Here is a 57,671-nt window from a genome sequence, read left to right on the forward strand (position 1 = left end):
GGAGCAGCAGATTAGCCTGGCCTCCACCATTCCGATCGGCAGGCTGACCATGCCGCTGCCGCAGCTGCAGGCGGCAGGCGTTAACGTGATGACCGGCACTGACAGCGTGATCGATCACTGGTCCCCCTTTGGTACCGGCAGCATGCTGGAGAAAGCCAATCTCTATGCACAGCTTTATCGCGGCTCTGATGAGTATGGGCTAAGCCGCGCACTGCATATCGCAACCGGGGGGATCCTGCCGCTCTCTAATCAGGGCGTGCGGCAGTGGCCTGCGCTGCAGGATGAAGCCAGTATGATGCTGGTTAAAGCCAGCTGTTCTGCTGAAGCCGTGGCGCGGATTGCACCGGTGCAGGCCACCTTTCAGCGCGGCAAAGCGGTGTTTTTTGCCGGTTAAGCAACAGTTCCGGGTTAAGCGCCGGTTCCGTTCGCCGTCAGCCCCGCCCGCCGCTGCGCGGTTCCCTCGCTCACGCCCGCTTCCCGGGGACCGGCCGCCATTCGCTCCTGCTCACCGCGCCCTTTCGCCGACGTCCTGTCGGCTCATCCCGGAACCGTGCCCTCCCTCGGCGGCCCCGGATGGCGCTTCCCGCCGCTGCTGCTTTTTTTCTCTTCAATAAGTGTCTTATGGCTGAAGGTTCTGTAGAGAAGCTTCAGCGCACACCAAACCAAATTTAAAAAAAGAAATGAAGAATTTGCAGGCGGGGAAAAGGGGCGCCATCCGCAGCGCCGGGCGCAGCGTGACGGCCAGGGCGAGCCGGCAGGACGCCGGCGAGAGCGCGGGGTGAGCAGGAGCGAATCCGCGCGGTCCGTTAAGGCCGGAGGGATGCGTCCGGGAATTCGCGAGGACGGCGCGGGGCGCGGATTGCTAAGGGGCGCGCCCACCCGCCCCTTAGCCCGTCCGCATGCGCAAGCGCCGCTGAAACTGCCAGAAGCCTGGCGGGCGGAACCCCCTCAGAGTCCCGCGCTGCTAAGCGCACAGCTCCGCGCTGCTGAGCGCACAGTCCCCGCGCTGCTGAGCGCTGCTGAGCGCACAGCCCCCGCGCTGCCCTCCCCCGGCTGAAAACAAAAAAGCCTCCGTATGGAGGCTTTTGTCTTACTTGCCGGCGACACCCGCCGCTGCATAGCGTTTTATGACAACATCTGAATGGCCAGCGCATAAAGGCGCTGGTGCTCATCGTCACTGACTGGCTCTTCTTCCGCATAACAGGCAATCATTGAGCTGACTTTATCAGAGGATAAAGCTTCTCCATGAAGATGCAGCGTTAATACGGCGCGGCCGACGATTTTCAGAATGTCTTCGCTATGTCCCTGGAGACTGTGACTCAATGAAATTGACCTCTGAAGTAAATTCGCTCGCCAAATGGCGCGCTCAATATAGATCAAAACAACAAGGATCTTTAATCAGAATTTCCTTATGCTGCGTAATATATAAGCCTGACCCCGGTAAAAATTACCCTGAGTTGTCGCTGAAAAACGACGTAAAAGCGTTAATCTCCTTATTTGCCGGATGATTTTTATGCGCCAGAAGATCGTTCCGGATAACAATTTATTAAAACTTTGCAACAATAGTCTCCCTGCGGCGTGACGGCACTCTGCTCTCTGACCAGCCGTATGCGCCAGGCGAATTACCGTTGCTGCCCGCGTGGCTTTCTGCCAGACTGACCGCGTTATCTTCCCTCCTATCTGAGACATCTTTGTGACTGCTTTTTCAACCCTGACGCAACTGCCCGCCAGCCAGCTCGACAATCTGCGCGACATGGGCTTTGATGCGATGACGCCTATTCAGGCGGCGTCGCTTCCCGCCATCCTTGCCGGCCACGATGTGCGTGCGCAGGCGAAAACCGGCAGCGGCAAAACTGCTGCATTTGGTATCGGCCTGCTTAACCGTATCGACAACAGCCAGTTTCATACTCAGGCGCTGGTGCTTTGCCCGACGCGTGAACTGGCTGAGCAGGTCAGCAATGTACTGCGTCAGCTGGCACGCTTTACGCGTAATATTAAAATCCTGACGCTGTGCGGCGGTCAGCCGATGAGCGCACAGCGCGATTCGCTGGTGCATGCCCCGCACATCGTCGTCGGCACGCCAGGCCGCCTGCTGGATCACCTTAAGCGTGATAATCTCGATCTCAGCCAGCTGCAGACGCTGGTGCTTGACGAAGCTGACCGCATGCTGGAAATGGGTTTCCGGGATGATATGGAAGCAATTATCGGCTTCACGCCCGCCGCACGGCAGACGCTGCTTTTCTCCGCGACCTGGCCTGACACCATTGCCAGCCTGAGCCAGCGCTTTCAGCGCGACGCGCTGGCGGTTGCTACTGAAACCGAAGCGGAACTGCCCGCGATTGAGCAGCAGTTTATTGAGGCGAGTGCCGGCGAGCGCGTTAACCTGCTATGCGCCCTGCTCAGCCAGCAGCAGCCCGCTTCCTGCGTGGTGTTCTGCAATACCAAACGTGAATGCGATGATATTGCCGCCGCACTGAACGATCGCGATATCAGCGCGCTGGCGCTGCACGGCGATCTGGAGCAGCGCGATCGTGAACGCGTGCTGATCCGCTTTGCTAACGGCAGCAGCCGCGTGCTGATCGCCACCGACGTCGCCGCACGCGGTCTGGATATCAAATCGCTGGCGCTGGTCGTGAACCTTGAGCTGGCGTGGGACCCGGAAGTACATCTGCACCGCATTGGCCGTACCGGGCGCGCAGGCGAAAAAGGACTTGCCGTAAGCTTTGTGGCACCTGACGGAATGGCACGTGCTCATGCGCTGGAGGATTACCTGCAGCAGAAGCTTAACTGGGTGGCCGCGGGCACCTTAAAAGGCAGAGCGGCACAGGCGCTGCCTGCAGCCATGATGACGCTCTGTATTGATGGCGGGCGCAAAGCAAAAATCCGTCCGGGTGACATCCTCGGCGCACTGACCGGTGAAGCGGGCTTCAGCGGCGATCAGATCGGTAAAATTGATCTGACGCCTTCACACGCCTACGTTGCCATTACGGCCTCACAGGCAAAAAAAGCGCTGATCAAGCTCAAAGAGGGTAAGATCAAAGGCAAAAGCGTACGCGCTATTCTCCTGAAATAGAGCGGCTGTAGCGTGAGGGCGATCGCGCCCTTGCGCTAAATTTTCTTCTTCTCCCTTCATTTTTATCGCGCTCTGCCGATAAGTTAATCATGGCACTTCCGCCCTCTCCCTGCTCCGCCCAGATTCTGCCCCGAGGCCATGATGGATAATTTTCAGAAAGAGATCGACGAACGCGCAAACCTGGCGCTGTCCAACAAATTTGAACTGCTGCTGTTTCGGCTGGGTTCCGATCGGCTGAAAGGCAAATCTGAGCTGTATGGCATCAACGTGTTCAAGCTGCGCGAAATTGTGCCCATGCCCGCGATCACGCGCGCGGCCGGGATGAACTCGCCGCTGCTCGGCATGGCCAGCATCCGGGGGCAGTTTATTCCGGTAATCGACCTGCCAGCCGTGACCGGCTGTAAACCGGAAACCGGCCTGAATCTGCTGCTGGTGACCGAATATGCGCGCAGTACCCAGGCGTTTGCAGTGGAGTCGGTAGAAAACATTGTGCGTCTTGACTGGAATCAGGTGCATACAGCAGAAGCGGGGATCAGCAGCCGCAATATCACCAGTATCGCCTGCCTGGACAGCAATGGCGAAAGCAACAACCTTGCACTGGTGCTCGACGTAGAGCAGATCCTCTATGACATCATTCCTTCGGTACGTGGCGTTGAGCCTGGCGCAGAGACAGTGAAAAACTTCAATCTCAAGCCGGGTGCGGTCGCTATCGTGGCAGAAGATTCCAAAGTTGCCCGTCAGCTGCTTGAACAGGGGCTGAAAAGCATGGGTATTCCGGCCCTGATGCACAACACCGGCCTGGAAGCGTGGATAAAAATCAACGAAATGAAGAAAGAGGCGCAGGCCAGCGGCGAATCAATTCACGATAAAATTGCCCTGGTTCTCACCGATCTGGAGATGCCGGAGATGGATGGCTTCACGCTGACGCGTAATATCAAGCGTGATGAGACGCTGCGCCATATTCCGGTTGTCATCCACTCTTCGCTGTCCGGCAGCGCCAATGAAGATCATGTGCGTAAGGTCGGTGCAGATGGGTATGTGGCAAAGTTTGAGATCAACGAGCTCTCCAGCGCCATTCATAGCGTGCTGGAAAAACAGCGCTAAGCCCTGTTTTTACCTCTTTCCTTTAAGGCGCGATTATCGCGCCTTTTTTATTGCTGCTATTCCTTCCGCCGCGAAACAGTACCGCTTATTCATCAATAAGTAGCCCCTCTAACGGATCTGCGCTGCCACGCGCAAAAATTAAAGTAAATACATTAGTTACCGATAACTGTTGCGCCTTCGCTGGCGATTATGGAGAGCACTCGCGCAGGAAGGTTCTTATTTTCCTTTTAAAAACAGCCTGTCACGGCAGATTGCCAATCTGCTGATGCATCCTATTACTGTCTGATTTCTGGCAAACGGGGAGAACCAATGTTGAGCATCAAGAATATGAAAGTCGGGGTACGCCTGGGCATCGCCTTTGGCCTGGTGGTGGCTCTGTTAGTGGTCGTGGGCGTGACGTCATGGCTGAAAATCAGCAATATCAAAACCGGCATCACCTCCATTGTAGAGGATCGTTTTGTTAAAGTTCGCCTCGGCTTCGACGTGCGCGATGGCGTGAATGACCAGATTAAATATCTGCGCGGTATCGTAATTGATACCACACGGCCGGAAAACAACGTTAAACGCTTTGCTCAGCTCGCGGATGCCACGGCGCAGACCAACAGCGCGATGAAAAAGATTGAGGCGATTCAGGTCACGCCGGTGGGTAAAAAGAAAATTGCCGGGTTACTTGCCGCCAGCAAACTGTTTGAACAGCAAAAAAATGACGTGCTGGCGCTGGTGCGTGATGGCAAGGCAGATGAAGCCAGCAACTATGTGCTGAAGAAAATTACTCAGACGCAAAACACCTTTTTACTCAGTGCGGCCGCCTTTGCCGACTCTCAGGCGAGCCAGCTCCATCAGGAGGGAGTAGGCATCATCAAAGATGGCACCACGGCGATTCAGGTTTCCGTTATTTTTACGGCTATCGCCATCGCGGCTGCCGTGCTGCTGGGCCTGCTGCTGACCCGTTCCATCGTGCGTCCGCTTAATGAAGCTGTCGCCGTCGCCAGCAAAGTTGCCGCCGGCGATCTCAGCTCGCGCATAACGGTCCGCAGTAAAGATGAAACCGGTGTGCTGATGCAGGCGCTGCAGACCATGAACGACAATCTGATGACCATCGTCTCTAACGTACGCGCCGGCTCCGATACTATCGCCGTCGCCTCTAATCAGATCTCCAGCGGTAATATCGATCTCTCTTCACGCACCGAGCAGCAGGCCAGCTCACTGGAAGAGACCGCCTCCGCAATGGAACAGATGACCGCTACCGTGAAGCACAATGCCGACAACGCGCGCGAGGCAAACTCGCTGGTATCGAAAACCTCTGAGGTGGCCAAAGAGGGCGGCGTGGTCATGGAGCAGGTGATCGACAAAATGGAGGCGATTGCTTACTCCTCTAAAAAGATTGTCGATATTATCAGCGTCATCGACTCTATCGCTTTCCAGACCAATATTCTGTCGCTCAATGCCGCCGTTGAGGCCGCACGTGCCGGTGAACAGGGTCGCGGCTTTGCCGTGGTCGCTTCGGAAGTCCGTAACCTGGCCCAGCGCTCTGCCTCCGCCGCCAAAGAGATCAAAGTGCTGATCGAAGATTCCGTGACCAAAGTTGATGAAGGCAGCCGCCTGGTTACGCACGCCGGCTCCACTATCGGTGAAGTTGTCAGCAGCGTGCAGAGCGTGGCTGAGATCATGAGTGAAATTACGATTGCCAGCAGCGAACAGAGCAGTGGCATTGGTGAGATCAATCAGGCGATTACACAGATGGAAGCGGTGACGCAGCAGAATGCTTCGCTGGTGCAGGAGGCATCCGCTGCCTCACAGGCGCTGCAGGAGCAGGCCGATCGGCTGGCACAGTCGATGAGCGTGTTTAAAACCGCGCTGGCTTAATGCCATACGGCCGGGCCGCCTGTTACGGCGACCCGGCTGGGGTCAGTTGAACAGCGACCAGGCCACAGAAGAGATAGCCAGCAGCCCGATAATCACAACAAAGAGGTTGCTGATTTTTCCGCTGTACTGGCGCATTGCCGGGACTTTCTGAATCGCATACATCGGCATCAGGAACAGGATCGCCGCGATAACCGGGCCACCCAGCGTTTCAATCATGCCAAGAATACTGGGGTTCAGCGTCGCCACCAGCCAGGTGGTCAGCAGCATAAACAGCGTGGTCAGACGGTTCAGCTTCTGCGGCGCGAGCGCTTTGCCCCGGCTGCGCAGCGATTTAGTGACGATACCGTTAAACCCTTCACGCGCGCCCAGATAGTGACCCAGAAACGATTTCGTGATCGCCACCATCGCGACAATGGGTCCCAGCCAGGCGATCATCGGCACCTGAAAATGGTTAGCCAGATAAGAAAGAATCGTGATGTTCTGCGCTTTGGCTGCCTGCAAATCGGCGGGCGACAGGCTCAGCACACAGCTGAACACAAAAAACATCACCGTGACCACCATCATCAGGTGCGCGCTGGCCAGAATGCGCGAGCAGCGTTTTTCCGCACCGGCACCATATTCGTCGCGTTTTGCCACGGCAAACGAGGAGATAATCGGCGAATGGTTAAATGAAAACACCATAACCGGAATCGCCAGCCATAGCGTCATCCACAGATTGCCGCTGCCCGTTGCCTCGCTGAACGACAGCGTTTGCAGCGCCGCGCCGTGCCAGTGCGGAACCAGCCAGGCTGCCAGCAGCATCAGTACAGCAACAAAGGGAAAGACCAGAATACTCATTGCCTTAACGATCATCTGTTCGCCAAAGCGCACGATAACCATCATTCCGCTGATCAGCAGCAGTGACAGCAGCGCGCGCGGCGGCGACACCATGCCGAGCTGATGCACGATAAAACTGTCAACGGTATTGGTTATAGCCACGCTGTACATCAGCAGGATGGGATAGATCGCAAAAAAGTAGAGCAGCGTAATGATCTTACCTGCCCCGCTGCCGAAGTGCTCTTCCACCACGTCAGTGATATCTTCACCCGGATTTTTACCCGAGAGGACGAAACGCGTCAGCGCGCGGTGCGCATAGAAGGTCATCGGGAATGCCAGCACGGCCATGATCAGCAGCGGCAGCAGTCCGCCTGCGCCCGCATTGATGGGCAGAAACAGTACCCCGGCACCAATCGCCGTACCATACAGACCCAGCATCCACACCGTATCACTCTTGCTCCAGCCCCTGGCCGCTCTGGCGGTTGCCAGCGTGCTGGTTTGTGAGTTATTCATCACTCTCTCCAGAATCATCATCATTGCAGCCGGTTTCCGGCTCTCTGTTCACGGCCAGCCGCTGCCGGCAGCCGTTCAAACGCGCTCATGCTATACGTTTTTTTCGCCGCGCGGGGGGCACAACGCAAGATACGTGTCACAAAAGCAGCAAAAATGCGCAGGCTGATAATTTTCTGCTGCAAAAACGCACAAAATCAGCACGCAATCGATTGCCTGACATTATTTGACCTGAGTCACAGAAATAGTGCAAGGGGAAGTAAGAAAGAGCGCGGGTAACGCAGCGGACTCTCCCGGCTGCTGCCCTCTTCTGCCAGTGGCAGAGATCAGAAGGCAACGCCGGGAGGGGTAAATCAGAATGCACGCATTCTGTATAACGCATAGAGGAAATAGTACGCTGTGAGTGAGTTCAGATTCATAATCATGTACTTCAGTTTTTCATTCTTATTCAGCAGTGTGAAAATACCTTTTGAGTATTTCCCGCGCTTTATCTGTTCTATTTCTGTTGCGATATCTGCTGGCGAAAAGGACGCGTGATACATCGCGGTGACAATCTGCATATCCAGCGCCAGCACGCGTTTTGAGATCCCTTTCAGAAAATGGTCCAGTTCGCTGGCCTGATATTTATCCACGATAGTGTCATACAGCGCGGTCAGCGACTGCTTGCGCACCTTTAATTCACTGTACTGCACCTTCTGTTTAGAGAGCGAGCCACTGGTATCTTCGTAGTGATAAGCCGCGTTAGGCGTGATCAGGAAGTTACTGATGCAGCTGAAATATTTGAGGTTAAACAGCAGATCTTCACTCATGGAGATCCCCTCAAGGAAGCGCAGATTCAGCGAGTCAATAATCTCCCGGCGATAGCATTTGTTATGCAGATAGCCGATGTTGTCGCTGATCTCCAGCTCGCCCAGTACATAAGGAATGTCATGCTGACTGAAAAAGCCCGCCTGCGACACCTTACCAATGCGATCGTCATTCAGGTGGCCGACCATCAGGTCTACGGTTTCAGCTGGCCAGGCGTTGAGATTCAGTTTGAAGCTCATCAGAAAATTGTCATCGACCCAGTCGTCGGCGTCCAGGAACAGCACGTAGTCGCCGCGCGCCTTCAAAAGCCCGGTATTGCGCGCCGCGCTGACGCCGGCATTGATCTGCTCCAGTACGGTTATCTGCGGATAGCTGGCAAACTCAGCCAGAATCTGCGCGCTGTCATCGCGGCTGCCATCGTTAACCACGACCACTTCATAACTGCTGAACGTCTGGTTCAAAACGCTCAGCAGCGTGCGCCGGATAGTATTTTGTGAGTTATAAACGGGAATGATGATACTGAAGAGCGGATTGTCATTCATGATAAACTCTCTTTGCTGTCTGAGGTTTTGTAATTGCTAAACAACTGCCATAGCTTTCTGGGGTTGAAAAAAACCTGATGGATCCGCGCCACGGGCTGCGCGGTGAAGAAATAATTAAGCAGGGAGAAAGAGACGAATTCGGTAATGACCACGCTCAGCGCGGCACCGGTCAGGCCGTAATGCGGCACCAGCAGCAGCGACGAGATCAGACAAATAACCAGAACCGCGAAGGTCTTTTTGATCAGGAAGCGGTAACCGTTATATTTCACAATGAAACGGTCCATTACGCTGCTCAGCACGCCGCACATCGCACCCACGCTCAGCAGCAGCGTAGGAGCGACCGCATCCAGATAGGCGTTGCCATAGAAGTGGCCAATAAACCAGCCTGACAGCAGCCAGATCCCCAGAATCACCAGCGCGGAAACGCCAATCACCAGCAGATGCAGCTGCTGCGCTTTGACAATTGCCCGTTCGCGGTTGCGCTCGGCAAAGAAAGCGGGATAAAACGACGCCAGCAGCGCAGCCGGTAAAAACACCCATGCTGTGGAGAGCGTCAGCGCTACAGAGAAAATGCCCGCCTCTTTTACCCCGAGGAAGTAAGAGACGCTTACCTGATTGACGCGCGTATAGATGCCGACCGCAATGGCCGAGATCACCAGCGACATGCCCGATGCCACCATGTAGCGCGAATATTGTTTAAGCTGACGCAGCGCCGGCAGCGGTTGATGGCGTTGCTGGCGCGTAAACAGCGCGAGCTTGATGACAAAGGGAATAAAAGTGGCGAGCACAATCGGGATCGCCAGGTAGTGCGGGTCCAGCTCCAGCCAGGAGATGAGGAATCGCACCGAGAGACTGATCGCCAGCCCGATAACGTTAGCGATCACGTTGAGACGGGCATTCAGCATCGCCTCGTTGTAGATGTTAACCAGATCGAGCGCTGAGAAAAGGCAGGCCAGCGCAGCGGCACAGATAAACACCACCGCGTCCGGGCTCCATTCCGCTTTCATGATCAGCATGCCGCTAATCGCCAGGACGCTGTAGACGCCCAGTACCAGCAGGCCCGCCGCCATCATCAGACGGATCCCCGAACGATGATTCTGCGCAATGCGCTTCAGCAATATGACATCGCTACCCATGACCGCGATGCTCTGCAAAAACTGAAAAATCAGCATGGAGAGCGAGATAATGCCAAAGGTGGTCGGGCCGACATATTTGGCGACGTAAGAGGTCACAAAAATCAGGCCAAAAACGGCGATCAGCTTTTCCGCGATCATCCACATTGAGTTTCTGAGTTTTTCTTTCATTCCTGCTCCCCTACGCTTTACGCGCCAGGCGGCGCAGTTGTGAAACGCCGCGCGGGCTGACAAAAAAGAGGGTGAAATAGAGGCTCCAGGGATTCAGCATCGGGCCTGAAGAGAGGTACGCGCGGAAACTGCGGCGATAAAGCGCGATGTAATCTTCAATAAAGGCGCCGCTGAATTCACGGCTGTTCAGCCCTTTGCTGATATAGGAAGAGGTGACCTTAAGCACGAGATGGTAGTAATAGCGGTGGTGCTGCCGGGTCATAAACGCCTTCATCCGGCCAAACGAACGCGCAAAGGAGAAGTGCTTTTCCCGCAGCGCCGACCGGGTGGCTGAGTTGTCTGACTTCACGTAGTGGTAGACCACGCGCTCGGTGACAATCACCTGCTGGTTCTGCAGCAAATAGAGGTAGTTCATCACAAACAGCAGATCTTCGAAGTTGAAGATCTCTTCGTTAAAGCGCAGCTGATGCTGCCGGATAACGTCTGCGCGAAAGACCTTGTCGCAGATGCCGTGACGGGGATGAAAATAGAGTACGTCGTTGACCGCTGCCGCCGCGCTCATCTGCCGCGATGCGTCACGGTTAGCAGGCTGGTCCAGCGGCTCACCGGCAGGCGTAAAATGCTGCGACTCGCCGATACACATGCCGATATTCTCCTGCATCAAGGCCACCCAGGTGGCAAAGGCGTCGTGCGGCAGAAAATCATCAGCGTCTAAAAAACAGATAAATTTACCGCGCGCGCTGCGCAGCCCCTGATTACGTGCCGCAGAGACCCCCATATTGGGCTGTTCAATGATGTGGAATTGCGGGTGGTGCGCAAATCGCTGAAGAATGGCCTGCGACATATCCGTGGATCCATCATTGATAAAAATTGCTTCAAAGCGCACTTCCGTCTGCTGCAGCAGACTATTAATGCTTCTTTCCAGATAGGCAGCCGCGTTATACACCGGCACAATGACGCTCAGTAACACGTCGTTTACGGGATTTTGCATGAGACCTCAGAACGCGGTTTGTCAGTATTAATAAGGCGAACGCAGCGGCGTTAAACATTGCTGTTCAGATAAACCACGCACTTTATGGCTTATTCCTGCGCCCGGCTTAACTGTATTCCGGATTTTTTTCGGAGTTTCCTCAGTAAGGAATTCCGCTAATTAAATAAATGAACCGCCAAAGTAATAATAAGAATTTCGCCATAAATCTATGGCCAGACTATTTATTATTCATTTATAAATGCACATCGATGACGATGTATATTTGCCTGCGATTTGCCTCTCATTCCATCTGAATGGCAGGAAAAAAACGGCTGATTTCACATCGACACCAGAAATATATGGTTTTTTATCAATATGTTATAAGTAACAAACCTGCCGCGCTGTGCGGCCCGGCAGCACGTAATTCGTTTTGCCGAGTTTTCAGCGGCCTTAACGTAACGAGCGGCAACATTAATGATATGTGCTGTGCGCCCTGCTCTTTTATTATTCCGCTGCGTCTGTTGCGCCACGTGAAAAGCAGGAGGCGTTAATCCAGTACGGCTATCGCAGCCATACTGCAATGGGCTTCAGGCCCTAAAAATGCGATCTGTTTCAAAACTTTAAACGGCATTCTCTCTGCTGAACCCGTCAGGGTCAATGGGGCGGTCAGGAAAACAGAATTTACGCAGTAAGTCCGCAATTAATAAAAACGCAGATTGATTAGCCCCGGGAAAGGAATATCAGGCTGACTGATAAGATAAATGCGTAAAGGTCACCAGGATTAATATCAGTGAAAAACGATCGCGGTTCCGCTGTAAATCACAGCACCAGAGCGCCACCGTGACTTAGGCCAAATAACGGTTAAAAGAAAATCACTTTCTGCCGATAACGCTATCAACAGAACAATCGGTGAGCCTGTAAATGATCTCCCTGCAAACCAACCTTTCTGCCCTGAATGCGGTGCAGAACACAAACAAAAACCAGTCAGCGCTGGGAACAGCGATACGCAATCTCTCTTCCGGGATGCGTATCAATAGCGCGAGTGATGATGCCGCAGGACAGGCGATTGCTAACCGGATGCAGAGTCAGCAGCGCGGTTTGCAGCAGGCGCAGCGTAACGCAGGCGATGGGTTATCGCTGGTCAATACCACTGCAGGCGCCCTGGATGAGATTAACAATCGCGTTCAGCGTATCCGGCAGTTGGCGGTACAGGGCCTTAACGGAACCCTTTCGCAGGGTGACGCCGATGCCATTCAGGGAGAGATTAACCTGAACCTGAAAGAGATCGATCGCCTCAACAGCACGGCTGCGTTTAATGGCATTAAAACGCTCGACGGCAGCGCCGGAAAAATCGGTTTTCAGGTCGGCGCGAACGATCGGGAAAAAATTATGCTGGATCTTTCTGCGCCCGGCTTTAGCGTTGGCGCGCTGGGGCTGAAAGATCTGGTGATTGGCGGTATCAGCGGCAAAGTGACGCCCGTTAACCGCATCACCGGCCTTGCCACCAATATGGACTTTACTAATCCGGCCATCACGGTGACGTATATGCCCCCGTCAGGCGCGCCGCAGCTGATGCGCAGCAGTGCGGATAATCGCCAGTATGTGCAGAGCACGGGCGCTGACGGCAAGCCGGTATACTATCTGGCAGCGGTAAGCGCGCGCTGGGACACGGCTAACGCTGCCGGAACGGTAGCCATCAGCCGCGCCACCTCTGCTCCGCTCTACAACAGCGTAAGCAACATAGCGCCACGCGCTATTCCGGCCGTTAATTTTCAGCAATCGGATGGCAATGCGCTTACCGCTACGCCTCCGGCGCACCTGACCGTTGATAACGGCAGCTATTATATTGAGCAGGGTGGTCTCTATCATGCGGCGACGCTGGACTTCGGCAGCAGCGGGAATGTGATCGCGCAGGCAACCAGCGCCCCGACAAAAACCAGTGCCGATTTTGCTACCCTGCCAGCCGCTGTGACGCAGACGCCGGCGATCAATACCGGCAGCGCCACGCTCAGCTTTACGGATGCCAGCGGAAATAGCGTGAGTAGTGCGCGGCTGCTGCAAAGCGGATCGCAATATGTGATGGAGGTGGATAACGGCAGCGGTAATTATCAGTACTTCAACGCCGCGCTGGCTGCGCATACTGACGACACCGGCAGCAGCTCGCTGGCTATCAGCGCCATCAGCAGCAGCGCTATCAATAGCTTTAGCAGCGTAAACCGCGTAACCGGTACCGCTTACGTGACGCTGGATCCGGCAAACGTTGAGTTGCGCTATACCGATGTCTCAGGCCAGAGCGCCAGCGACGTACTGCGACTGGATGCTGACGGCAACTACTATATGGATGCGCCGGATATCGGGATCGATAAAACCGCCACCTTTGTTACTCACGACAGTAACGGCAGCATCATGCTGAAAACGCTGCAGGGTACTGGCGATATTCAGATCTATTTCCAGGCGGGCATCTCTTCGACCACCGATGCCTCAACCAACCTGACAACCATGCGCGTCTCTGAGATGGGAGATGAGATCCGCCTGAAGCATCCGGATGATCCGCTGGCAACGCTGGATCGCGCCCTGGCACTGATTGACAGCCGTCGCAGCCAGCTGGGTGCGCTTGCCAACCGGCTCGAGTCGGCGCAGCGGCTGCAGAGCCAGAGTACAACGGATTATGCGGCGGCGCGCTCGCGCATCGAAGACGCTGATTATGCGCAGGAAGTATCAGTGATGGCACGTCAGCAGATTCTGCAGCAGGCCGGAAATTCAGTGCTGGCAAAAGCGCAGCAGGAACCGCAGCAGGTGCTTAAGCTGCTGCAGGGATAAGGGGCAACCGCCCCCTTTTACTCGTCAGCCGGAGCGATACTGATAATGTCAAACTTCGCCACGCCATCCACTCCGGTGCCGGGGGTTTTCATCATCGCAAGACCCTGCAGCACCGCTTCATGCGCTTCTTCATCTGAAGGCTCATTTTCGCTCTCCAGTATGACCTCTTCGCGTTTTTTGGCGTCGCCATCCTGATGTTCATACGTCACTTTGTATCGGGTACTCATTGCGCATTCTCCTTTTCGGGTGGAACGCTAAGTCTGGTCAACGGATGGGAATACGTCCAGCCGGCGTCTGCCGGAGGCAGCGTGACGCACCAGGCATACTGGCGCAGTATCGGATATTTGTGTCCCAAATCTGTCCCACATGCTGAAGGAAGAAGGACCGGGTGGTGGATAATGCATTGATTTGATTGGTGCCGGAAACAGGAGTCGAACCTGCGACCTTCGCATTACGAATGCGCTGCTCTACCAACTGAGCTACACCGGCATAAGGCGGGAACTAGGGGGAATAAAATAAAAAATGTGACGCAAGGCGTCAAGGTGCGGTGGTTCAACCGTCTGTTTTTCAGGCAGAACCGGCGTATTTTCCGCCACAAATAAAAAAAGGCGAGGCCGGAGCCTCGCCAAAACGTGCTGGTTTTAATCGTAATAAGGTAACTTACGATCAACACCGTTGATATTGACCAGCACAAAGCCCGAAGGGGCTGTTTTATTTGTGGGATTACCCGCTGCCGTCGCGACAGTGAGCACCCCTTTCTCATTGGCACCAATGCCTGCTACGCCGTTATGAAAACCAAAGCGTGCCGCTGGCTTCAGCGTGCCCATTTTGGTGGTATCGGTCACCACCGAAAAGTCAGTCTGGAACAGCGAGCAGGAGCCTGACTCAAAGCGCGTCGGTCCGGTGGTTTTCAGGTTAATCAGCGTATCGCCGCTGTTGGCGCGCAGCTTCACCCATACCACCGCATAGGTAGTACCGACGCGGTTATAGCGGATATCCAGCACCGCAGGCTGCCCCATATGGCAGGCATCAGCCCAGACGGTATCCAGCCGCTGCAGGTTGATCCAGGTTTTCCCGGTGCCGGCCATATTGACCGGCGACCCCGCCGTGCCGGTGGGCTGGGTGGCATCCGCTTTACCAATCAGCTCCATCACCCACTGCTGGTTCGCCACCGGGAAAAAGAGCTGCCCGAGGCGATACCAGTTATCGGTGTCGGTGTTGTTGGTAACTTTATGGCCGCTGTAGTAGCCGGTGCGCAGGGAACCGGTGATGATAGTGCCGTGGTTCTCTTCGCGCCGGTAGCCATACTCAAACGTTGAAAGCCAGCGCGTGCCCGACAGATCGTTGGAGATAGTGGCACCCGACTGCAGGCCAATCTGGCGCATGATCACGCGGGCGTTATTAAGGTTAAACGGCGAGCCGCAATCCTCAATATTCAGCGTATCAATGGTCCAGCCGCCGTCGGAGAGGTCGCCGGGGTTACGCGTATGCTCAATCCAGACGTTACGCATAATGCCCTGCGTCACGCGTGGCATATAGAGCGTGGCGTCGCCGTAACCGGTCTGGAAGTTACAGTTGCAGATCTCAATCGCGGTAGAGTGGTCCCACTTACCCTTCGGCGAGTTTGACCAGCCGATGTCAAATACGCGCCCGTAAGTCCACAGGGTGTAGATCTGGTCAAATTTACTGTCGAGGGTATCCAGCACTTTGATCACGGTCCCGCCGCTATTCTGCGCGCGGAAACAGTAGATGTTTACCGTAGAGCCTTCGATGCAGGTGTTTTCGAAGAAGGGCTGCACGTTGGTACACAGATCGGCTGTAATGGTACCTGTGTTGGCGGTGGTGTCGGCGGACGCCTGACCGTGCCAGGTGATCCCCTTGATCGCGGTGCGGCGTGCCTTCACTTTGAACACCGTATTGGCGCTTTTGTCGGAGATGATAGTGGTACGCGGCAGCGAACCCAGCTCCACATCATCCCCCTGCAGGCCAAAGAAGGCGATTTCAGTGTCGCTGATATCCATTGGACTGATCAGGAATTTCCCGCCCGGGAAGCGCACCGGCAGATCGCGGATATTGCCGCTGTAGCCCTGCGTCCACGCCAGCATGCGTTTAAAGGGTTCAGTGTCATTGGCGTAGCCATCCCCTTTCGCACCAAAGTGGTAGACGTTCAGGTCTGCCGGGTCGTTGATCACACGCTTCCAGTAGAAGCCGTTGCCGACCGCCAGCGTGCCGCCATCATCGGCTGCCGTAGTGGTGCCAATAAAACCGGTAAAGTCACCGCCGCCACGAAAGTTCGAGTCCGCATTGTAGCGACGCAGAAACGCAGAATCGCCGTTTTTGGCAGGTGCAGTGGTGCGCAGTTCAGCAAATGAATTAACTTCGATCATGTCAGCCTCCTCGGCTTATACAGGGTATTGGAATTGCGTCAGAAGGAGCGGCGTTAGCGTGCCGGCGTGCGGCAGTGCCGATCCCAGAGGTCGTTGTGATTGTTAATGGCGCGCACGGTACGAATGTCCATGCGGTCGGCGTCACTGCCGTGGGTATAAATGGGTGAAAAAAGGGAACAGGCGGAGTCGATAACGACCGGCGCCTCAGGGCTGGTGGTATTTCGACTGCTGCAGCTTGTCACGAGCGGCAGCATCATCAAGATTACTGTTGCTGATTTCCACACCTCGGGCCTCCTCACGCAGCTGCTGCTGCTGCTGGTTAACCGCTACCGCCTGCGCCGCTGCTTTATCGGCGCGTTCGGTGTCTGCTTTGGCCTGCTGCTGCACTTTGCCTATCTTTTTACCGCCGGCGTAGCTGGCGACCAGCGCGGCGATAATGCCTGCCAGCGCCGCCAGCCAGTGCCAGCTGCCTGCCAGCAGGGAAAGAAGAAAACTCATGATTTTTCCTCCAGCGCGTTGCGTTTTTCCGCAAGATTTTTTTGCCGTACAAACTGCGCCAGCACGCCCATTGCCACCATAAAGGCGCCGATCATGCCCAGGTAGTTATGCGGCAGTATCTCTTTGACGTCTGGCGGCAGTGCGTTCCAGGCATCCAGCGCGGAGGCGGGAAAGGATTGCACCCATGCACTGAGCATGGAACCGAGTGAGGCGAGCCATACTGACCAGGTTCTAAACAGCAGGCGCGCGTGCTTAACAAACTCCAGAGTGGTAAAGCGCTGCAGCAGCAGCAGCAGAACGATCGCTGCCAGCACCGCGATGATAAAAATCAGCCATTTCATGTTCATAGCAGCCCCCGGTAGATGTCATAGGTGCCGCTGCGCATCGCTTCCGCATGTCGCCGGGCGCGTCCTGCGGTCTGCCGCGCCCACAGGCTATCCAGCATGGCGTTGGCCGCGGCGTCAAAGTCGCTCTGCGTGACTGAGGTGAGCATGCCGCGGAACAGCGCGAGCCCCTCCACGCCCATCTGATACGCCATGCTAATCAGCACATCACTGCGGGCGTCATTACACTTCAGCAGCGCCTGACGGATCAGTTCGCGCTGCTGCATCTCCTGCACTTTCTTCTCCACGATGCACTGCTTCCAGACGTCACCGACGCGACGCGGCACCTGAAAGATATAGTTGCTCAGCGAGGCGCCTTTAGGACCGATGCGGATGCCGCCCGCTACGGTGGGAAAGCCCTGCGTATCCAGATAGGGTGCTTCGCGATAACCCTCTTCAAAATTCAAAATGGCAATAATCTGGCTCATATCCGTTCCTTCTTTGAGGCGCAACGCGGAGCACGCTGCGCACAGGGTCAGCACACTTAAACATCACTGATCGGTCAGCCGGTCACGCACGCCAGAATTAAGCGAAACGCTCAAGCATGTTTAAACAGTGAGCAATGTAAAAACGTTCCGTTCAGAACTGGAAAAGCAGTGGAAACTTAGCGGGTAGCGTAGAGGTGAACGTGGGGTAAACAGCAGTTATCGAAACTGGCGCTTTCACTGTGCGAGCGTCCCGGCGCCAGTACGGCACGCTCAACTCTGGATCGAATTTCCCGCTGACAGATACGTTCAGCGGTGCGCAGCGTGACGTCGTCGCATTCGAATCCGAGTGCGTTATCGATGGTGCGGTTCAGACGTGCGAGTGGCTGGCGTCGTCGATGACGCCGGGTTCGTGCATTACCGGTAAACGCTGACTTGCCATATTGAATAATCGCCATAACTCCTCCTGTGAATGAGTTTTTGGCGATGGGGTGGCAAACGCGGCCTTCCGGCAGAGGCCGGTGCGTCCGGTGTGCCACCGGAATCACCCACAATCCGCTTTCCCGGTCGTTAAAAAACGGCCAGGAAAAAGCAGAGAGAAGTGAAGGCAGGAGACAACTGACAACGCTGCTGAGTGCGTATCCACCCCATCCCAAAATACACTGATTTTGAGTGGGCAGTTTCGCGCTTGTGCAGCGCCTCAATTGTTTAAGAGCGGGGCCCGTCCGGGGCAACGATGTCGTCCATCTATGGTCAAATTATTAACATGTTCTAATACTTTCGCAAACACTAACAGTTAATTTTTTATTTACCAACAGTTAAATTTATGATTTCAGCCGGGTTATTTTTTCTGCCGGCGCGGGCAACCCCTTACCCCAGGATCTGATAATCACGCGCCTGGCTCATAATGACGCGGGCAATTACCTGCAGGGAATCAGCTTCATCCAGCGTCAGATACCAGGTCTCATACCGCTTGTTGTCTGAGATCACAGCCACTTTTTTGTGCTGCAGCTGCAGGCGTTTGAGATAGAGCTGATCGTCAAGCGTGAACAGATAGATGCCATCACCATCAAAGCGATGCACGCTGATATCGACAAACAATTGATCGCGCGGTGCGAAGGTACCGGCCATCGAATCGCTGTTCAGGGCAATAAGCCGGATACTCTCTGCCGGGCGGCCATTAAAGAGCACGCGCGCTTCGTCCAGACCATATTCTATCGCCTGAATAGTCTCAACCAGCTCATCACGTGCGGCGATACCCTGCGCGCTGCGCTGGCCGATATCAAGACTCTCCACGCGGAACATATGTCCGGCTGAAAGCAGACGCTGCTGTGAGAGCGCGGCATCCGGTTTCTCCATTCCGAACTGCAGCCACTCCACGCGCACGCCCAGCAGATCGCTGAGCGCTAATAAATTCCCGTCATCCGGAATCGACTGACCGTTGAACCATTTCCATACTCCCGGCGTTGAAATTTTGCATCCTCTTTGCTGCAACGCCTGTGCAACCTGTTTATTTCGTCCATGTCCGACAATTCCCGCACTTTCGCATGCGGCAATCAGCCTGGCAGTAAAAGCGTGTTTTGTACTCTCTTTTTTAACCATCAGTTAATTGTCTGCCATCAGTAAAAGACTGAATGTTATTTTGGTTTTTGCTACCAGTTCATTTTATATTACCGTTAGTTTACTACCCACGCGATATTATCAATGAAGCTGGAGGATCATTATCCTCGCCCGCCTGAGCTAAACCAGCAATGAATGTGTGACAGCTTGTTCTGACAGGGGTTTTCAGGAATCTTCTGTTAACCCCGGACCAGCGCTTACACAAAAAAATGGGTGAAAAGCGGCTGGCACGCCACAGATGACAGATAAATTTCAGAAAGCTGTGATATTGAGTGGATCTAAAGCAAAAAAAAATGGGTACCTGTACAGGTACCCATCTGAGGCGGGCAAGACGGCTAGCGACGCAGCGTATCGTCGCCCCAGCCAATCCATTTGTAGGTGGTCAGCGCTTCCAGCCCCATCGGTCCGCGCGCGTGCAACTTTTGGGTACTGACCGCAACTTCAGCGCCCAGACCAAACTGGCCACCGTCGGTAAAACGGGTACTGGCGTTGACGTAGACCGCAGAAGAATCCACCTGCTGCACAAACGCGTTGGCATGCCGGATGCTGCGCGTCAGAATGCCGTCGGAGTGCTGGGTGCCATATTCACGAATGTGCGCAATCGCCTCATCCATGTCTGCCACCTGCTTAACGTTGAGATCGTTCGACAGCCACTCATCGCGATAGTGCGCGTCGCTGACTGCGACCACGCTGGCCGGTCCCGCCTGCAGCTGCGCCAGAATATTGGCATCACCGTGCAGCGTGATGTTTTCCTGCGCCATACGCTGCAGGAAAGCCGGCAGGAAACGATCACGTTGATCCTGATGGATCAGCAGCGTTTCCAGTGAGTTGCAGGCGCTCGGCCGCTGCTTCTTGGCGTTAACGATGATCTCCAGCGCCGCCTCACACTCCATGCTTTCATCAAGATAGAGATGGCAGACGCCGATGCCGCCGGTGATCACCGGTATAGTCGAATGTTCACGGCACAGCTTGTGCAGTCCGGCGCCGCCGCGCGGGATCAGCATATCGACATAGCGATCAAGCCTGAGCAGCTGATTAACCAGCTCGCGATCCGGATTTTCAATCGCCTGTATGGCCCCGGCAGGCAGGTTGTGTTTTATCAGCGCCCGCTGAATAACCCGGACCGTAGCCGCGTTGGTACGCCACGTCTCTTTACCGCCGCGCAAAATGGCTGCGTTGCCGGTTTTCAGGCAGAGAGCCGCCACATCAACGGTGACGTTGGGACGCGCTTCGTAAATGACGCCGACCACGCCCAGCGGCACACGCCGCCGTTCAATGCGCAGACCGCTGTCGAGCTGGCCCCCGTCAATCAGCTGTCCCACCGGATCGGCCAGCTGGCAGACCTGCCTCACGTCATCGGCGATGCTCTTCAGCCGCTGCGGCGTCAGCGTCAGGCGATCGAGCAGCGCCGCGCTCATGCCGCTCTGCCGTGCGTCGGCCAGATCCTGTTCATTAGCCGCCAGAATCTCTGCGTGATCCGCCTCCAGCCCTTCAGCCAGGGTCAGCAACACCTGATTTTTTTCTGCGGTGGAGAGCGTTGCCAGCGCGTACGATGCCGCACGCGCCGCCTTACCCATTTCCTCTAACATTTTCTGCTCCTTAGCTGACAACCATGTCGTCGCGATGCACGGCAACCGGACCATATTCATAACCGAGAATATCACCGATCTCCTGACTGTGATGCCCGGCGATCATGCGCATCGCATCGCTGTTGTAACGCGTCACGCCGTGGGCGATATCGCGTCCCTGCAGATTCCGGATGCGGATCACCTCACCGCGTGAGAAATTCCCCTGCACCTCACGGATGCCTTTGGGCAGCAGCGAACTGCCACGCTCCAGCACCGCCGACAGCGCACCATCATCAATGGTGATTTCGCCAGCCGGGGGCGCGCCGAAGATCCAGCGCTTGCGGTTCTCAAGCGGCGACTGCTGTGCGTGAAAGCGCGTCCCGACCGGTTTGCCGTTCAGTACATCGCTGATCACATCCGGACGGCTGCCGGCGGCGATAATCACATCAATACCGGCACGACAGGCAACATCTGCTGCCTGCAGTTTGGTTGCCATACCGCCGGTACCTAAGCCTGACACGCTGCCGCCCGCCAGCGTCCGCAGCGCATCATCAATCTGGTGCACGTCACCAATCAGCTGCGCCTCCGGATTGGTGCGCGGATCGGCGGTGAACAGCCCCTGCTGATCGGTCAGCAGCAGCAGTTTGTCCGCTCCGCCCAGCATCGCCGCCAGCGCCGACAGGTTGTCGTTATCGCCGACTTTAATTTCCGCCGTAGCGACCGCGTCGTTTTCGTTAATTACCGGAACGATGTGGTTATCCAGCAGCGCGCGCAGCATATCGCGCGCATAGAGGAAGCGTTCGCGATCTTCCATATCCGCGCGCGTCAGCAGCATCTGACCAATATGGATGCCATAAATAGAGAACAGCTGTTCCCACAGCTGAATCAGACGGCTCTGCCCCACCGCAGCCAGCAGCTGCTTTGAGGCGATGGTCGGTGGCAGTTCGGGATAACCAAGATGTTCACGTCCGGCCGCAATGGCGCCTGAGGTGACAATGACAATGCGATGTCCCGCCGCGTGCATGTGCGCACACTGACGAACCAGCTCCACCATGTGCGCCCGATTCAGCCGGCGCGATCCGCCGGTGAGCACGCTGGTACCCAATTTGACCACCAGGGTCTGACTGCCACTCATATTTTCCTGCCATCTGAGAAAAAATCCGCGAACGGACGTTTTATCAGGAGTCAGCAAGGAAGCCAACAGCCACGCCGGGAAAAGCGCGAATTTCCGCAGCCCTGTCAGCCTGACTGCACCACTCCATTCACCCCGATTGCGCAAATCTGTCATAAAACTTTCATCAGCTATCGGTAAAACGTCCCGTGTTTTACACCCCTTTTCGCGGGTACATACTTTTTTTACTCATCGGGATTGATAGCACATGAAGAAAAGCACACTGGCACTGGTTGTTTCCGCCCTGGCTCTGGCCACCACTGCACAAGCCGCAGAAATTTATAATAAAGACGGTAACAAACTGGATCTCTATGGTCGCGTAAAAGGGATGCACTATTTCAGTGACAATGCGGGCGCAGACGGTGACAAAACGTATGTGCGTCTCGGTTTTAAGGGTCAGACGCAGATTAACGACCTGATGACGGGTTACGGTCAGTGGGAATATCAGTTTCAGGGCAACCGCTCTGAAGGCAGTGACGCAAATAACGGCAACAAAACCCGTCTCGGCTTTGCCGGCCTGAAATTTGGCGACTACGGCTCAATCGACTATGGCCGTAACTACGGCGTGCTGTATGACGTGGAAGCCTGGACCGACGTCTTCCCTGAGTTCGGCGGTGACGGCACCGCGCGCACCGATAACTTTATGGCGGCGCGCACGTCTGGCGTGGCGACCTACCGCAACAGTAATTTCTTTGGTCTGGTGGATGGCCTGCGTTTCGCCCTGCAGTATCAGGGCAAAAATGACGCCGGCAGCGCGAACAGCCGCGGCAGCGCAACGGATACCAGCACCCAGAACGGCGACGGCTACGGCGCATCCCTGGGCTACACCATCGGCGACAGCGGCGTCAGCCTGATGTCGGCCATTACCTCATCCGATCGCACCAGCCAGCAGCAGCAGGCCGGGCTGCTCGGACGCGGAGACAAAGCAGAATCCTGGGGAGCCGGTATTAAATATGATGCTAACAGCGTCTATCTGGCGTCTATCTACACTGAGACGCGCAACATGACGCCCATCGGCACGCGCGGCTTTGCTAATAAAGCGCAGAACATTGAAATGGTGGCACAGTATCAGTTCGATTCCGGCCTGCGTCCGTCACTGGGCTATGTACAGACTAAAGGCAAGGATATTGAAGGCGTGGGTGATGAAGACCTGGTGAAATATGTTGATCTGGGCCTGACGTACTATTTCAATAAGAACATGTCGGCCATGGTGGATTACAAAATTAATCAGCTGGACGACAACAATAAGCTGGGGCTGAACAATGACGATGTGGTTGCCGTGGCGCTGACCTATCAGTTCTGATTATCCGCTACGGTATCAGCACCGCTATCCTCATTACGCAAGAGCCGGCACATGACCGGCTCTTTTTTTATATTATGCGCTCAGCTTCACCGGCTCTTCTTTAAAACCAGCTGCAGGACGCAGATCGAGCTTCTGCTCATGCAGCATCGCTTTCAGCCGCTCATGAAAATTACGCAGCGTACTCTCTACGCGCTCATTGTTTTCTTTACCTTTAATGGTTGTCACACTCCAGTCGCCCTCTTTATCAAACAGGCCGAAGTGATATTCGTAGGTAAAGTGATCGCTGTGCGCATCCAGTGTCATCCACCAGCCCCAGAACTCGCGGCTCTCCGGTGCGGGCTTTACGTTAACGCAGGCGGCCAGGCAGTCAAAAAAGAAACGCGTATCTTCGCATTTTCCTTCACGGATGTACGGCCCCAATTCGGTGAAGCGCTTAAGCAGGCGACTGCGGGGGTGACCACTCGGTAACGTCATGCTAATTCTCTCCCTCAAATAAACCGTAAAAAAAAGCAGCGCGCTGCACAAAAGGCGCAGCGCGTAGTATGCCGACATTAAGTTTTAGCAGAGGTTTTGCATTTTGCCAGTTACCGCTGCAACTGTTTGCTGAGCCAGTCACAGATCTGATTCAGCGCTTTTTCAAAACTGCGGAATACCGGTGATGCCGGAATAGCCAGCGTTTTACCCTGCGCGGATGAGCCGGCAATCAGGCGGGAATCCTCCTCCGGACTGAAAAGATCGTCCGGCCAGTAAGCGGCCAGCATTGGCACCGGCGTACGGCGTCCCAGCAGCCCCTGCACCTTCAGCGAATAGCGATTCAGCTCAATGCGCAGGTTGCTGTCGGACGTGGAGGCCATCCCCAGGCGGCTCGCCAGCATATCCATATACATGTCCGGCAGCTGCTGCTGACGCGCCGCGTCAACAAACACGCCGTGTACCATCGCGCCCAGCGTTGCCACGGCACGAATACGCGGTACCTCAAGCCAGGCGAGTCGGGTCGCGATATTGGCACCAAAGCGATAGCCGAACAGCGCCACGCGGGTGTGATCGATCCACGGCACGTTGCTGAGCTCGCGCAGAACCTGCTGATGCAGATGGCTGGTGTCCTGATTCAGTGTCCATTTACTGCTGTAGCCAACAGAGGGCATGTCCAGCGTCAGCATAGCGATACCGCGCGGGGCCAGATAGTCATGAAACAGACGATAGTGATCGCTTTGCAGCGAATCGAGCCCCCCGCACAGCATCACCGTGGGATAGGGTGCACTGGCCTGCGCCGGCATATGCAGAAACCCGGTAACCGGACTGCCACCACTGACGGGAAACGTCAGTGATTTCAGCTCGCCCGGCAGCCGCCGGGTCGCCTCTTCATAAGCACGGTTCGCCAGCACCTGCGCCTGATCGGCCAGCTCGTCGCCTTTAATATAGGGATAGGCCGCCAGGCTATAGAGGTTCGCAGCGTGCAGCCACTGCTGGCCCGCCTCATCATGCTGCTCGCTCTGCATCGCCTGCTGCTGCCAGAGCGCCGCCTGTTTTGACCACTCAAAATTCCAGTTGCCGCCGCGATAGCCAATCACCGTGTCCAGCAGCGCGTCATCGGTGTGTTCAAAGCGGCTGACAGCGATGCGCGCCAGGACTTCGCTGATCTCCTGCGGGGAGAGGCCGCGCCATGTCCAGAGCAGTTTGTTCAGCATACGATACCAGCCGCGCTGAGTATCCCCCTCCAGCGCGTTATGCACCTGGGCAGTAGCGTGATGCTGACGGCGTACCAGTGAGGAGGTTTCGGGATGTTTAAAACGCGGCTTGAACAGCTCTTCGCTAAGATTTTTTTCGGCCATCTGATGGTTTCTCCTGCGGCAGTCGCATAGATGGCTATGAGTTTACTTCACCCGCCCCGGCTGCGCGAGGCGCGAATAGCACAACGCCCGGCTTAACCGGGCGTTGTTTGCGTTGCATCAATCAGCTTTTGACGATGGGCGGAATATAGACCACGCCCATATCCCACGGCTGTTCAATCCAGGTGTTCTGCGGAATATCCACAATATAGTCATCCACCAGCGCGCGGCCGGCAGGCTTGGCGAAGATAGTGCAGAAACGCGCTTTTGGATACATATCACGGATCGCCTGCGCGGTGCCGCCGGTGTCGACCAGGTCGTCAATAACGATAAAGCCTTCACCGTCGCCTTCGGCGCGCTTCAGCACTTTCATTTCGCGCTGGTGATCGTGATCGTAACTGGAGATGCAGACGGTATCGACGTAGCGAATACCCAGCTCACGCGCCAGCAGTGATGCCGGAACCAGACCACCGCGGCTTACCGCGATGATACCTTTCCACTGTTCCACAGGAAGCAGGCGCTGGGCCAGTTTACGGGCATGAATCTGCAGCATGTCCCAGGTTACGACGTATTTTTCGCTCATAAAAGGAATCCCAACCACCAAAAGTGGCTTAAAAATATGCAAGGGGGAAAAGGTTGCGCGAGATTATAAGGATCTGGCGCGTTAAAAACCAGCATCGGAGAGACTGGTTGCAGGTTTTTAGCGCGCCTGATGACGCGCCTGCGAATAAAGGGTGATATTCTCTGACTCATCACGTCAGATGAGCTGACGGCGATCTTTAACCGAAAACTGCGTGCGAGCGGCCTGTCCGCCACGCTGATACAGGAGACGCGTTGTGTCTGAATTGTCTCAACTCTCCCCGCAGCCGCTGTGGGATATCTTCGCCAAAATCTGCTCTATTCCACACCCTTCTTATCATGAAGAGGCGCTGGCTGAATATGTGGTCAGCTGGGCCAAAGAGCAGAATTTCTGGGTCGAGCGCGATCGGGTCGGCAATATTTTGATCCGTAAACCTGCCACGCCAGGCATGGAAAACCGCACGCCGGTTGCGCTGCAGGCGCACCTGGATATGGTGCCGCAAAAAAATAACGATACCGCTCACGATTTCACTAAAGATCCGATTCAGCCATGGGTTGACGGTGAGTGGGTGAAAGCGCGCGGCACCACGCTGGGTGCAGATAACGGCATCGGCATGGCGTCAGCGCTGGCGGTACTGGCTGACAACAGCCTGACGCACGGCCCGCTGGAAGTGCTGCTGACCATGACCGAAGAGTCGGGCATGGATGGCGCGTTTGGCCTGCAGCCGGACTGGCTGCAGGCGGAAATCCTGATCAACACCGACTCTGAAGAAGAGGGTGAGATCTACATGGGCTGCGCGGGTGGCATCGACTTCATTACCACGCTGCCGCTGAGCCGTGAGGCGGTTCCGGCCGGCTTTGAAACGCTGAAGCTGACGCTCAAAGGATTGAAAGGCGGCCATTCCGGCGCGGATATCCATCTGGGTCTCGGCAACGCGAACAAGCTGCTGGCGCGTTTTCTCGCCGCCCATGCCCGCGAGCTGGATCTGCGTCTGATCGACTTTACCGGCGGCACGCTGCGTAACGCCATCCCGCGTGAAGCCTTTGCCACGCTGGCCGTGGAAAGCCACAAAGTGGATGCGCTGAAATCTGCGGCGCTGCACTTCCAGGCCGTGCTGCTCAATGAACTCGGCAGCAAGGAAAAGCATATCGTGCTGCAGACTGAGCCGGTGGCGCAGCAGGCGGAGGCGCTGAGCGCTGAGTGCCGCGATCGCTTTATCAACCTGCTGAACAGTACCCCTAACGGCGTGATCCGTAATTCAGACGTGGCGAAAGGCGTGGTGGAAACCTCGCTGAACGTTGGCGTGGTCAGCATGGATCAGGCTAACGCTGAAATCATCTGCCTGATTCGCTCGCTGATCGATACGGGCAGGGAGTGGGTAGTAGAGACGCTGACCTCGCTGGGGGCGCTGGCGGGCGCGCAGACCGCACCGAAAGGCGGCTATCCGGGCTGGCAGCCCGACGCTGATTCGCCGGTAATGGCGCTGACGCGCACCACCTACGAAGCGCTGTTTGGCAAAACGCCAAACATTCAGGTGATCCATGCCGGTCTGGAGTGTGGCCTGTTCAAGAAACCGTATCCGCATATGGATATGGTCTCTATCGGACCCACCATTACCGGCCCGCACTCGCCGGATGAGCAGGTGCATATTGAGAGCGTTGGCCTTTACTGGAAGCTACTCACTGCGCTGCTGAACGCGATCCCGGCAAAAGCGTAATTTATGCCGCTCCCCTGCCCGCTACCGGGCGGGGGAGATTTCACAGCCCCAGCAGCAGCTGACGCTCAAGCTGCGGGTCCACCAGCGTAACGTGCAGTCCCACCAGCCTTACCCCGCGTTCAGCCCGACGCGCCTCCCAGACCTGACGCGCCACCGCTACCATATCCTCTTTATTCAGCACCGCCCAGACGTGCTCCTGCGTGGTTTGCTGGAAGTCGCTGAACTTGAATTTTACCCCCTGCCGGGCGATCTGTTTATCTGGCCGGATGGCACCCAGACGGCGATCCAGCTCCGCATAGAGATAGTCGATAATGGGCAAACACTGCTCCCAGTGGTGAATATCCTCCGGCAGCGTGCGCTCAACCCCCAGCGATTTCCGTTCGCGTTCGACGATCACTTCGCGATCATCAACACCGTTGCTGCGTTCCCAGAGCGAGCGACCAAATTTACCAAAGCGTTTCAGCAGCAGCGACAGGTCGGCCTGCTGCACGTCAGCACAGGTACGCAGCCCCATCTCTTCCAGCTTTTTGGTCGCCACTTTGCCCACGCCCGGGATCTTACTGAGCGGCAGCTCATGCAGAAACGCCGGCACCGCCTGCGGGGTGATCACATACTGGCCGTCAGGCTTATTGAGGTCAGAGGCGATTTTTGCCAGAAATTTGATCGGCGCGATACCTGCCGATGCGGTCAGCCCGGTTTCACGCAGAATATCTGCGCGAATCGCCTGCGCCATCAGCGTGGCCGATCCCTGACAGTGCGGACTGCTGGTGACATCCAGATAGGCTTCATCCAGCGAAAGCGGTTCAATCAGCGGCGTGTAGCGGAGGAAGATTTCGCGGATCTGCCGCGAGGCCTCTTTGTAGGCGTCAAAGCGCCCTGGCAGCAGACGCAGGTGCGGACAGAGACGCAGCGCAGTTGAGGTCGGCATGGCGCTGCGCACGCCATATTTACGCGCCGGATAGTTAGCGGTGCTGATGACCCCGCGCTGAACGCGGTTGCCGCCAATGGCGATAGGGATATCCCGCAACGACGGATCGTCACGCATCTCAACCGCTGCGTAAAAGCAGTCCATATCGACATGAATGATTTTGCGCATACCCCCTCCGGACACTGGCTAAGTATACAGTAGCGAAGGCGTTGAGCAATCTCCGTCAGCACCGCGGCCGCGTTTAAAGGCGTTTCACTCCCCGGCACATCACAACTTTGCGCCATTTTCTTGCCCGCTATCTTGATTAAAAGCCAGACAATGTTAATGTTGCGCAGCGATAGCGGATATTTCCGATAATGCAACTGAGTGACGCCGCGCGTCTGAGTTTTTCTTCACTTCAAGGTATACACAGAATGGGCAGAATCGCATTGCTGTTCGCGATGATTCTTATGCCAGTCCTTAGCTGGGCAATCACACCTGAACCCGCACAACCGCTGGCTCCGGTAAGCAAAGAGTTAAAGAAACAACTGCTGGGTACGCCAGTATTTATCCAGATTTTCAAAGAAGAGCGCACGCTGGAACTCTATGGCAAAATCGGCAATGAATATCGCCTGCTGGACAGCTATCGCATCTGTAATTTTTCCGGCGGACTTGGTCCCAAACGCCGCCAGGGCGACTTCAAAAGTCCGGAAGGCTTTTACAACGTTAAGCTTAATCAGCTGAAACCCGACAGCCGCTTTTACCGCGCCATTAATACCGGTTTTCCTAACCAGTACGATCGCAGCAAGGGCTATAACGGCAATTATCTGATGATTCACGGTGACTGCGTTTCCGTGGGCTGCTACGCCATGACCAACGGTTCAATGGATGAGATTTTCAACTATGTTAATGCGGCCCTGCGTAACGGCCAGCAGGAGATGCAGCTGAATATCTATCCGTTCCGTATGACGGAAAGCAATATGCAGCGTCATCGCTACTCAAGCTATATCGATTTCTGGCGCGAACTGCAGCCGGGCTACGCCTATTTTGCGAAATATCACGTGCCGCCCGGCGTTAACGTCACGGCTACGGGTCAGTATGCGGTGAACAACACCCCGGTACTGTCCACACCGGACGCGGCCTCCAAATCATTCCTGGCGCTCACCCAGGCAAAATAGCACCCACTCGCCTGGCGCTATCCGGTGCCAGGTTTCATTTCCGGTCAGCGGCTGCGTGGCGATAACCGTCACCACATCATGTGGCGTGGTCTGCTGCTGGAAATCGATCTCCACATCCTGATCCAGCAAACGCGCTTTCCCAAACGGCGCGCGCCGCGTGATCCAGTAAAGATTGGTGGAGCAGAACGCCATCAGATAGCGCCCATCTGACAACAGCATGTTAAATACGCCTTTTTCACGCAGCTCACCGGCAAGTTCAGCAATGTAGCGAAACACTGCGGGCCAGTTTCCTGGCGTCCGCGGATAGCGCGCCTGCAGCTGCGAGAGGATCCAGCAAAACGCCTTTTCACTGTCGGTCTCTCCCACCGGGCGAAAGTGGCCGCTGTCGAGCTGGCGATAGCCTTTAAGCTGTCCATTGTGCGCGTAAGTCCAGTTGCGGCCCCACAGCTCACGGGTAAAAGGATGGGTGTTCTCCAGGGAGACCTCGCCCCGGTTTGCCTGGCGGATATGCGCAACCACCGAGTGCGATTTGATCGGATACTCCTGCACCAGGCGGGCGACCGGCGAGTTTACGCTCGGCAGCGGATCTTTGAATGTGCGGCATCCTTTGCCTTCATAAAAGGCGATACCCCAGCCATCTTTATGCGGTCCGGTACCGCCGCCGCGCTGTACCAGCCCGGTAAAACTGAAGCAGATATCGGTAGGGACATTGGCGCTCATCCCGAGCAGTTCGCACATAGCTACCCCCTTCTCACCCCTCCCGGCATGCGGGAAGGCAGCGTGAATTACTTAACCATCTCTTTTTCAATCAGCAGCATCAGGATGTGGATCACTTTGATATGGATCTCCTGAATGCGATCGGCATAGCCGAAATGCGGTACCCGGATCTCAATATCCGCACTGCCTGCCATTTTGCCGCCATCTTTGCCGGTCAGGGTAATGACTTTCATTCCCTGCGCGCGCGCTGCCTCAATCGCTTTGATGATATTGGCGGAGTTGCCGGAAGTGGAGAGCCCCAGCAGCACATCGCCTTCGCGCCCTACTGCTTCCACATAGCGCGAAAACACATGGTCATAGCCGAAGTCGTTGCTGACGCAGGAGAGATGGCTGACATCAGAAATTGCAATGGCCGGATAGCCGGGACGGTTTTCACGATAGCGGCCGGTCAGCTCTTCTGCAAAATGCATTGCGTCACAGTGTGATCCCCCGTTACCACAAGAGAGCACTTTTCCGCCCGCTTTGAAACTGTCCGCCAGCAGCACCGCTGCACGCTGAATGGCGTGGATATTGGCGTCGTCACTCAAAAACCGGGTCAGGGTGTCGGCAGCTTCATTGAGTTCCGAGCGAATGATGTCCTGATACATAGGAGATGTCCTTTAGAGGAGAGGTTAACCCGGCAAGTTTAACGGAATGCCACAGGGGCGCAAAGCGCTGGCAGCAGGGAAAACGCCTCTCTCACCGCGCGACCAGACGATAAATGCGCCAGCTGCGATGATTTTGTGAGCCTGGTTGTAATTGTGATGTAAAGGAATTGCTTATTAAGACCGGCTGCTCTAAACCTGTCACTAACAGGTCAGACCTCTTACTACTTACGGAGCGATTCACTATGCTGCTGGTTTCCATTGTGGCGACGCTACTGCTGGTTAGCGCCCTCTTTTATCATCAGATATCTCTGCGTCTGAGCAGCGCCATCCTGCTGCTCTGGACCGCTGCCATGGCCTTAACCGGCCTCTGGACCGGCTGGCTGCTGCTGCCGCTGGCGCTGATCCTGCTGCCATTTAACCTGCCGTCGCTGCGCCAGCGCCTGTTTTCAAAACCGGCTCTGCAGGGCTTTCGCAAGGTTATGCCGCCGATGTCGCGCACCGAACAGGAAGCGATCGATGCCGGCACAACCTGGTGGGAAGGCGATCTGTTTCAGGGCAAGCCGGACTGGCAAAAGCTGCACAACTACCCGCGTCCGCAGCTCACCGCAGAGGAGCAGGCGTTTCTGGATGGTCCGGTTGAGGAAGCGTGCCGTATGGCAAACGACTTCGCGATTACCCATGAGCTGGCCGATTTACCGCCGGAGCTGTGGGCCTATCTGAAGCAGCACCGCTTTTTCGCCATGATCATTAAAAAAGAGTATGGCGGACTGGAGTTTTCCGCTTATGCGCAGGCGCGCGTATTGCAGAAGCTGGCTGGCGTCTCCGGTATTCTGGCGATTACCGTCGGCGTCCCGAACTCCCTGGGGCCGGGCGAGCTGCTGCAGCACTACGGTACTGAGGAGCAGAAAGATCACTATCTGCCGCGTCTGGCGCGCGGCGATGAGATCCCCTGCTTTGCCCTGACCAGCCCGGAAGCGGGCTCCGATGCCGGTGCCATTCCTGATACCGGTGTGGTCTGTATGGGCGAGTGGCAGGGTCAGCAGGTGCTGGGTATGCGTCTGACCTGGAACAAGCGTTATATTACGCTGGCCCCGGTCGCTACCGTGCTGGGCCTGGCGTTTAAACTCTCCGATCCCGATGGTCTGCTGGGCGATAACCCGGAGCCGGGAATTACCTGTGCGCTGATCCCGACCCATACGCCGGGCGTGGAGATTGGTAATCGCCACTTCCCGCTGAACGTGCCGTTCCAGAATGGCCCGACGCGCGGCAACAACATATTTGTACCGATTGACTATATCATCGGCGGTCCGGCGATGGCCGGCCAGGGCTGGCGCATGCTGGTAGAGTGCCTCTCGGTCGGGCGCGGCATCACGCTGCCTTCTAACTCCACCGGCAGCCTGAAAAGTGTGGCGCTGGCCACCGGCGCTTATGCGCACATCCGCCGTCAGTTCAAAGTGGCGATTGGCAAAATGGAAGGTATTGAAGAGCCGCTGGCGCGCATTGCCGGTAATGCTTACGTCATGGACGCGGCCGCCACGCTGATCACTACCGGCATTATGCAGGGTGAAAAGCCGGCCGTGCTCTCTGCGATTGTGAAGTATCACTGTACCCACCGCGGTCAGCGCGCCATTATCGACGCCATGGATATTGCGGGCGGCAAAGGCATCATGCTGGGGGATAACAATTTCCTCGCCCGCGCCTATCAGGGAGCGCCTATCGCTATTACGGTTGAGGGCGCCAATATCCTGACGCGCAGCATGATTATCTTTGGTCAGGGTGCTATCCGCTGCCATCCGTGGGTGCTGAAAGAGATGGACGCGGCGGCGAAAAACGATCTTTCCCGTTTTGACCATGCACTGTTCAGCCATATCGGTCATGTCGGCAGCAGTGCAGTACGCAGCCTCTGGCTCGGCCTGACCAATGGCCGCACCAGCGCCGCACCGACGCGTGACGCGACGCGCCACTACTATCAGCAGCTTAATCGTCTGAGCGCGAACCTGGCGCTGCTCTCTGATATCTCCATGGCCGTGCTCGGCGGCAGCCTGAAACGACGCGAACGCATCTCTGCCCGCCTCGGTGATGTGCTGAGCCAGATGTACCTTGCGTCCGCCACGCTGAAACGCTATGACGAAGAGGGACGCCACGAGGCCGATCTGCCGCTGGTGCACTGGGGCGTGCAGGATGCGCTGCATCAGGCCGAAGTGGCGATGGACGATCTGCTGCGTAACTTCCCGAACCGGCTGGCTGCCGGAGCGCTGCGCCTGGCCATCTTCGCCGGTGGCAAACGCTGCCTGCCGCCGTCAGACAAACTTGACCATAAACTGGCGAAGCTGCTGCAGCTGCCTTCTGCTACCCGCTCCCGCCTTGGCCGCGGTCAGTATCTGACGCCAGCTGAGCATAACCCGGCGGGTCAGCTGGAGCAGGCGCTGCAGGATGTCATGGCGGCGGAAGTGATCCACGATCGCCTCTGTCAGCAGCAGAAAAAGCACCTCTCCTTTACCCGTCTTGATGCGCTGGCGCAGCGGGCGCTGAAGGAGGGTCTGATCGATGAGAGCGAAGCGCAGGTGCTGATCCGCGCAGAAGCCAGCCGGCTGAAAGCCATTAATGTGGATGAGTTCGTGCCGGAAGCGCTGGCCGCACCGAAGCCACAACCCCGGCCGCAGGCGCGATCCAGCGAAGCGGCATAATCCCGACACCAGGTGCCCGACGCCTCCTTGCGGAGGCGTTTTTTTTGCCTCTGTCAGACGCCTATGCGGCCTGGCGAATGCGGGCAACCAGCGCCTCTTCATCCGCAATATGGTCAGCGGCCAGCATCAGGGTGCGCCCCAGCGCCAGCGCGCTGTGCAGACAGGCGTTACGCATCTCTTCATCATCGATACCGGAGAAATCACTGAGCGTTGTGGCGCTGAGGCTGCGCCGGATCAGCGCAGCACCGCTGTAGCCGAGGGCGTCATGCCAGATTGACTGCAGCAGCAGCTGGTCGCATCCGGGCCAGCGGAACAGCGCATCGCTCTCCGCCAGACGACGAAAGCCGGTGGTAAAACCGCGCCACAGCTGCTGCACCGCCTGCAGGTGCTGCTCACGCGCATCGGCCGCTTCACGCAGCGGCAGCTGGCCGGGGGCAGCGCAGTAGTGGATCAGCAGATCGCTTAACGCCCCGCTGATGGCGAAACCGACAGGTGCAGCGCAGCCGTGCTCAGGCAGCTGTGTTTCAGGGCGGGTAAGAAAACGCCAGCGCAGTACGCCGAGGATTTGCTGCAGCGCCTCATCCTGCTGCAGTTCCGCCGCCAGCGCCTGCAGCGTAACCGGCACCGACGCGGGCTGCCAGTTGAACAGCCGTTCCGCCAGGCAGCGTGCCGCTCCGTCATTTATCCCGGTTGATGCCGCCAGCAAAGTCTGCGCCAGCGCCTCGCCGGCGGCGCTGTTGTCATGAGGTTGTGCCATTACCTGCTCCTGTAAAAGCTGCGTTTAGCCATCTAAGCGTCTCGATTGCCAAAGAGTAGCATCCTGATTATAGTGTCAGCAATACAGGGTTTCTTATCACGCCGCTTACGCGCAAGGCCAGCTTACTATGACGCCACTTGATCTTATTCCTGACAGCAAGCTTCCCGCGACCGGCACCACGATCTTTACGCAGATGAGCGCGCTTGCCGCCCGGCACGGCGCCATCAATCTTTCCCAGGGCTTTCCTGATTTCAGCGGCCCCTCCCTGCTGCAGACGCGGCTGGCGCATCACGTCAGTCAGGGGGCCAATCAGTATGCGCCGATGATCGGCACGCCGGAACTGCGCGAAGCGATAGCGGATAAAACTGCAGAGCTATATGGCTACCGGCCTGATGCCGGCAGCGACATTACCGTGACCAGCGGGGCGACGGAAGCGCTCTACGCGGCTATTACCGCACTGGTGCGACCGGGCGACGAAGTGATCTGCTTTGATCCCAGCTACGACAGCTACGCGCCCGCGGTGACGCTGGCGGGCGGCGTAATGCAGCGTATCGCCCTGCAGCCGCCTGAGTTTCGCGTGGCGTGGCCCGCGTTTCGCGATCGGCTCAGCGCACGTACCCGGCTGGTGATCCTGAATACGCCGCACAATCCCTCTGCCACCGTCTGGCAGCAGAGCGATCTGGAGGCGCTGTGGCAGGCGATTGCGGATCGGGAAATATACGTGCTGAGCGATGAGGTGTATGAGCACATCTGTTTCAGCGCGGCAGGTCACGCCAGCGTGCTGGCACATGCCGGGCTGCGCCAGCGCGCGGTCACCGTCTTCTCATTTGGCAAGACGTATCATATGACCGGCTGGAAAGTGGGCTACGCCGTAGCGCCGCCCGCTATCAGCGCCGAGCTGCGCAAGGTACATCAGTACCTGACTTTTTCCGTCAACACCCCGGCCCAGCTGGCGCTGGCGGATATGCTGCGTCAGCAGCCTGAACACTACCGAACGCTTTCTGCGTTTTACCGCGCCCGGCGCGATCGTCTGACACAGGCGCTGGCGGCCAGTCGTTTTCAGGTATTACCCTGTGAAGGCACCTATTTTTTACTGCTGGACTACAGTGCGATCGCCGATCTGGATGACGTCAGCTTCTGTGAGTGGCTGACCAAAGAAGCAGGCGTCGCTGCTATCCCGCTGTCGGTGTTCTGCGCTGACCCTTTCCCGCACCGGCTGATCCGCCTGTGCTTTGCCAAACAAGAGGCGACGCTCGACGCCGCCGCGGAGCGCCTGTGCAAACTTTAAAGATTACCCTGCTGCAGCAGCCGCTGAGCTGGATGAACGGCGCCGCTAACCTGCGTCATTTTGATCGGCTGCTGGAAAACCTGAGCGGACGCGATGTGATTGTGCTGCCGGAGATGTTTACCACTGGTTTTGCCATGGAAGCGGCGCAGGCTTCACTGCCGCAGCAGGAGGTAGTGACCTGGCTGCAGCATCACGCGCGGGCCACCCATGCGCTGGTCGGCGGCAGCGCGGCCATTCAGACAGAAGCGGGTGCGGTAAACCGCTTTCTGCTGGTGGAGCCAGACGGTACGCTGCATCAGTATGACAAGCGCCATCTGTTTCGCATGGCGGAAGAGCATCAGCACTATCTGCCGGGAGAACGCCGTGAACTTTTTCACTGGCGCGGCTGGCGCATTCTGCCGCAGATTTGCTACGACCTGCGCTTTCCGGTGTTTTCCCGCAACCGCAATGATTACGATCTGGCGCTTTATGTCGCCAACTGGCCGGCACCGCGTGCCCATCACTGGCAGGCGCTGCTGATGGCACGTGCCATCGAAAATCAGGCGTATGTCGCCGGCTGTAACCGGGTGGGCAGCGACGGCAATCATCACCGCTACCGCGGCGACAGCCAGATTATCTCACCGCAGGGGGAGATCCTCGCAGCCGCTGAACCCTTTACCCCGGCACGCCTGGATGCAGATCTGTCGCTGGACGCGCTGCAGACGTATCGCGAGCGCTTTCCGGCATGGCGCGACGCAGATACGTGGACGCTAAGCTGAATCACTGCGGCTGACAACAGAGAGTCAGCCGCTGATTTTTATTTATCCGGGTTAGTTTATTTTGCTGAAAAGCAGCGTTAACGAGGCTGCTTTTTCAGGCCTACATTGTCCCTCCATAAATGCTGCATCAGCTATCCGCACTACTTTGGTATACCAGTTGATTATCACCATCTGTATTGCCAGTCCGCTGCAGATCACTTTGCAACGTGATAGCTGGTCGCTACTGATAATTTCTGAAAACCCTTGCTGTTGTACACTTTTTTATGGACCGGATTAATGAAGAGTAAATTGCGACTATTTCGCCATTCAGCGCTCAGTGCTGCGTTAATACTTTGTGGCTGTACAGTGCAGCCAGGTCAGAACCTGCCGCTAACCAATAAAACGCTGGTTAACGATAACCGCGAGCGCTCTGACATTAACACGCTGCTCAGGGTCACTCTCTTAAGTCCGTTAATGCTGCAACAGCTTAATGAAGCCGGTCAGCAAACCCGTTCAAAACATATTTTCCGGCTGCCTGAAGACGATTATTCTTATCGCATCGGCGTAGGTGATGTACTGAGTATTACCGTCTGGGATCATCCGGAAATTACGTCTCCGGCGGGTCAGTATCGTGACTCAACGGAAACCGGCAGCACTGTCCGGCCTAACGGCACCCTCTATTTCCCCTATACGGGCAGCATCTACGTTCTTAATAAAACCACAGAACAGGTCAGGACTGAGATTACTGCACGCCTTCGCCACTATATTGAATCTCCGCAGGTTGATGTGAAAATAGCCGCTTTTCGCTCCCGCAAAGCGTATGTGAGTGGTGAAGTCGTTCGCTCCGGCCAGCAGCCCATTACTCATATTCCGCTGACCGTGCTTGACGCCATCAATGCCGCAGGCGGCCTGACGAAAGAGGCGGACTGGGAAAATGTCACCCTGACGCATGATGCCGTGCAGTATCCGGTATCGCTTAAGTTGCTGTTAGAGAAAGGCGACCTGACACAAAACGCGCTGTTGCATCAGGGCGATATTCTTTACATTCCGCGTAATGATTCCCGCAAAATTTTTGTCATGGGTGAAACCGGTGCGCAAAAAACATTACTGATGGACAGGAGCGGCATGACGCTGACAGAGGCTATCAGCAGTGCACAGGGAATAGATCAGACGACGGCTGACGCCACAGGCGTTTTTGTCATCAGGCAATTAAAAGCGCCCGCAGAAAAAAGACTGGCTGATATTTATCAAATTAACCTGAAAAATGCGGCAGCGATGGCACTGGCCAGCGATTTTAAATTACAGCCCTATGATATTGTCTATGTTACCGCAACGCCACTGACGCGCTGGAACCGGGTTGTCAGGCAGCTTATACCTACTATAACCGCGGTTAATAAGCTCAGCACTGCCGTTAAAAAGATACCCTGAAAAGTGGTTAACTCCAGGCGTAAATATCTCTGAGCGGCATTCAGGGTAGTGCTTAAACATAGCACTACCCTATTAAGCATTCATGTTATTTGAAATCGACAGCCATTAATTCAGAAAGTGTTTTTTCTTTTACTGAGTTATGGCAGACCGCAATATAATCGGTAAATCTGGGTGAGGCTGGCATGCCCAGCTTCAGGATTTTTTCATTATCAAAAGTCACGTTTAACTTTGAAAACTCGCCATACAGACTCATAGATTTCAGTACGATCTTCTCATTGCAGTCGCCAAAAAGCGTTTTGAAATTATGCTTTTCACGGGATAACTCTTTATAGCCCACTTTTTTATAACTGGCTGAGACTGGCCGGGTTCCCGAAGCCTGCGCCATAGCACGATCGATCTCTGCAAACGTTACGCTGCTCTCTTTACCGGAAGAGATATGATAAACCGGGTGATCAAGCTCGGCTGCCTGAAGCAGCCTGACAATGGTTTTGGCGCAGTAATCAACCGGTATGACATCGATTCTGTCATCAAGGTTGCACATAAATTTACCCAGCCTGAGCGCCATACGAAACACCCAAAAAATGCTGGCGGAGGGAACGCAGCCATGCTCAGTATGCCCTACAACAATAGAGGGGCGTGCAATAATTAACGGGAATCCCGGCAGGTGCTCTTTTATCATCTGCTCTACCGTTGATTTGCTCCAGGTATATTCTACAATATGATCTTTTCTTTGTGTGGGCGCGATCGCTTCTGTCACATGACTGTCAGGTTCGGGCGTACATGACATCGCTGTACCCACATGAATAAAGCGCTTTAATCCTCTTACTTTACTCATCCGGCTGGCAAGCTGAAATGTGCCCTCAACGTTTACTTTCCAGATTAACGGGTTATTACCAAAGGAAGCGATAGCAGCACAGTTAATCACCTTTTCCACATCGTTCAGCCTGAGGTCTGCAATAAAACTTTCCGGCTTTGATAAATCGCCTTCTATAATTTGTTGCGCTGAAATATTGTTTAGCTGAGTCGGGCTAATACCAAACTTAGCTAAATTCTCCTTCACCCGATCCAGAGCGCTATTCTCTGCATTGCCACGCGCGAGAAGAAGTAAGCTCTCTGAGTTTTCATTCGTCATTAACTCAGCAGCAATAGCACCACCTAAAAATCCGGTAGCCCCTGTAACCAGTATTTTTTTCATCTCTTTTCTCTTTAATTATGACACAGCAGACATAAGCTGCCCTGGCGAATACCGCTAAATAGCGCATTCACCCTCTGAATGGGATGGTTTATTTAACTATATTGCATCACTTCTGATGACAAATATTAGTCTTTACGCTGTTAAAAAAGTTCACCCTTTCACTAAGCATTATCGCCATTATTTTTATTTCGCTCAGCATCCCACTCTTTTTTCAGAATGGCATATACCAGCGTATCGTCATAACGCGCTTCACCATCTTCAGTTATGAAACTGACAAACTCTTTAAAGCACGCTTCCTGCCGCATATGTAATCGAACGCAGAGACTACGCGAAGGAATATTATACTCTTCCACCCAGGCATAAATCCGCCGGGCGTGCTGTTGCTTAAAAAGATAATCAAACAGTGCGGCGATCGATTCACGGGCATATCCCTGACCATGAAATGCCGGAGAGAAATGCCAGCCTGCTGCCCAGGTGTGCCTGTCAGGTTCACTTTTTTCATTTTCTGCAAAAAGATGGCCAATTAACTGATTGTTCTCCTTCAGGCACACGGCAAACTGACTTTTATCTGTCGATCGTTTTTGCGCGTCCTGGTAAGCGGCAGCCAGTGACTCAACTCTTTCGTCATAAAAACAGGGAGTGGCCGGCTCATGAAGGTAGCTGAATAATGCTGCGCCATCGTCCCGACAAAAACGACGAATAATGAGTCTTGAAGTGGTAATAATATTCATTAAGCCTCGCACTGCCAGATGATAAAACAATTGATTACTGAAGCTTGTCTGCAGACATCATTGTGCTACTTCGCACTTTTTTTAATAAACCGCATCACTACGGTAAAAAATACGGGTACAAAAAATATTGTCAGTAGCGTACCGCTGATCATACCGCCAAATACGCCTGTGCCGATGGCATGCTGTGTACTATCGCTTGCCCCACTGGCAAGCATGAGCGGAACAACGCCAAGCGTAAAGGCCAGAGAAGTCATTATAATCGGACGCAGGCGCTGTTTTGACGCAGTCAGAATTGCCGCCGTCAGGGTCTCACCCTGCTGCCGTAAATGGCGGGCAAATTCTATAATCAGGATGGCATTTTTGGCCGAAAGCCCAATCAGGGTAATCAGTCCGACTTTAAAGAATACGTCATTCGTCATCTGTGCAATAGCAACCGCAATCACAGCCCCTATCAGCCCGAGCGGTACAACCAGCATAACGGCAACCGGGACAGACCAGCTTTCATAGAGCGCTGCCAGCACCATAAATACCACCAACACGGAAAGCACAATCAGTAACGGAAGCTGTTCGGCAGACGCCCTTTCCTGCAGCGAACTGCCGGCCCACTCGCCGGCAAATCCCTCCGGTAAATGTTGCGCCAGCTGGTCAATGGCCTGCATGGCGGTGCCGCTGGAGACGCCGGGCGCAGCGCTACCGGTAATACGAATAGCGGGATAGCCCTGATAGCGATTCAGCTGTTGCGGCGCAACGCCCCAGCCGATCGACGCAAAGGTGGATAGTGCCACCATCTGGCCGCTGCGGTTTTTGACCCAGCTCTGCAGCAGCTGCTCAGGCTGCATACGGTATGCTGCATCCGCCTGGACGATAACCTGCTGTACCCGTCCCTGGTTAACATAATCATTGACGTAACTGGACCCGGCGATAACGGAGAGAGTCTGGTTTATCTCGTCGAATGAAACGCCCAGCGCCTCTGCCTTTTCCCGGTCGATCTTCAGCGACAGGCTGGTGCCGTCCGGCAAACCGTCGATATACGTTTCTGCCAGGGCAGGATGATGACCTGCACGCCGTATCAGTTCGTCGGTAGCCTGTTTCAGTGCTTTATAGCCCCGTCCTCCCCGATCCTGGACATAGTAGGTAAAACCTGAAGAGGTACCCAGATCGGCAATGGCAGGTGGCAGCAAACTCATCGTAACGCCATCCGCAACGCTTTCCATCTGCTGCTGAATATGACTCGCTTCAGCCTGCGCGCTGCTGCCGTCACGATCCTTCCACGCTTTTAGCGTAGTAAAAGCCATCGCCGTGTTAGGACCAGAACCTGAAAAACCAAAACCAAGGATCATGATGTTGTTTTTAATGGCTGACCGCTGCGCTATTTCATGCTCAAATTTCTTAACCACGTTAAGTGTCCTCTGCATCGTGGCGTCGGAAGGCAGCTGAAGAGATGACATAAAATAGCCCTGATCTTCTTCGGGCAAAAACGAGGATGGCAACGTAGCTAAACCAGCCAGCAGCGCCATACATAGCGCCAGATAGATCAACATCATCCTGCCGGTTCGTTTGAGAAGTGCGCTGACGCCTGATTCATAGTGAACCGTAAGCGCATTGAAACGCCGGTTGAAGCGGGCTGAAAATGTCCGGCCGCTGCTTAAGCGACTATCGTGCGGCCTGAGCAGAGTTGCGCACAATGCAGGTGTCAGTGTCAGCGCAAGAAAGGCTGAAAGCAAAATCGACACCGACATAGATATGCAGAACTGACGATAAATAATTCCGGTCGATCCGCTGGCAAAGCCCATGGGAATGAAGACGGCAGTGAGTACCAGCGTAATGCCAATGATCGCTGGCGTGATCTCCCGCATCGCTTCCTGCGTCGCATCGCGGGGTGACAGATTTTTTTCTGCCATCAGACGTTCGACGTTTTCCACGACCACAATGGCGTCATCAACAATAATGCCGATAGCCAGCACCATGCCAAACATCGTCAGAATATTGATGGAATATCCGCACAACAACATCACGGTTAACGTGCCCAGCAGTGCGACCGGTGCCACAATAGCCGGAATAAGCGTACAGCGAATTTTATGCAGGAAGAGCAGCATTACCAGAAATACCAGCACCATCGCTTCTGCAAAGGTCTCAACCACTTTGATAATGGAGAGTTTTACAAAGGGTGCGGTGTCAAAAGGCACAGTAAAGCTTATTCCCTCAGGCAGCGAGCCGGTGAGCGCTTTAAGCCGGTTATGAATGCCCGATGCAGTGCTGATGGCGTTAGCGCCGGGTGCCAGCTGAATCGCGGCAGCCGTGGCCGGCAGGCCATTATCGCGTATGCCGAATGCATAGCTCTGTAATCCGGATTCAACGCGCGCCACATCCGCAAGCCTGAGGCGTGCGCCGGTTGCATCGGACCGGATGGTAATATTACCAAACGCCTCCGCAGACGTAAGCTGGCCCCTGACCGTGATAGGCCAGGTTAACGCCTGCCCGTCGATGGCAGGCTCGTCGCCGGTTCTTCCCGGCGAAACAATGACGTTTTGCTGACTGATTGCCGTAAGCACTTCCGTGACAGAAAGTTTGTAATCGTGCAGTCGTACCGGATCCAGCCAGATGCGCAGCGCTTTTTCACTGCCAAACAGCTGAATTTTACCTACCCCCGGCACCCGCCGCAGTTCGTCCGCAATATTGCGGGCAAAGTAATCACTTAAATCCGCTTCCTGAAACGCACCGTTCCGGGATTGCAGGCCCACCATCATCAGAAAACCGGCATTTGCCGCTTCGACATTGATCCCATTCTGACGGACGGATTGCGGGAGCCGCGGCTCAATCGTTTTAAGCTGATTTTGCAGATCCATCTGTGCCAGCTTGATATCGGTACCCGGTTTAAAGGTAACCGTAATGGAAGCCATGCCGGTTGTGTCACTGGATGACTCAAAGTAGAGCAGGTTATCCACGCCTGAAATTTCGCGCTCTATCAGTGAAACCACGGAGGTGTTCATGACCTCTGCGTTGGCGCCCGGATAGCTCACTGAAATGATCAGGCTGGGCGGTGCAACAGCAGGATATTGAGCAACGGGCAGATGCGGAATAGCTAACAGACCACTGAGAACAATAAACAGAGCAATAACCCAGGCGAAAACCGGACGGTGAATAAAAAATAGCGGCATTACATTCATCTCATACTCAGCAGCTGACTACAGCATACTTCTGCCCGCAACAAACCTGTCAGCAGTGACAGCCGGATATTGATGCAGTTTACCCTGCCATTGTTTAGGCTGTATGTGAGGTTTATGGACAGATTATGGAGCAAAAAAAACAGATCAAAGAACGGCTAATAGATGGCATTAATTATTCGCATCATCAGATAGAGTGGAGAACCGCAGAAAAATAAAATCAAAAAACATTCATAATAAAATATTACTTCATTTAATCCCGGATGCAGATTCAGCATGCTGGAGAAAAATGATACCAGCCAAAGCATTATCATCAGCAGCCAGAATGCAATAATAAGTATCTCTTTTAATGCGCCGGGTTTCTTCTGTATCACCAGCAGCAATACGGTCAGCACAATAGAAAGGTAGATCAATGGCGACGCGATAAGCGTATGCGATACCCGATCGGCAGCGGCGTGAGCCAGTACAAGCCAGAGATAAAGTAATCCCCATGAAACAGAAATAAAGAGTGCTAAAACGCGCAGATTTTTGATAAATGTACCCCGGGCGCCGCTCATCGTGTTTGTATCTCTTTTAACGCCTGCCATCGGTTACCCTGTTACCTTTATTCTCAATTAATGAAACACCGCAGAAGCATGCCTCTTTTTGTCATTATCTCAGTACACTATGGAGTGTTTATCTGTGGTTTGTGGAGAGGGTATTAAGATCCCCCGCGCGGGCAGAAAAGGCAGCAGCGTAGAAATAGCGTCAGCTGTATGAAACTTTTTTTAAACATGCCTGTCCTGATGAGATATCAGTTACGCTTTTAAGCACAACCTTGCACTGTCTGCTTCTGCCTTCGGGCCGGTCAGCGTGACCTGCCTCCTCCGGAGAATAAATGAATAGCGGTTTTTTAATTCTTGTTGCTGAAGATGATGATGAAATAGCAGATATATTAATGAGCTATTTGCAGCGAGCGGGCATGAACAGCCTGAGGGCAGCGAATGGCGAGCAGGCAATCAGCCTGAGCCGGCTGAAAAAGCCCGATCTGATTTTGCTGGATATCAATCTTCCCCTGCTTGATGGCTGGAGCGTAATGGCCACGCTGCGTAAAGAGAGCAATGTGCCGGTTATTATGGTCACGGCTCTCGATCAGGATATTGATAAACTGATGGGGCTGAGACTGGGGGCGGATGATTACGTCATCAAACCGTTTAATCCTTCCGAAGTCATCGCCCGGGTCGAAGCTGTACTCAGAAGAGCCGCGCGTAATGTGCCCGCTGAGGCTGCGAGGCCGATCCGGACCGCGCATATCACTATTTATCCTGATGATTTTTATGTGGAAATCAAAGCCGGAGACGGGGTCATAACGCCGGTGCTCACCACTACTGAGTTTAAGCTTCTGACCTACCTGGCAAGAAACCCCCGCAAAGTCTGTTCCCGTGACGAGTTGCTCAACGCCTGCCTGCCTGAGGGAGATACTCTCGACAGAACGGTCGATAGTCATATGAGTAAACTGCGTAAAAAGCTTGAGCATGCCGGTCTGATGGGTGTACCGGAAAGCATCAGGGGAATGGGATATCGTCTGGGAGAAAGTCAATGAGCCGGGAGCCTGTGCTTAGTCGTCAGATACTCACTTATATGCTGTCGCTGACGTTCATTATCGTTACCATATCAGTTGCAGGATCATGGCTGTTTTATACCTTCATTACTGATTATATTCCTGGCGAAAATACAGCGGGCGCAGAAGAGTCCATGAATCTGTGGGACTGGATCTGGGTTCTGGTTATGACGCTCTCCGGTCTGGTTATCTCGCTGTTTTTTACGGTGAAGCTCTCCTCGCGCATACTGACTCCGCTGAACACTATTGCTTCCAGCCTGAAAAAGATATCTGCAGGTGATTTAGGCGCGCGGGCGCTCTGCACAACGTCAATGCTGGGCGAGATCAACAGCCTGGTGAAAGATTTTAATGAAATGGCAGAGAAGCTGCAGACGCTCGATGAGCAGAGAAACCTGTGGAATGCGGCCATCGCACACGAACTCAGAACGCCGGTTACTATATTACGCGGCCGTTTACAGGGGCTGGTTGAGGGCGTTTTTGCCCCTGACCCGCTTCTGTTTGAAAAATTGCTCAGGCAAACCGAGGGCTTAAACAGACTGATTGAAGATTTGCGCGTGGTCAGCTCTGCCGGCGGTGCCGGCTACCTGCTGGACCCGCATGAAACTGATTTGCAGCAGCTTATTACGCATGCAATAGACGTATTTACGCCAGAGTTTCAAAGCAAAGGCTTTAAGCTCGTCACTAAGCTCACTCCCCAGCCCTGCATCTGCGATGCTTTGCGAATGACGCAGTGCCTGACGGTGCTGTTTGACAATGCACTGCACTACTCTACGTCCCGTACTCTGATAATAAAAAACGGGAAAACAGAGAAAGAGAATTACATTCTTATTCAGGATGAAGGACCCGGTATTCCGCCTGAATTTCAGCCACTGCTGTTTCAGCCTTTTCAGCGCGGGGTACGGGCCAGAGAAGCTAATCCAAAAGGATGCGGTCTGGGACTCTCTGTGGTCCGGGCTATTATGCAGGCACACGGCGGCGATGCGACCTGCGTGGTAACGTCACAGCAGCATTCCGTTTTCCGGCTCGCCTGGCCAGCCGGTCATCAGATAAAAGCAATAACACCTGATCGCTGCTACGGACTGTCTGGCTGACGCGCAAAAAAAACCGGAAGCGCCAGGCTTCCGGTTCTGTTTTTTTAGATCTATCAGGTGCGGTTTAGCGCAGAGTAATTACGCGAGATCGAAACGGTCCAGGTTCATCACCTTTGTCCAGGCCGCCACGAAATCATGGACAAACTTCTGCTTCGCATCGCTGCTGGCATACACTTCAGCCAGCGCACGCAGGATAGCGTTAGAGCCGAACACCAGATCGGCGCGCGTGGCGTGATACTTCACTTCGCCGCTTTCGCGATCGCGTCCTTCGAACAGCTCAGCGCGTTCATCGGTGGCGCGCCACGCGGTGCGCATGTCGAGCAGATTGACAAAAAAGTCGTTGCTCAGCACGCCCGGGCGATCGGTAAACACACCGTGCTGGCTGCCGTCATAATTGGTGCCCAGCACGCGCAGGCCGCCCAGCAGCGCCGTCAGCTCCGGTGCGCTCAGCGTCAGCTGCTGCGCTTTATCCAGCAGCAGGGTCTCTGTTGAGGAGCCACTCTGCACGCGACGATAGTTACGGAAGCCATCTGCCAGCGGCTGCAGCACATTAAACGACTCACTATCAGTCTGATCCTGACGCGCATCCACGCGACCCGGCATAAACGGCACCTGCACCGCCACGCCTGCAGCAGCAGCAGCCTGTTCAATACCGACGCTGCCTGCCAGCACAAGGGTATCCGCCAGCGAGAGTTTGCCGGATGCCTGCTGGATTTGCTGCAATACCGGCAGCACATCGCTTACCACGCCGGCATTGACCGCCCAGCCGTTCTGCGGTGCCAGCGCCAGACGCGCGCCGTTAGCACCCCCGCGCTTGTCGCCGCCACGGAACGTTGAAGCGGATGCCCAGGCCACGGAAACCAGCTGGCTGACGCTCAGGCCCGACGCGGCGATCTGTGCTTTAGCCTGCGCAATATCATCAGCGCCGGGCTGATGCACCGGCTGCGGTAACGGATCCTGCCACAGCAGGTCTTCTTTCGGCACTTCCGGGCCGAGGTAGCGCGCTTTGGGTCCCATATCGCGGTGAGTCAGCTTGAACCAGGCGCGGGCGAATGCTTCATTAAACGCCTGCGGATCGTTCAGGAAGCGACGCGAGATCTTCTCAAACTCCGGATCGAAGCGCAGCGTCAGATCGGTTACCAGCATGGTGGGCTTGCGCTTTTTCTCCGGATCAAACGGATCGGGGATGATCGCTTCTGCGTCCACCGCTTCAAACTGAATCGCACCCGCCGGGCTGTGCGTCTGCACCCACTCATATTTGAACAGGTTCTCAAAGAAATAGTTGCTCCACTGGGTTGGCGTCTGCGTCCAGACCACTTCCAGGCCGGAGGTGATAGCATCCGCTCCGGCACCGCTGCCGTAGCTGTTATGCCAGCCAAAGCCCTGCGCTTCAATTGGCGAGGCTTCAGGATCAACATCCAGATGGCTGGCAGCCGCCGCCCCGTGCGTTTTGCCCAGCGTATGGCCGCCGGCAATGAGCGCAACGATCTCTTCATCGTTCATGCCCATGTTGCCGAAAGTGGCGCGGATCGCCGGCGCTGCAGAGCGCGGATCGCCGCTCGCTTCCGGACCTTCCGGGTTGACGTAGATCAGGCCCATTTCGGTTGCGCCCAGGGGAGCATTTGCCAGACTTTCCGGATGACGATGCGCCAGCCACTCTTTTTCATGGCCCCAGTCCACATCCATATCCGGCTCCCAGACATCCTCACGACCGGCACCAAAACCAAAGGTACGGAAACCGGCGTTCTCCAGGGAGACGTTACCCGCCAGAATATAGAGATCGGCCCAGGAGATTTTCTGGCCATACTTCTGTTTTACCGGCCAGAGCAGGCGTCGTGCTTTATCAAGGCTGACGTTATCGGGCCAGGCATTAAGCGGCGCAAAGCGCTGCTGTCCGCGCCCGGAACCGCCGCGGCCATCAATCGTGCGATAGGTGCCGGCGCTGTGCCACGCCATGCGAATAAACAGGCCAATGTAGCTGCCCCAGTCGGCGGGCCACCAGGATTGTGAATCGGTCAGCAGCGCACGGATATCCGCTTTCAGCGCGGCGTAGTCAAGCTGGCTGAACGCCTCACGGTAGCTGAAATTTTCATCCAGTGGATTAGAACGGCTGGAGTGCTGGTTCAGCAGGTCGACCCGCAGCATATTAGGCCACCAGTCGCGGTTAGAGGTGCCGCTGCCGGCGCCGCGTGCAAGCACGCTCTTCTCTTCTGACGCTCCATGATGAAAAGGACATTTTCCGGACGCTGCAGCATTATCGTTATGGTCTGGCGTGCTCATTATTCGGCTCCATTGGCTTCACGTTTTGCGGTTAAGATAGCGGCACTCAGGAGCAGAATATATTTGGATGGACCGAAAGATTTGATAGCTTTTGTCTTTCAAAAAGAGGTTTTGTGACAGGCTGCACAAAATGAAGCGCGACCGATCAGCTGCCGCGATAGGTGGACCAGGACCAGGGAGAGATCAGAAACGGCAGATGATAGTGGCTGCCCGCACGTCCGATAACAAAGTCAATCTGCGCACTAACATAGAGTGCATCGCGCCCGTCAGCGGCAAAATAGTCGCCAATCTCTGCCGTCAGCCGGTAGTGCCCGGGCGCCAGAGGGTCCGGGGTCAGATCGCAGATACGTCCGTCACGATCGGTTTCTCCTTCGCTGACCGGAAACCACCCTTCCGGACTGTTCTGTTCCAGTGACACGGCTACACCCGCGGCCGGTGTGCCCAGCGCGGTATCAAGAATATGCGTGGTAATGGTGCTCATATGATGCTCTCCTTAAGCCGTAACAGGGTGATTTCCCGCAGCTGCGCCAGCGTCTCCTGCTGTTCGCACTCTCTATTATTGTTAAGCCTGCGCTGCAATTCTGCCAGCATCTGCGCGGCGCTGCGCCCGCTGGCCCGGATCAAAAACACCCGGCCAAAGCGGGCTTCATAGGCATGATTACCCGCGTGCATGGCCAGCTGCAGATCGCGATCTGCCTGCTGCATCGCAGCCTGCTCCCGGCGCGACAGCGTGGCTTCATGTTCCGTACCCTGTGCTGCTTCACCAATACGCGGATGCGCGCTAAGCGCCTGATCCAGCTCTGCCTGTTGCCACCGCTGCGCCAGCTGCTGCGCGTGCCCGACGAGCGCGCTCAGGGTCGCATAGGGCCGCGCGGCCACCAGCGCCTGCTGCCAGGCGGGAATGGCAACGCAGTGCGCGATCGCCTGACGGGCATCAGCCTCATCCGCCTGGTTAAACTCATTCAGCTGCATGCCCGCTCCTTTATGCCTGCGCCAGCTGCGTCACGGCCTGCAGATACGCCTGCACGCCCAGCGCCACATCATCCGCCTGCACCGACTCCGCCGGATGGTGGCTGATACCCCGGTAGTTACGTACAAACAGCATACCAACGGGCCAGCGCTCCGCCATGGCGATTGCATCATGACCGGCCCCGCTTGGCAGGGCCAGCGTGCGGCCCTGTACGGTTTCTACCGCTGCACCCAGCGCCTGCTGCAGCCGTTGATCGCAGGGCGTGGCGGCAATACGGTAATACTCGCTGGCGCTGAAACTCACGCCGCGCCGCAGCGCAATCGCCTGCGCCTGCGTTAACAGTCGCGACAGATGCCGTTCCAGCGGCTCATCCTGGGGCCCGCGGATATCGAGCGACAGCTGCACCTCTCCCGGAATGACATTGACCGCGCCGGGCTGACAGCTGAGCGTACCGGTCGTCGCCACCAGCGGCGCCTGCGTGGCCTGCTCAATGAACAATATCCACTCGGCGGCAGCCGCCAGCGCATCTTTGCGCAACAGCATCGGCACCGTGCCGGCGTGTCCCGCCTCACCGCTGAAACGGCAGTTAAGACGACGCGCGCCGTTGATGGCGGTGACCACGCCCAGAGCTAAATCCGCCTCCTCCAGACAGGGGCCCTGCTCAATATGCAGCTCCAGATAGGCGGCGATCTCGCTGACATGACGTGCCGCGAGGCTTACCTGTGCGGCATCCAGTCCGGCATCCTGCATCGCCGCCGCAACCGTAATGCCGTTGCCGTCAGGATGCGTGATCCAGCTCTCCGGCCAGCTGCCGGTCAGCCCGCGGCTGCCCAGCAGCGTAATGCCGAAGCGGGTGCCCTCTTCATCCGCAAAGCCTGCTACCTCTACCGCCAGCGGCAGGCGCTGCCGGCGATCGTGCAGCCACTGCACGGTTTCAATCGCGCTCAGCACGCCCAGCATACCGTCATAGCGTCCGGCGTTGCGCACGGTATCAAGGTGAGAGCCGAGCAGCAGCGCCGCCGCGCCCGGTTCGGCCGCCTCATAGCGGCCGCAGATGTTACCCACCGCATCCTGCCAGGTCCGCATACCTGCCGCCTGCATCCACTCCGCCACGCAGGCGTTAGCGCGCAGGTGTTCCGGCGACAGATAAACGCGCGTCAGAGCCTCATCATCTTCACTGATCGTTGCCAGCGCATCACAGCGCGCCATGATGCGTGCGGCGGCCGACTGCGCCTCTTCAGCGCTCATCTGGCGTGCACTCATGCCTGGCTCCCGTAGTGATCCCAGGCCGCCTGCAGCGCCGCGCCCTGCGGCGTACGGAAACCGCAGTGCTGCAGCACCGCTTCGAGCGCGCTCAGGGTCTGCATCACGCAATCTTTGCGCGCGTTATAGCCCATGGTGCCGATGCGCCACACTTTGCCATGCAGCGGACCAAATGAGGTGCCAATCTCAATGCCAAAATCGTCCAGCATCAGTTTACGTACCTGGTCGCCGTTCACGCCCTGCGGAATGATGACGCCCAGCACGTTGTTCATCTTGTGCTGCAGATCGCCAAAGGTCTCCAGCCCCATGCCCTGAATACCTTTCAGCAGCGCATCACCGTGCAGTTTGTGCCGGGCGATGCTGTTATCCAGCCCCTCCTGCAGAATGATGCGCGCGCATTCGCGGGCGCCAAACAGCGCGCTGGTGGCTTCTGTATGGTGATTAAGCCGCTCCGGCCCCCAGTAATCCATGATCATGCCGAGATCGAAATAGTTGGAGTAGATCATCTCGTCGTCGCCATCCTGATGCGCCGCGGTGCGGATCCCCTCCTCCACGCATTTGCGCTTGCGGATGATCTCCTCCATCTGCGGACTCAGGGTGACGGGAGAGGTACCGGACGGGCCGCCCAGGCATTTCTGCATGCCGGCCGAGACCGCATCCAGCCCCCAGGCATCCGTTTCCAGCGCATTGCCCGCCAGCGAGGCGGTGGCATCGGTGTAGAACAGTACGCCATACCGGCGACAGATAGCGCCCAGTTCCGCCAGCGGCTGTAGCATGGTGGTTGACGTGTCTCCCTGCACCGTCAGCAGCAGGCGCGGCTTCACCCGTTTGATCGCATCCTCGATCTGATCCGGCGAGAACACTTCGCCCCAGGGCACTTCAAGGGTGTGCACTTCCGCCCGGCAGCGCCGCGCGATCTCGCACAGCAGATGACCAAACCGACCAAACACCGGCACCAGCACCCGATCGCCGGGACGGATAGCGGAGAGCAGAATCGCTTCAATGCCGGCGCGGGAGGTGCCGTCAATCAGCAGCGTCCAGCGGTTTTCGGTGCAAAAAATGCCGCGATAAAGCGCCATGACTTCATTCATGTAGTGCGTCATCGCCGGATCGTACTGCCCGAGCAGCTGGCTCGACATGGCGCGCAGCACGCGCGGGTCAGCGTTAATAGGTCCCGGCCCCATCAGCAGACGCTGCGGCGGATTGATCTGAGAAAACTGATGAATATCCATAGTGAATTCCTTAATGGCCACGCTCAGAGGCGTACGGTCGAGATAAACTGTTTCAGTTCGGCGGTCTGCGGCTGCGCAAACAGCGTTTTACTGCTGCCCTGCTCCCATACCCGCCCCTGATGCATAAATACCACCCGGTCGCCCACGTCGCGGGCAAAATTCATTTCATGCGTCACGAGGATCAGCGTCATCCCCTCTGCTGCCAGCTGTTCCAGTACCTTCAGCACCTCTCCCACCAGCTCCGGATCGAGTGCGGAGGTGATCTCATCGCAGAGCAGCACTTTTGGCTGCATCGCCAGCGCCCGGGCGATCGCCACACGCTGCTGCTGCCCCCCGGAGAGACTGGCCGGGTAGTAGTCCAGTCGCTCACCCAGCCCCACTTTTTCCAGCATCTTTGTTGCCAGCACCCGGCACTCTGCGGCGCTTTTTTTCAGCACCCGCCGTGGTGCCAGCATGACATTCTCCAGCGCGGTCATATGAGGAAAAAGATTGAAGTTCTGAAACACCATGCCGACCGAGCGGCTGATTTCACGCGCCTGAGACTCACGATGCGTAATGGTCATGCCGCCCAGTTTAATGCTGCCCTCCTGGTAGCCCTCCAGCCCGTTCATGCAGCGCAGCAGCGTGCTTTTACCGGAGCCGCTGCGGCCGATAATGGAGATCACTTCGCCATTATCGATATCCAGATCAACCCCTTTCAGGACATGATTTTCGCCGTAGTATTTCTGAACCTGATTAATGGTGATGAGCGGCATGGAATTTTTTCTCCAGGTACTGGCTGTAGCGCGACAGCGGGTAACACATCAGGAAGTAGCCAAGCGCCACCAGGCCAAACACTTTAAATGGCTGATAGGTGACGTTGTTTAAAATGGTGCCGGCTTTCGTCAGCTCGATAAAACCGATAATGGAGGCCAGCGCGGTGCCTTTGATCACCTGCACCGCAAAGCCCACCGTGGGCGCAATGCCGATGCGGATCGCCTGCGGCGCCACGACGCGGCAGAGCGTCTGACCGAAGTTCAGGCCGAGACAGCGTGATGCCTCCCACTGACCTTTTGGCAGCGCGCGTATGCTGCCGTACCAGATATCCAGCAGAAAGGCGCTGGTATAAAAAGTCAGCGCCAGTGAGGCGGCGGTCCACGGCGCCACATCCACGCCAAACAGCCCGACGCCAAAAAAAGCGAGAAACAGCTGCATCAGCAGCGGTGTACCCTGAAACAGCGCGGTATAGCCCTGAATCAGCCGCGTCAGCCATGGCTTTTTCAGCAGGCGCAGCAGCAGCAGCGGCAGTGTCACCAGCGTGCCGCCGGCGAAGGCCACCAGCGACAGCAGCAGCGTCCAGCGGGCTGCCAGCAGCAAATTGCGCAGAATGTCCCAGTCGGTAAATGTCGTCATGCCGGCTCTACTCCAAACCACTTACGCCCCAGCGCCAGCAGCAGCTGACGCATCGCAACTGACAACGCCAGATAGAGCAGCGTGGTCACCAGGTAGACTTCAAAACTCAGAAACGTGCGTGACTGAATCAGGTTGGCCGCAAAGGTCAGCTCCTCATAAGAGACCTGCGACACCACCGATGAGCCGAGCATAACGATGATGCACTGGCTGACCAGGGCCGGATAGATGCGCTGCAGCGAGGGCGGCAGCACCACGCGCACAAAAGTCTGCATCCGGCTTAAACCCAGCACGCGCCCCGCCTCCCACTGTCCTTTCGGCGTAACCTGGATCCCGGCGCGGATGATCTCTGTGCTGTAGGCGCCGAGATTAATCAGCATCGCCAGCAGCGCCGCTTCTCCGGCGGTGAGTTTTACCCCCAGGTTCGGCAGGCCAAACACGATAAAAAACAGCTGCACCACAAACGGCGTATTGCGGATCAGTTCCACATAGACACCCCAGAGGCGGCTGGCCCAGCCCGGCCTGCCGCTGCGCAGCGCTGCGCCGACGATCCCGAGGCTGACGCCACCCAGCGTAGCCACCACCGTAAGCTGCACGGTAACCCACAGCCCGGCCAGCAGTTCCGGCCAGTACGGCCAGAGTTCAGCAAAATTAAGCTGCGCCATCATTCAGGCACCGAGCGAGGCAGGCAGCGGCGCTTTCAGCCACGCTTCCGAAAGCTTATTCAGCGTACCGTCCTTAATCCCCTGTTCAATCAGCGTATCCACTTCTGCTTTCAGCGCCGGCTCATTCTTCTTCAGGCCAATAAAGCAGGGAGAGTCTTTGAGCATAAACTGCGCCACCGGCGCTTTTGCCGCGTTCTGTCGGGTGATGGCCGCCACCACCAGATTGCCGGTTGCCACATACTGCACCTGGCCGGAGAGATAAGCAGAAAGCGTGGTGTTGTTATCTTCATAACGCTTCACCTGCGCATCTTTCGGCGCGGCTGCGCTCAGCACCATATCTTCTACGGCGCCGCGCGTAACGCCGATCGATTTGCCGCTCAGGGCGGCGGCATCCTTCAGCGCCTCACCTTTCGGCCCGAACACCCCGAGGAAAAAGGGCGCATAGGCGCGACTGAAAGCGATGACTTTTTCCCGTTCCGCATTTTTACCCATGCTGGAGATCACCAGATCGACTTTATCCGTCTGCAGATAAGGCACGCGGTTGGCACTGGAGACCGGCACCAGCTGCAACTTCAGTTTCATCTGCTTAGCAAGGTAGCGCGCCATATCGATATCATATCCCTGCGGCTGCAGATCGGTGCCCACTGACCCAAACGGCGGAAAATCCTGCGGCACCGCGACGCGGAGCACTCCGCGCTTTTGAATATCCTGCAGCTGATCGGCCTGCGCACTACCCGCCTGAACCAGTAAAAGCGCCGCACCCGCTACCGCCAGTAAAATATTTTTCATTGTGCACCCCGGTGTGTTGAATATGAAACAAAAGATTCTTATCAACAGTGTGTGCAACTAATGTGCCAACCACAGCGGCGCGAAGGAACCGCTATACAACCGGTGCTGAACCCTTAACAGCAGAGATAAAACGGGTAAAACGCGATTCGTTTCAGAGAACCAAAACGGTGCGACGCACTGTTTCAGTGCCCGTTATCGGTGTTCCAGCTCATCCAGATGCTGATAGAGATCGGCGATCTGATGAATACGCTGCCGTCCCTGCGCCAGGGTCTCATGCAGCAGCGCATTCGCCAGCAGATTCACCAGGCTCATGGCTGAAGCATAGCTGTCAAAGGCAGAAACGCTGTCCAGCGGCGCGCAGAGTTGCCAGCGTGCCACGCCCTGAATACCCTGCGCCTGCGGCTCCGAGAGCGCCAGCAGCGGAATATCGCGCTGCTGCAGCTGCTGCATCAGCGGACGCAGCAGGCGCGGACGTCGCCGGAACGCCATAACCACCACCATATCGTCCGGGGTAATATCTACCAGCTCTTCGCCCAGCGTCTGCCCCGGCTGCGGCAGCAGTACCACATGAGCACGCGCCTGCAGCAGCTGCTGGCGCAGGTGCAGCGCCACCGGATACGCGTTACGCATACCGACGATAAAGACGCGTTTTGCGCTGCCCAGCGCGGCGATGACGTCACTTAGCTGCTGACTGTCGATACGGTTGATCCACTGCGTCAGGTTTGCCATCTCCTGCTTATAGTGGCGCGCCAGCAGCGTATTCCCCTGCACCGCGTCGCGGTTATCAGTGAGTGGCATTCCGCTCTGCCGCAGGGTACGCAGCTCATCGCGCATATCTTTATATTTTTCATAGCCAAGACGCCGGAACAGCCGGCTTACCGTTGCCTTGGAGACGCCGCTGAGCCGCGCCAGCTCGGCACTGTTGTAGCTGATCAGATCATCAAAATGATCAAATACAAAGTCAGCAATGCGCTGCTCCTGAGGCGACAGCTGAGCGTACTGGCTGCGCAAGCGTTCATCGAGTTGTTTCATGCGTTGTCCTGTAACTTTCGTTTCACCCTGCTCTAGCATAAATCGATCCAGCGCCTGCCGACAGAAAAAGTGGAACAGCTCTTGCTTAGGTTTCAGCAGGGAATGTTGTCGCGCAGCGGGTTTTGCTGCTGCGACGGATTCAGGTGAGCAGAATATCAGCTGAGAGCACTTATGATTCAGAGCAACATGGCCCCGCAGGGCATGGTCGTCACCCCTCATCATCTGGCGAGTGAAAGCGCTCTCGCCGTGCTGCGCGACGGCGGAAGCGCACTCGAAGCGATGGTGGCCGCTGCCGCAACCATTGCGGTGGTCTATCCGCATATGAACGGGCTGGGCGGCGACGGCTTCTGGCTGGTGGTGCCGCCGGAGGGAGAACCCATAGCGATTGATGCCAGCGGCGCAGCTGGCTCGCTGGCGTCAGTGAGTTTTTATCAGGGCCGGCAGACGATCCCGCATCGCGGACCGGAAGCGGCGCTGACCGTGGCCGGCACCGTCAGCGGCTGGCAGGAGGCGCTGACGGTGTCACAGGAGCTGGGCAATGCGCCGCTGCCGCTGCACCGCCTGCTGCGCGATGCCATCCGGTATGCCGCCGACGGCATACCGGTTACCGCCTCGCAGGCCGCTGCCACCGCTGCAAAAGCGCCTGAGCTGCAGCATCAGCCCGGCTTTGCCGCCACGTTTATGCCGGAGGGCCGGCCACCACAGCCGGGCAGCCGCTTTACCCAGCCCGCACTGGCGGCCACGCTCAGCCAGCTGAGTGAAGAGGGGCTGGAGAGCTTTTATCGCGGCCGGCTGGCGCAGACGCTGGCTGATGATATGCACACGCTGGGTATGCCGGTCACGCTTACCGATCTGCAGCAGCATCGTGCCCGGCGCTGTACTCCGCTTCACCTGGCGCACAGCGAAGGCGATATCTGGAATATGACGCCGCCGACGCAGGGGCTGGTGTCGCTGGCGATCCTCGGGATTACCGATCGCCTGAACATGGCGCAGGCTGATGAAGCCCAGACGCTGCACCGGATTGTGGAGGCCACCAAACAGGCGTTCAGCCTGCGTGACCAGCACATCACCGATCCGCGCCACAGTGATACCGACGTGCAGGCGCTGCTTGATACCAGACATCTTGCCAGCCTTGCGGCCAATATTGATGACCACCGCGCCGCGCCGTGGGGCACCGGCCGTGGCCCGGGCGATACCGTCTGGATGGGCGCCATCGACAGCAGCGGGCTGGCAGTCTCGTTTATTCAGAGTATCTATCATGAATTTGGCAGTGGCGTGGTGCTGCCTGGCAGCGGGATCACCTGGCAGAATCGCGGCGCGGCGTTCAGCCTGCAGCCCGATTACCTGCTGGCCCTGCTGCCGGGCAAGCAGCCGTTTCACACGCTTAATCCTGCCGCCGCCCGCCTGAAGGATGGCCGGGTCATGGTGTATGGATCAATGGGGGGAGATGGTCAGCCGCAGACGCAGGCGGCCATTTTTACCCGTCACGTCATTCAGGGAATGCCGCTGCAGCAGGCGGTCAGCGCGCCGCGCTGGCTGCTGGGCCGCACCTGGGGCGAAGCCTCTGATTCACTCAAACTGGAAGCGCGCGTGGCGCCGGAAACGGTGGCCCGGCTGCGTCTGCTGGGCCATCAGGTGGAGCTGCTCTCTGACTTCAGTGAAGTAGTGGGCCATGCGGGCGCCGTGGTGCGCCACACCAGCGGCATGCTGGAAGGCGCTTTCGATCCGCGCAGCAACGGCAGCGCAGCCGGTTTTTAACAGGAGATACTGATGACTGAACCCGCAGAGTGGGCGAATTATGTTGCTCAGATGGAGCAGATCCTGGCACTGGATCTGAATGACGCACGCCGTGGCGAGCTGCAGCTGCAGCTTAGCCGGATCGCTGCTATGGCCGCACCGCTGATGGCGCTGTCGCTGGACGATCGTCTGGAAGTCGCCGGGGTATTTCAGCCATGCGCCTGACGTCCTTATCGATCGCAGCGCTGCAGCGTGCGCTGCAGCAGGGCGAGATCGCCGCCGCTGAGATTGCCCGCCATACGCTGGCGGCGATTAAGCAGCATAATCCGGCGCTTAACGCCTGGACGGCGATCACCGGGCAGCGCATGCTGCGCGAAGCTGAAGAGCTTGACCGCCAGCGCCTGCGCGGCGAAACGCTGCCGCCGCTGGCGGGTATTCCTTATGCCGTAAAAAATCTGTTTGATGTAGCCGGCCATACCACGCTGGCCGGCGCCAGCCTGTTCAGCACGCGTGCGGCGGCGCGTACAGACGCCTGGGCGGTCAACCGGATGCGCGAATCGGGCGCGCTGCTCTCCGGTATGCTGAATATGGATGCCTACGCCTATGGCTTTACCACTGAAAACAGCCACTACGGCGCCACCTGCAACCCGCGCGATGTTACGCGTATCGCCGGTGGTTCATCCGGTGGATCCGCCGCTGCGGTGGCCGCAGGACTGGTGCACTTTTCGCTCGGCAGCGATACCAACGGCTCTATCCGCGTACCGGCATCGCTGTGCGGGATCTTCGGCCTCAAGCCCACCTTTGGTCGCCTGTCGCGCAGCGGTACGCAGCCGTTTGTCGCCAGTCTCGATCATATCGGCCCGTTTGCCCGCTCGGTTGAGGATCTCAGCCTGG

The 57,671-nt window shown here is 56.3% G+C and carries 52 protein-coding genes and 1 tRNA gene (2 of these 53 cut by a window edge); 17 read left to right on the top strand and 36 right to left on the bottom strand.

What is annotated here, in order from left to right; translation table 11 throughout:
* Positions 1–394 carry the 3' end of an amidohydrolase gene (locus BBA90_RS16015; protein WP_065650007.1) on the top strand. 977 nt of this gene lie to the left of the window's left edge, so 394 of the gene's 1,371 nt are visible here — the last part of the coding sequence; its start codon lies off the left edge, out of view; it ends in the stop codon at positions 392–394.
* Positions 395–1,125: 731 nt separating this feature from the next.
* Here the strand turns inward: BBA90_RS16015 and BBA90_RS16025 are convergent.
* The gene (locus tag BBA90_RS16025; RefSeq protein WP_065650009.1) at positions 1,126–1,323 is read right to left on the bottom strand and encodes a hypothetical protein; all 198 of its coding nucleotides are present in this window, start codon (positions 1,321–1,323) and stop codon (positions 1,126–1,128) included.
* Between the two features lie 370 nt (positions 1,324–1,693).
* Between BBA90_RS16025 and dbpA the strand changes: the two genes are divergently transcribed.
* The 3 genes from dbpA (at position 1,694) to BBA90_RS16040 (ending at position 6,043) form a co-directional block, all read left to right on the top strand.
* On the top strand, positions 1,694–3,073 hold the full coding sequence (gene dbpA / locus BBA90_RS16030) for an ATP-dependent RNA helicase DbpA (protein WP_065650010.1): 1,380 nt from the start codon (positions 1,694–1,696) through the stop codon (positions 3,071–3,073).
* Between the two features lie 141 nt (positions 3,074–3,214).
* A complete protein-coding gene (locus tag BBA90_RS16035; RefSeq protein ID WP_065650503.1) occupies positions 3,215–4,177 on the top strand; it encodes a chemotaxis protein in 963 nt (320 codons plus the stop codon).
* 309 nt (positions 4,178–4,486) lie between these two features.
* Complete coding sequence (locus tag BBA90_RS16040) at positions 4,487–6,043, top strand: methyl-accepting chemotaxis protein (RefSeq protein WP_065650011.1); 1,557 nt, start codon at positions 4,487–4,489, stop codon at positions 6,041–6,043.
* A 42-nt stretch (positions 6,044–6,085) separates the two neighbouring features.
* Here the strand turns inward: BBA90_RS16040 and BBA90_RS16045 are convergent, their stop codons facing one another.
* From BBA90_RS16045 to BBA90_RS16065, 4 genes are all read right to left on the bottom strand, one after another.
* Entirely contained in the window at positions 6,086–7,372 is a 1,287-nt protein-coding gene (locus BBA90_RS16045) for an HAAAP family serine/threonine permease (protein WP_065650504.1), read from the bottom strand.
* Between the two features lie 350 nt (positions 7,373–7,722).
* Positions 7,723–8,718 carry a glycosyltransferase family 2 protein gene (locus BBA90_RS16055; RefSeq protein ID WP_065650013.1) on the bottom strand — a complete coding sequence of 332 codons (996 nt, stop codon included), beginning with the start codon at positions 8,716–8,718 and terminating at the stop codon, positions 7,723–7,725.
* On the bottom strand, positions 8,715–10,022 hold the full coding sequence (locus BBA90_RS16060; RefSeq protein WP_065650014.1) for a flippase: 1,308 nt from the start codon (positions 10,020–10,022) through the stop codon (positions 8,715–8,717). The genes BBA90_RS16055 and BBA90_RS16060 overlap by 4 nt, the downstream gene beginning before the upstream one ends.
* Before the next feature lie 10 nt (positions 10,023–10,032).
* Entirely contained in the window at positions 10,033–11,013 is a 981-nt protein-coding gene (locus BBA90_RS16065) for a glycosyltransferase family 2 protein (RefSeq protein ID WP_065650015.1), read from the bottom strand.
* 900 nt (positions 11,014–11,913) lie between these two features.
* Here BBA90_RS16065 and BBA90_RS16070 point away from each other — a divergent pair.
* A complete protein-coding gene (locus tag BBA90_RS16070) occupies positions 11,914–13,812 on the top strand; it encodes a flagellin (protein ID WP_065650016.1) in 1,899 nt (632 codons plus the stop codon).
* A 17-nt stretch (positions 13,813–13,829) separates the two neighbouring features.
* Here BBA90_RS16070 and BBA90_RS16075 read toward each other — a convergent pair whose 3' ends face one another.
* The 10 genes from BBA90_RS16075 to proB all read right to left on the bottom strand — a co-directional run bounded on the left by BBA90_RS16075 (position 13,830) and on the right by proB (position 21,828).
* Complete coding sequence (locus BBA90_RS16075; protein WP_065650017.1) at positions 13,830–14,039, bottom strand: hypothetical protein; 210 nt, start codon at positions 14,037–14,039, stop codon at positions 13,830–13,832.
* 186 nt (positions 14,040–14,225) lie between these two features.
* Positions 14,226–14,301 (bottom strand) — tRNA-Thr (locus BBA90_RS16080).
* A 152-nt stretch (positions 14,302–14,453) separates the two neighbouring features.
* Positions 14,454–16,199 (bottom strand): amylovoran biosynthesis protein AmsF, encoded by a 1,746-nt coding sequence (locus BBA90_RS16085; RefSeq protein WP_065650018.1) that lies wholly within the window; start codon positions 16,197–16,199, stop codon positions 14,454–14,456.
* A gap of 204 nt (positions 16,200–16,403) precedes the next feature.
* A complete protein-coding gene (locus tag BBA90_RS16090; RefSeq protein ID WP_065650019.1) occupies positions 16,404–16,697 on the bottom strand; it encodes a hypothetical protein in 294 nt (97 codons plus the stop codon).
* Positions 16,694–17,038, bottom strand: a complete 345-nt coding sequence (locus tag BBA90_RS16095; protein WP_206099916.1) for a hypothetical protein — start codon at positions 17,036–17,038, stop codon at positions 16,694–16,696. Before BBA90_RS16095 ends, BBA90_RS16090 begins: the two co-directional genes overlap by 4 nt.
* A gap of 2 nt (positions 17,039–17,040) precedes the next feature.
* On the bottom strand, positions 17,041–17,508 hold the full coding sequence (locus BBA90_RS16100; RefSeq protein WP_065650021.1) for a glycoside hydrolase family protein: 468 nt from the start codon (positions 17,506–17,508) through the stop codon (positions 17,041–17,043).
* A 176-nt stretch (positions 17,509–17,684) separates the two neighbouring features.
* Positions 17,685–17,963 carry a hypothetical protein gene (locus tag BBA90_RS16105; protein ID WP_065650022.1) on the bottom strand — a complete coding sequence of 93 codons (279 nt, stop codon included), beginning with the start codon at positions 17,961–17,963 and terminating at the stop codon, positions 17,685–17,687.
* A 412-nt stretch (positions 17,964–18,375) separates the two neighbouring features.
* Positions 18,376–19,107, bottom strand: a complete 732-nt coding sequence (locus BBA90_RS16110; protein ID WP_065650023.1) for a LexA family transcriptional regulator — start codon at positions 19,105–19,107, stop codon at positions 18,376–18,378.
* Positions 19,108–19,460: 353 nt separating this feature from the next.
* Positions 19,461–20,714 carry a glutamate-5-semialdehyde dehydrogenase gene (gene proA / locus BBA90_RS16115; RefSeq protein WP_065650024.1) on the bottom strand — a complete coding sequence of 418 codons (1,254 nt, stop codon included), beginning with the start codon at positions 20,712–20,714 and terminating at the stop codon, positions 19,461–19,463.
* A gap of 10 nt (positions 20,715–20,724) precedes the next feature.
* Complete coding sequence (gene proB, locus BBA90_RS16120) at positions 20,725–21,828, bottom strand: glutamate 5-kinase (protein ID WP_065650025.1); 1,104 nt, start codon at positions 21,826–21,828, stop codon at positions 20,725–20,727.
* A gap of 244 nt (positions 21,829–22,072) precedes the next feature.
* Between proB and ompC the strand changes: the two genes are divergently transcribed.
* Complete coding sequence (gene ompC, locus BBA90_RS16125) at positions 22,073–23,167, top strand: porin OmpC (protein WP_065650026.1); 1,095 nt, start codon at positions 22,073–22,075, stop codon at positions 23,165–23,167.
* Between the two features lie 72 nt (positions 23,168–23,239).
* On the opposite strand, the gene crl is transcribed toward ompC, so the two are convergent.
* The 3 genes from crl to gpt form a co-directional block, all read right to left on the bottom strand.
* A complete protein-coding gene (gene crl / locus BBA90_RS16130) occupies positions 23,240–23,641 on the bottom strand; it encodes a sigma factor-binding protein Crl (protein WP_039382877.1) in 402 nt (133 codons plus the stop codon).
* 110 nt (positions 23,642–23,751) lie between these two features.
* Positions 23,752–24,999, bottom strand: coding sequence for an esterase FrsA (gene frsA / locus BBA90_RS16135; protein ID WP_065650027.1), 1,248 nt, complete (start codon positions 24,997–24,999; stop codon positions 23,752–23,754).
* A 121-nt stretch (positions 25,000–25,120) separates the two neighbouring features.
* Positions 25,121–25,579 carry a xanthine phosphoribosyltransferase gene (gene gpt, locus BBA90_RS16140; RefSeq protein WP_007887137.1) on the bottom strand — a complete coding sequence of 153 codons (459 nt, stop codon included), beginning with the start codon at positions 25,577–25,579 and terminating at the stop codon, positions 25,121–25,123.
* 253 nt (positions 25,580–25,832) lie between these two features.
* On the opposite strand from gpt, the gene pepD reads away from it, so the two are divergent.
* Entirely contained in the window at positions 25,833–27,293 is a 1,461-nt protein-coding gene (pepD, locus tag BBA90_RS16145; RefSeq protein ID WP_065650028.1) for a beta-Ala-His dipeptidase, read from the top strand.
* 40 nt (positions 27,294–27,333) lie between these two features.
* Here the strand turns inward: pepD and dinB are convergent, their stop codons facing one another.
* Positions 27,334–28,389 (bottom strand): DNA polymerase IV, encoded by a 1,056-nt coding sequence (dinB, locus tag BBA90_RS16150; RefSeq protein WP_065650029.1) that lies wholly within the window; start codon positions 28,387–28,389, stop codon positions 27,334–27,336.
* 245 nt (positions 28,390–28,634) lie between these two features.
* Here dinB and dpaA point away from each other — a divergent pair, with 245 nt between their 5' ends.
* Complete coding sequence (gene dpaA / locus BBA90_RS16155; protein WP_065650030.1) at positions 28,635–29,378, top strand: peptidoglycan meso-diaminopimelic acid protein amidase; 744 nt, start codon at positions 28,635–28,637, stop codon at positions 29,376–29,378.
* On the opposite strand, the gene BBA90_RS16160 is transcribed toward dpaA, so the two are convergent.
* Both BBA90_RS16160 and lpcA read right to left on the bottom strand, forming a co-directional pair.
* Complete coding sequence (locus BBA90_RS16160) at positions 29,349–30,116, bottom strand: class II glutamine amidotransferase (RefSeq protein WP_065650031.1); 768 nt, start codon at positions 30,114–30,116, stop codon at positions 29,349–29,351. The two genes, dpaA and BBA90_RS16160, sit on opposite strands and share 30 nt — an antisense overlap.
* 47 nt (positions 30,117–30,163) lie before the next feature.
* Complete coding sequence (gene lpcA, locus BBA90_RS16165) at positions 30,164–30,742, bottom strand: D-sedoheptulose 7-phosphate isomerase (RefSeq protein WP_065650032.1); 579 nt, start codon at positions 30,740–30,742, stop codon at positions 30,164–30,166.
* A gap of 242 nt (positions 30,743–30,984) precedes the next feature.
* Between lpcA and fadE the strand changes: the two genes are divergently transcribed.
* The gene (gene fadE, locus BBA90_RS16170) at positions 30,985–33,429 is read left to right on the top strand and encodes an acyl-CoA dehydrogenase FadE (protein WP_065650033.1); all 2,445 of its coding nucleotides are present in this window, start codon (positions 30,985–30,987) and stop codon (positions 33,427–33,429) included.
* Positions 33,430–33,490: 61 nt separating this feature from the next.
* Here the strand turns inward: fadE and BBA90_RS16175 are convergent, their stop codons facing one another.
* Positions 33,491–34,186 carry a hypothetical protein gene (locus tag BBA90_RS16175; protein ID WP_065650034.1) on the bottom strand — a complete coding sequence of 232 codons (696 nt, stop codon included), beginning with the start codon at positions 34,184–34,186 and terminating at the stop codon, positions 33,491–33,493.
* A 127-nt stretch (positions 34,187–34,313) separates the two neighbouring features.
* On the opposite strand from BBA90_RS16175, the gene BBA90_RS16180 reads away from it, so the two are divergent.
* From BBA90_RS16180 to BBA90_RS16190, 3 genes are all read left to right on the top strand, one after another.
* Positions 34,314–35,474 (top strand): pyridoxal phosphate-dependent aminotransferase, encoded by a 1,161-nt coding sequence (locus tag BBA90_RS16180; RefSeq protein WP_065650035.1) that lies wholly within the window; start codon positions 34,314–34,316, stop codon positions 35,472–35,474.
* Positions 35,462–36,232, top strand: a complete 771-nt coding sequence (locus BBA90_RS16185) for an amidohydrolase (protein WP_075050753.1) — start codon at positions 35,462–35,464, stop codon at positions 36,230–36,232. The genes BBA90_RS16180 and BBA90_RS16185 overlap by 13 nt, the downstream gene beginning before the upstream one ends.
* 276 nt (positions 36,233–36,508) lie before the next feature.
* Positions 36,509–37,639, top strand: a complete 1,131-nt coding sequence (locus tag BBA90_RS16190) for a polysaccharide export protein (RefSeq protein ID WP_065650036.1) — start codon at positions 36,509–36,511, stop codon at positions 37,637–37,639.
* 85 nt (positions 37,640–37,724) lie between these two features.
* Here the strand turns inward: BBA90_RS16190 and BBA90_RS16195 are convergent, their stop codons facing one another.
* From BBA90_RS16195 to BBA90_RS16210, 4 genes are all read right to left on the bottom strand, one after another.
* Positions 37,725–38,834 (bottom strand): SDR family oxidoreductase, encoded by a 1,110-nt coding sequence (locus tag BBA90_RS16195; protein WP_065650037.1) that lies wholly within the window; start codon positions 38,832–38,834, stop codon positions 37,725–37,727.
* Between the two features lie 161 nt (positions 38,835–38,995).
* Positions 38,996–39,565: a GNAT family N-acetyltransferase gene (locus BBA90_RS16200; protein WP_065650038.1), complete on the bottom strand. Its 570-nt coding sequence runs from the start codon at positions 39,563–39,565 to the stop codon at positions 38,996–38,998.
* Between the two features lie 65 nt (positions 39,566–39,630).
* Positions 39,631–42,723 (bottom strand): multidrug efflux RND transporter permease subunit, encoded by a 3,093-nt coding sequence (locus BBA90_RS16205; protein ID WP_065650506.1) that lies wholly within the window; start codon positions 42,721–42,723, stop codon positions 39,631–39,633.
* Between the two features lie 164 nt (positions 42,724–42,887).
* A complete protein-coding gene (locus BBA90_RS16210) occupies positions 42,888–43,316 on the bottom strand; it encodes a transporter (protein WP_240484895.1) in 429 nt (142 codons plus the stop codon).
* 290 nt (positions 43,317–43,606) lie between these two features.
* Here BBA90_RS16210 and BBA90_RS16215 point away from each other — a divergent pair, with 290 nt between their 5' ends.
* Together BBA90_RS16215 and BBA90_RS16220 are read left to right on the top strand one after the other, a co-directional pair.
* Entirely contained in the window at positions 43,607–44,311 is a 705-nt protein-coding gene (locus BBA90_RS16215; protein WP_065650040.1) for a response regulator, read from the top strand.
* The gene (locus BBA90_RS16220; RefSeq protein ID WP_065650041.1) at positions 44,308–45,420 is read left to right on the top strand and encodes an ATP-binding protein; all 1,113 of its coding nucleotides are present in this window, start codon (positions 44,308–44,310) and stop codon (positions 45,418–45,420) included. The genes BBA90_RS16215 and BBA90_RS16220 overlap by 4 nt, the downstream gene beginning before the upstream one ends.
* A gap of 78 nt (positions 45,421–45,498) precedes the next feature.
* On the opposite strand, the gene katG is transcribed toward BBA90_RS16220, so the two are convergent.
* The 10 genes from katG to hpxU form a co-directional block, all read right to left on the bottom strand.
* Positions 45,499–47,700 (bottom strand): catalase/peroxidase HPI, encoded by a 2,202-nt coding sequence (gene katG, locus BBA90_RS16225; RefSeq protein ID WP_065650042.1) that lies wholly within the window; start codon positions 47,698–47,700, stop codon positions 45,499–45,501.
* 145 nt (positions 47,701–47,845) lie between these two features.
* On the bottom strand, positions 47,846–48,181 hold the full coding sequence (gene uraH / locus BBA90_RS16230; protein ID WP_065650043.1) for a hydroxyisourate hydrolase: 336 nt from the start codon (positions 48,179–48,181) through the stop codon (positions 47,846–47,848).
* Positions 48,178–48,672 carry a 2-oxo-4-hydroxy-4-carboxy-5-ureidoimidazoline decarboxylase gene (gene uraD / locus BBA90_RS16235; protein WP_065650044.1) on the bottom strand — a complete coding sequence of 165 codons (495 nt, stop codon included), beginning with the start codon at positions 48,670–48,672 and terminating at the stop codon, positions 48,178–48,180. Before uraD ends, uraH begins: the two co-directional genes overlap by 4 nt.
* Positions 48,673–48,682: 10 nt before the next feature.
* The gene (hpxK, locus tag BBA90_RS16240; RefSeq protein WP_065650045.1) at positions 48,683–49,933 is read right to left on the bottom strand and encodes an allantoate amidohydrolase; all 1,251 of its coding nucleotides are present in this window, start codon (positions 49,931–49,933) and stop codon (positions 48,683–48,685) included.
* A complete protein-coding gene (locus tag BBA90_RS16245) occupies positions 49,930–51,165 on the bottom strand; it encodes a pyridoxal-phosphate-dependent aminotransferase family protein (protein WP_065650046.1) in 1,236 nt (411 codons plus the stop codon). Before BBA90_RS16245 ends, hpxK begins: the two co-directional genes overlap by 4 nt.
* Before the next feature lie 23 nt (positions 51,166–51,188).
* A complete protein-coding gene (locus BBA90_RS16250) occupies positions 51,189–51,920 on the bottom strand; it encodes an amino acid ABC transporter ATP-binding protein (RefSeq protein ID WP_065650047.1) in 732 nt (243 codons plus the stop codon).
* Entirely contained in the window at positions 51,901–52,557 is a 657-nt protein-coding gene (locus BBA90_RS16255; protein ID WP_065650048.1) for an amino acid ABC transporter permease, read from the bottom strand. The genes BBA90_RS16250 and BBA90_RS16255 overlap by 20 nt, the downstream gene beginning before the upstream one ends.
* Entirely contained in the window at positions 52,554–53,222 is a 669-nt protein-coding gene (locus BBA90_RS16260) for an amino acid ABC transporter permease (RefSeq protein ID WP_065650049.1), read from the bottom strand. The genes BBA90_RS16255 and BBA90_RS16260 overlap by 4 nt, the downstream gene beginning before the upstream one ends.
* On the bottom strand, positions 53,223–54,008 hold the full coding sequence (locus BBA90_RS16265) for a transporter substrate-binding domain-containing protein (RefSeq protein WP_065650050.1): 786 nt from the start codon (positions 54,006–54,008) through the stop codon (positions 53,223–53,225).
* 192 nt (positions 54,009–54,200) lie between these two features.
* On the bottom strand, positions 54,201–55,040 hold the full coding sequence (gene hpxU, locus BBA90_RS16270; RefSeq protein WP_065650051.1) for a MurR/RpiR family transcriptional regulator HpxU: 840 nt from the start codon (positions 55,038–55,040) through the stop codon (positions 54,201–54,203).
* Between the two features lie 171 nt (positions 55,041–55,211).
* On the opposite strand from hpxU, the gene BBA90_RS16275 reads away from it, so the two are divergent.
* The 3 genes in view from BBA90_RS16275 to BBA90_RS16285 are tightly spaced (at most 12 nt apart) and all read left to right on the top strand, a layout consistent with a single transcriptional unit that may run on beyond the window.
* Positions 55,212–56,798, top strand: a complete 1,587-nt coding sequence (locus tag BBA90_RS16275) for a gamma-glutamyltransferase family protein (RefSeq protein ID WP_065650052.1) — start codon at positions 55,212–55,214, stop codon at positions 56,796–56,798.
* A gap of 12 nt (positions 56,799–56,810) precedes the next feature.
* A complete protein-coding gene (gene hpxX / locus BBA90_RS16280) occupies positions 56,811–57,002 on the top strand; it encodes an oxalurate catabolism protein HpxX (RefSeq protein ID WP_065650053.1) in 192 nt (63 codons plus the stop codon).
* Positions 56,993–57,671 carry the start of an AtzE family amidohydrolase gene (locus BBA90_RS16285; RefSeq protein ID WP_065650054.1) on the top strand. The gene runs 719 nt beyond the window's last position, so only the first 679 of its 1,398 coding nucleotides appear in the window; its start codon is at positions 56,993–56,995; its stop codon lies beyond the right edge, outside the window. The genes hpxX and BBA90_RS16285 overlap by 10 nt, the downstream gene beginning before the upstream one ends.

The sequence above is a fragment of the Pantoea eucrina genome (genome assembly GCF_001691555.1).
Classification (GTDB): Bacteria; Pseudomonadota; Gammaproteobacteria; order Enterobacterales; family Enterobacteriaceae; genus Pantoea; species Pantoea borealis.

Excerpts from the sequence above, each read along its gene's own strand:
- BBA90_RS16035 (WP_065650503.1), top strand. The coding sequence starts at position 3,215 with ATGGATAATTTTCAGAAAGAGATCGACGAACGCGCAAACCTGGCGCTG.
- BBA90_RS16040 (WP_065650011.1), top strand. The coding sequence starts at position 4,487 with ATGTTGAGCATCAAGAATATGAAAGTCGGGGTACGCCTGGGCATCGCC.
- BBA90_RS16045 (WP_065650504.1), bottom strand. The coding sequence starts at position 7,372 with ATGAATAACTCACAAACCAGCACGCTGGCAACCGCCAGAGCGGCCAGG.
- BBA90_RS16055 (WP_065650013.1), bottom strand. The coding sequence starts at position 8,718 with ATGAATGACAATCCGCTCTTCAGTATCATCATTCCCGTTTATAACTCA.
- BBA90_RS16060 (WP_065650014.1), bottom strand. The coding sequence starts at position 10,022 with ATGAAAGAAAAACTCAGAAACTCAATGTGGATGATCGCGGAAAAGCTG.
- BBA90_RS16065 (WP_065650015.1), bottom strand. The coding sequence starts at position 11,013 with ATGCAAAATCCCGTAAACGACGTGTTACTGAGCGTCATTGTGCCGGTG.
- BBA90_RS16070 (WP_065650016.1), top strand. The coding sequence starts at position 11,914 with ATGATCTCCCTGCAAACCAACCTTTCTGCCCTGAATGCGGTGCAGAAC.
- BBA90_RS16075 (WP_065650017.1), bottom strand. The coding sequence starts at position 14,039 with ATGAGTACCCGATACAAAGTGACGTATGAACATCAGGATGGCGACGCC.
- BBA90_RS16085 (WP_065650018.1), bottom strand. The coding sequence starts at position 16,199 with ATGATCGAAGTTAATTCATTTGCTGAACTGCGCACCACTGCACCTGCC.
- BBA90_RS16090 (WP_065650019.1), bottom strand. The coding sequence starts at position 16,697 with ATGAGTTTTCTTCTTTCCCTGCTGGCAGGCAGCTGGCACTGGCTGGCG.
- BBA90_RS16095 (WP_206099916.1), bottom strand. The coding sequence starts at position 17,038 with ATGAAATGGCTGATTTTTATCATCGCGGTGCTGGCAGCGATCGTTCTG.
- BBA90_RS16100 (WP_065650021.1), bottom strand. The coding sequence starts at position 17,508 with ATGAGCCAGATTATTGCCATTTTGAATTTTGAAGAGGGTTATCGCGAA.
- BBA90_RS16105 (WP_065650022.1), bottom strand. The coding sequence starts at position 17,963 with ATGGCGATTATTCAATATGGCAAGTCAGCGTTTACCGGTAATGCACGA.
- BBA90_RS16110 (WP_065650023.1), bottom strand. The coding sequence starts at position 19,107 with ATGGTTAAAAAAGAGAGTACAAAACACGCTTTTACTGCCAGGCTGATT.
- proA (WP_065650024.1), bottom strand. The coding sequence starts at position 20,714 with ATGTTAGAGGAAATGGGTAAGGCGGCGCGTGCGGCATCGTACGCGCTG.
- proB (WP_065650025.1), bottom strand. The coding sequence starts at position 21,828 with ATGAGTGGCAGTCAGACCCTGGTGGTCAAATTGGGTACCAGCGTGCTC.
- ompC (WP_065650026.1), top strand. The coding sequence starts at position 22,073 with ATGAAGAAAAGCACACTGGCACTGGTTGTTTCCGCCCTGGCTCTGGCC.
- crl (WP_039382877.1), bottom strand. The coding sequence starts at position 23,641 with ATGACGTTACCGAGTGGTCACCCCCGCAGTCGCCTGCTTAAGCGCTTC.
- frsA (WP_065650027.1), bottom strand. The coding sequence starts at position 24,999 with ATGGCCGAAAAAAATCTTAGCGAAGAGCTGTTCAAGCCGCGTTTTAAA.
- gpt (WP_007887137.1), bottom strand. The coding sequence starts at position 25,579 with ATGAGCGAAAAATACGTCGTAACCTGGGACATGCTGCAGATTCATGCC.
- dinB (WP_065650029.1), bottom strand. The coding sequence starts at position 28,389 with ATGCGCAAAATCATTCATGTCGATATGGACTGCTTTTACGCAGCGGTT.
- dpaA (WP_065650030.1), top strand. The coding sequence starts at position 28,635 with ATGGGCAGAATCGCATTGCTGTTCGCGATGATTCTTATGCCAGTCCTT.
- BBA90_RS16160 (WP_065650031.1), bottom strand. The coding sequence starts at position 30,116 with ATGTGCGAACTGCTCGGGATGAGCGCCAATGTCCCTACCGATATCTGC.
- lpcA (WP_065650032.1), bottom strand. The coding sequence starts at position 30,742 with ATGTATCAGGACATCATTCGCTCGGAACTCAATGAAGCTGCCGACACC.
- fadE (WP_065650033.1), top strand. The coding sequence starts at position 30,985 with ATGCTGCTGGTTTCCATTGTGGCGACGCTACTGCTGGTTAGCGCCCTC.
- BBA90_RS16175 (WP_065650034.1), bottom strand. The coding sequence starts at position 34,186 with ATGGCACAACCTCATGACAACAGCGCCGCCGGCGAGGCGCTGGCGCAG.
- BBA90_RS16180 (WP_065650035.1), top strand. The coding sequence starts at position 34,314 with ATGACGCCACTTGATCTTATTCCTGACAGCAAGCTTCCCGCGACCGGC.
- BBA90_RS16190 (WP_065650036.1), top strand. The coding sequence starts at position 36,509 with ATGAAGAGTAAATTGCGACTATTTCGCCATTCAGCGCTCAGTGCTGCG.
- BBA90_RS16195 (WP_065650037.1), bottom strand. The coding sequence starts at position 38,834 with ATGAAAAAAATACTGGTTACAGGGGCTACCGGATTTTTAGGTGGTGCT.
- BBA90_RS16200 (WP_065650038.1), bottom strand. The coding sequence starts at position 39,565 with ATGAATATTATTACCACTTCAAGACTCATTATTCGTCGTTTTTGTCGG.
- BBA90_RS16205 (WP_065650506.1), bottom strand. The coding sequence starts at position 42,723 with ATGCCGCTATTTTTTATTCACCGTCCGGTTTTCGCCTGGGTTATTGCT.
- BBA90_RS16210 (WP_240484895.1), bottom strand. The coding sequence starts at position 43,316 with ATGGCAGGCGTTAAAAGAGATACAAACACGATGAGCGGCGCCCGGGGT.
- BBA90_RS16215 (WP_065650040.1), top strand. The coding sequence starts at position 43,607 with ATGAATAGCGGTTTTTTAATTCTTGTTGCTGAAGATGATGATGAAATA.
- BBA90_RS16220 (WP_065650041.1), top strand. The coding sequence starts at position 44,308 with ATGAGCCGGGAGCCTGTGCTTAGTCGTCAGATACTCACTTATATGCTG.
- katG (WP_065650042.1), bottom strand. The coding sequence starts at position 47,700 with ATGAGCACGCCAGACCATAACGATAATGCTGCAGCGTCCGGAAAATGT.
- uraH (WP_065650043.1), bottom strand. The coding sequence starts at position 48,181 with ATGAGCACCATTACCACGCATATTCTTGATACCGCGCTGGGCACACCG.
- uraD (WP_065650044.1), bottom strand. The coding sequence starts at position 48,672 with ATGCAGCTGAATGAGTTTAACCAGGCGGATGAGGCTGATGCCCGTCAG.
- hpxK (WP_065650045.1), bottom strand. The coding sequence starts at position 49,933 with ATGAGTGCACGCCAGATGAGCGCTGAAGAGGCGCAGTCGGCCGCCGCA.
- BBA90_RS16245 (WP_065650046.1), bottom strand. The coding sequence starts at position 51,165 with ATGGATATTCATCAGTTTTCTCAGATCAATCCGCCGCAGCGTCTGCTG.
- BBA90_RS16250 (WP_065650047.1), bottom strand. The coding sequence starts at position 51,920 with ATGCCGCTCATCACCATTAATCAGGTTCAGAAATACTACGGCGAAAAT.
- BBA90_RS16255 (WP_065650048.1), bottom strand. The coding sequence starts at position 52,557 with ATGACGACATTTACCGACTGGGACATTCTGCGCAATTTGCTGCTGGCA.
- BBA90_RS16260 (WP_065650049.1), bottom strand. The coding sequence starts at position 53,222 with ATGATGGCGCAGCTTAATTTTGCTGAACTCTGGCCGTACTGGCCGGAA.
- BBA90_RS16265 (WP_065650050.1), bottom strand. The coding sequence starts at position 54,008 with ATGAAAAATATTTTACTGGCGGTAGCGGGTGCGGCGCTTTTACTGGTT.
- hpxU (WP_065650051.1), bottom strand. The coding sequence starts at position 55,040 with ATGAAACAACTCGATGAACGCTTGCGCAGCCAGTACGCTCAGCTGTCG.
- BBA90_RS16275 (WP_065650052.1), top strand. The coding sequence starts at position 55,212 with ATGATTCAGAGCAACATGGCCCCGCAGGGCATGGTCGTCACCCCTCAT.
- hpxX (WP_065650053.1), top strand. The coding sequence starts at position 56,811 with ATGACTGAACCCGCAGAGTGGGCGAATTATGTTGCTCAGATGGAGCAG.